At 66.9% G+C, this 57,042-nt stretch carries 56 protein-coding genes and 1 riboswitch (1 of these 57 only partly in view); of the genes, 21 read left to right on the top strand and 35 right to left on the bottom strand.

The features are described from left to right. The 3 genes from AB4Z42_RS25535 to AB4Z42_RS25545 form a co-directional block, all read right to left on the bottom strand. Window positions 1-926, bottom strand: a 926-nt coding sequence (locus tag AB4Z42_RS25535) for an alanine and proline-rich secreted protein Apa (protein ID WP_442012033.1), incomplete at its 3' end; no start/stop codon positions are given. Between the two features lie 210 nt (window positions 927-1,136). Further along, window positions 1,137-2,195 carry a sulfate/molybdate ABC transporter ATP-binding protein gene (locus AB4Z42_RS25540; RefSeq protein ID WP_442012034.1) on the bottom strand — a complete coding sequence of 353 codons (1,059 nt, stop codon included), beginning with the start codon at window positions 2,193-2,195 and terminating at the stop codon, window positions 1,137-1,139. 6 nt (window positions 2,196-2,201) lie between these two features. Next, complete coding sequence (locus tag AB4Z42_RS25545) at window positions 2,202-3,002, bottom strand: ABC transporter permease (RefSeq protein ID WP_442012035.1); 801 nt, start codon at window positions 3,000-3,002, stop codon at window positions 2,202-2,204. A 201-nt stretch (window positions 3,003-3,203) separates the two neighbouring features. On the opposite strand from AB4Z42_RS25545, the gene AB4Z42_RS25550 reads away from it, so the two are divergent. The 3 genes from AB4Z42_RS25550 to AB4Z42_RS25560 all read left to right on the top strand — a co-directional run bounded on the left by AB4Z42_RS25550 (window position 3,204) and on the right by AB4Z42_RS25560 (window position 6,362). Continuing rightward, window positions 3,204-3,875 carry an SDR family oxidoreductase gene (locus tag AB4Z42_RS25550; protein WP_442012036.1) on the top strand — a complete coding sequence of 224 codons (672 nt, stop codon included), beginning with the start codon at window positions 3,204-3,206 and terminating at the stop codon, window positions 3,873-3,875. 68 nt (window positions 3,876-3,943) lie between these two features. Then, window positions 3,944-4,873 (top strand): LLM class F420-dependent oxidoreductase, encoded by a 930-nt coding sequence (locus tag AB4Z42_RS25555; protein ID WP_442012037.1) that lies wholly within the window; start codon window positions 3,944-3,946, stop codon window positions 4,871-4,873. A gap of 115 nt (window positions 4,874-4,988) precedes the next feature. Beyond that, complete coding sequence (locus AB4Z42_RS25560) at window positions 4,989-6,362, top strand: NAD(P)/FAD-dependent oxidoreductase (RefSeq protein WP_442012038.1); 1,374 nt, start codon at window positions 4,989-4,991, stop codon at window positions 6,360-6,362. On the opposite strand, the gene AB4Z42_RS25565 is transcribed toward AB4Z42_RS25560, so the two are convergent. The 8 genes from AB4Z42_RS25565 to AB4Z42_RS25600 form a co-directional block, all read right to left on the bottom strand. Then, window positions 6,359-6,985 (bottom strand): urease accessory protein UreD, encoded by a 627-nt coding sequence (locus tag AB4Z42_RS25565; protein WP_442012154.1) that lies wholly within the window; start codon window positions 6,983-6,985, stop codon window positions 6,359-6,361. The two genes, AB4Z42_RS25560 and AB4Z42_RS25565, sit on opposite strands and share 4 nt — an antisense overlap. Further along, window positions 6,985-7,659 carry an urease accessory protein UreG gene (gene ureG / locus AB4Z42_RS25570; RefSeq protein ID WP_442012039.1) on the bottom strand — a complete coding sequence of 225 codons (675 nt, stop codon included), beginning with the start codon at window positions 7,657-7,659 and terminating at the stop codon, window positions 6,985-6,987. The genes AB4Z42_RS25565 and ureG overlap by 1 nt, the downstream gene beginning before the upstream one ends. Before the next feature lie 14 nt (window positions 7,660-7,673). Beyond that, the gene (locus AB4Z42_RS25575; RefSeq protein ID WP_442012040.1) at window positions 7,674-8,309 is read right to left on the bottom strand and encodes an urease accessory protein UreF; all 636 of its coding nucleotides are present in this window, start codon (window positions 8,307-8,309) and stop codon (window positions 7,674-7,676) included. 11 nt (window positions 8,310-8,320) lie between these two features. Beyond that, window positions 8,321-10,042 carry an urease subunit alpha gene (locus AB4Z42_RS25580; RefSeq protein WP_442012041.1) on the bottom strand — a complete coding sequence of 574 codons (1,722 nt, stop codon included), beginning with the start codon at window positions 10,040-10,042 and terminating at the stop codon, window positions 8,321-8,323. Further along, window positions 10,039-10,374 carry an urease subunit beta gene (locus AB4Z42_RS25585; protein ID WP_442012042.1) on the bottom strand — a complete coding sequence of 112 codons (336 nt, stop codon included), beginning with the start codon at window positions 10,372-10,374 and terminating at the stop codon, window positions 10,039-10,041. The genes AB4Z42_RS25580 and AB4Z42_RS25585 overlap by 4 nt, the downstream gene beginning before the upstream one ends. Continuing rightward, on the bottom strand, window positions 10,371-10,673 hold the full coding sequence (locus tag AB4Z42_RS25590) for an urease subunit gamma (protein WP_442012043.1): 303 nt from the start codon (window positions 10,671-10,673) through the stop codon (window positions 10,371-10,373). Before AB4Z42_RS25590 ends, AB4Z42_RS25585 begins: the two co-directional genes overlap by 4 nt. A gap of 55 nt (window positions 10,674-10,728) precedes the next feature. Beyond that, window positions 10,729-11,133 carry a PaaI family thioesterase gene (locus AB4Z42_RS25595; protein WP_442012044.1) on the bottom strand — a complete coding sequence of 135 codons (405 nt, stop codon included), beginning with the start codon at window positions 11,131-11,133 and terminating at the stop codon, window positions 10,729-10,731. A gap of 180 nt (window positions 11,134-11,313) precedes the next feature. After that, on the bottom strand, window positions 11,314-12,099 hold the full coding sequence (locus AB4Z42_RS25600) for an iron reductase (RefSeq protein ID WP_442012045.1): 786 nt from the start codon (window positions 12,097-12,099) through the stop codon (window positions 11,314-11,316). 240 nt (window positions 12,100-12,339) lie between these two features. On the opposite strand from AB4Z42_RS25600, the gene AB4Z42_RS25605 reads away from it, so the two are divergent. The 9 genes from AB4Z42_RS25605 (at window position 12,340) to AB4Z42_RS25645 (ending at window position 24,647) form a co-directional block, all read left to right on the top strand. Continuing rightward, window positions 12,340-12,756, top strand: coding sequence for a BlaI/MecI/CopY family transcriptional regulator (locus AB4Z42_RS25605; protein WP_442012046.1), 417 nt, complete (start codon window positions 12,340-12,342; stop codon window positions 12,754-12,756). A 14-nt stretch (window positions 12,757-12,770) separates the two neighbouring features. Next, window positions 12,771-13,691, top strand: coding sequence for a M56 family metallopeptidase (locus tag AB4Z42_RS25610; RefSeq protein WP_442012047.1), 921 nt, complete (start codon window positions 12,771-12,773; stop codon window positions 13,689-13,691). A 52-nt stretch (window positions 13,692-13,743) separates the two neighbouring features. Beyond that, window positions 13,744-15,204, top strand: coding sequence for an NADP-dependent phosphogluconate dehydrogenase (gndA, locus tag AB4Z42_RS25615; RefSeq protein WP_442012048.1), 1,461 nt, complete (start codon window positions 13,744-13,746; stop codon window positions 15,202-15,204). 48 nt (window positions 15,205-15,252) lie between these two features. Further along, entirely contained in the window at window positions 15,253-16,689 is a 1,437-nt protein-coding gene (locus tag AB4Z42_RS25620; RefSeq protein WP_442012049.1) for a GuaB1 family IMP dehydrogenase-related protein, read from the top strand. Between the two features lie 193 nt (window positions 16,690-16,882). Then, complete coding sequence (locus tag AB4Z42_RS25625) at window positions 16,883-18,253, top strand: hemolysin family protein (protein ID WP_442012050.1); 1,371 nt, start codon at window positions 16,883-16,885, stop codon at window positions 18,251-18,253. Then, complete coding sequence (locus AB4Z42_RS25630) at window positions 18,246-19,298, top strand: hemolysin family protein (protein WP_442012051.1); 1,053 nt, start codon at window positions 18,246-18,248, stop codon at window positions 19,296-19,298. Before AB4Z42_RS25625 ends, AB4Z42_RS25630 begins: the two co-directional genes overlap by 8 nt. Further along, window positions 19,291-20,220, top strand: coding sequence for a 3-methyladenine DNA glycosylase (locus tag AB4Z42_RS25635; protein WP_442012052.1), 930 nt, complete (start codon window positions 19,291-19,293; stop codon window positions 20,218-20,220). The genes AB4Z42_RS25630 and AB4Z42_RS25635 overlap by 8 nt, the downstream gene beginning before the upstream one ends. 75 nt (window positions 20,221-20,295) lie before the next feature. Then, the gene (locus tag AB4Z42_RS25640; RefSeq protein WP_442012053.1) at window positions 20,296-22,515 is read left to right on the top strand and encodes a malate synthase G; all 2,220 of its coding nucleotides are present in this window, start codon (window positions 20,296-20,298) and stop codon (window positions 22,513-22,515) included. Between the two features lie 38 nt (window positions 22,516-22,553). Next, complete coding sequence (locus AB4Z42_RS25645) at window positions 22,554-24,647, top strand: substrate-binding domain-containing protein (protein WP_442012054.1); 2,094 nt, start codon at window positions 22,554-22,556, stop codon at window positions 24,645-24,647. On the opposite strand, the gene AB4Z42_RS25650 is transcribed toward AB4Z42_RS25645, so the two are convergent. After that, complete coding sequence (locus tag AB4Z42_RS25650; RefSeq protein WP_442012055.1) at window positions 24,644-25,513, bottom strand: alpha/beta fold hydrolase; 870 nt, start codon at window positions 25,511-25,513, stop codon at window positions 24,644-24,646. The two genes, AB4Z42_RS25645 and AB4Z42_RS25650, sit on opposite strands and share 4 nt — an antisense overlap. Before the next feature lie 22 nt (window positions 25,514-25,535). Here AB4Z42_RS25650 and AB4Z42_RS25655 point away from each other — a divergent pair, with 22 nt between their 5' ends. Next, window positions 25,536-26,414, top strand: coding sequence for a haloalkane dehalogenase (locus AB4Z42_RS25655; protein WP_442012056.1), 879 nt, complete (start codon window positions 25,536-25,538; stop codon window positions 26,412-26,414). Window positions 26,415-26,423: 9 nt separating this feature from the next. On the opposite strand, the gene gcvP is transcribed toward AB4Z42_RS25655, so the two are convergent. The 13 genes from gcvP to AB4Z42_RS25720 form a co-directional block, all read right to left on the bottom strand. Further along, complete coding sequence (gene gcvP, locus AB4Z42_RS25660) at window positions 26,424-29,267, bottom strand: aminomethyl-transferring glycine dehydrogenase (RefSeq protein WP_442012057.1); 2,844 nt, start codon at window positions 29,265-29,267, stop codon at window positions 26,424-26,426. Window positions 29,268-29,416: 149 nt separating this feature from the next. Further along, window positions 29,417-29,515, bottom strand: a riboswitch (glycine riboswitch). 63 nt (window positions 29,516-29,578) lie between these two features. Further along, window positions 29,579-30,202 carry a MerR family transcriptional regulator gene (locus tag AB4Z42_RS25665; RefSeq protein WP_442012058.1) on the bottom strand — a complete coding sequence of 208 codons (624 nt, stop codon included), beginning with the start codon at window positions 30,200-30,202 and terminating at the stop codon, window positions 29,579-29,581. Between the two features lie 241 nt (window positions 30,203-30,443). Continuing rightward, entirely contained in the window at window positions 30,444-30,938 is a 495-nt protein-coding gene (locus AB4Z42_RS25670) for a bifunctional nuclease family protein (RefSeq protein WP_006243655.1), read from the bottom strand. Window positions 30,939-30,987: 49 nt separating this feature from the next. Continuing rightward, on the bottom strand, window positions 30,988-31,737 hold the full coding sequence (gene ftsR, locus AB4Z42_RS25675; RefSeq protein WP_442012059.1) for a transcriptional regulator FtsR: 750 nt from the start codon (window positions 31,735-31,737) through the stop codon (window positions 30,988-30,990). Between the two features lie 28 nt (window positions 31,738-31,765). Beyond that, on the bottom strand, window positions 31,766-32,239 hold the full coding sequence (gene garA, locus AB4Z42_RS25680) for a glycogen accumulation regulator GarA (RefSeq protein WP_442012060.1): 474 nt from the start codon (window positions 32,237-32,239) through the stop codon (window positions 31,766-31,768). 175 nt (window positions 32,240-32,414) lie between these two features. Then, a complete protein-coding gene (gcvH, locus tag AB4Z42_RS25685) occupies window positions 32,415-32,810 on the bottom strand; it encodes a glycine cleavage system protein GcvH (protein ID WP_442012061.1) in 396 nt (131 codons plus the stop codon). Between the two features lie 33 nt (window positions 32,811-32,843). After that, window positions 32,844-33,665 (bottom strand): DUF881 domain-containing protein, encoded by an 822-nt coding sequence (locus AB4Z42_RS25690; protein ID WP_442012062.1) that lies wholly within the window; start codon window positions 33,663-33,665, stop codon window positions 32,844-32,846. Between the two features lie 8 nt (window positions 33,666-33,673). After that, window positions 33,674-34,006, bottom strand: a complete 333-nt coding sequence (locus AB4Z42_RS25695) for a small basic family protein (protein WP_442012063.1) — start codon at window positions 34,004-34,006, stop codon at window positions 33,674-33,676. Window positions 34,007-34,039: 33 nt separating this feature from the next. After that, a complete protein-coding gene (locus tag AB4Z42_RS25700; protein WP_442012064.1) occupies window positions 34,040-34,939 on the bottom strand; it encodes a DUF881 domain-containing protein in 900 nt (299 codons plus the stop codon). A 4-nt stretch (window positions 34,940-34,943) separates the two neighbouring features. After that, entirely contained in the window at window positions 34,944-35,570 is a 627-nt protein-coding gene (locus AB4Z42_RS25705; protein ID WP_442012065.1) for a CDP-alcohol phosphatidyltransferase family protein, read from the bottom strand. Window positions 35,571-35,579: 9 nt separating this feature from the next. Then, on the bottom strand, window positions 35,580-37,904 hold the full coding sequence (gene secA2, locus AB4Z42_RS25710; RefSeq protein ID WP_442012066.1) for an accessory Sec system translocase SecA2: 2,325 nt from the start codon (window positions 37,902-37,904) through the stop codon (window positions 35,580-35,582). A 41-nt stretch (window positions 37,905-37,945) separates the two neighbouring features. Then, the gene (locus AB4Z42_RS25715) at window positions 37,946-38,776 is read right to left on the bottom strand and encodes a GNAT family N-acetyltransferase (protein ID WP_442012067.1); all 831 of its coding nucleotides are present in this window, start codon (window positions 38,774-38,776) and stop codon (window positions 37,946-37,948) included. A gap of 61 nt (window positions 38,777-38,837) precedes the next feature. Beyond that, window positions 38,838-40,496, bottom strand: coding sequence for an acetolactate synthase (locus AB4Z42_RS25720; protein ID WP_442012068.1), 1,659 nt, complete (start codon window positions 40,494-40,496; stop codon window positions 38,838-38,840). On the opposite strand from AB4Z42_RS25720, the gene AB4Z42_RS25725 reads away from it, so the two are divergent. After that, window positions 40,478-42,109 (top strand): FAD-dependent monooxygenase, encoded by a 1,632-nt coding sequence (locus AB4Z42_RS25725; RefSeq protein WP_442012069.1) that lies wholly within the window; start codon window positions 40,478-40,480, stop codon window positions 42,107-42,109. The genes AB4Z42_RS25720 and AB4Z42_RS25725 overlap by 19 nt on opposite strands. A gap of 96 nt (window positions 42,110-42,205) precedes the next feature. Further along, complete coding sequence (locus AB4Z42_RS25730) at window positions 42,206-44,119, top strand: ABC transporter ATP-binding protein/permease (protein ID WP_442012155.1); 1,914 nt, start codon at window positions 42,206-42,208, stop codon at window positions 44,117-44,119. Here the strand turns inward: AB4Z42_RS25730 and AB4Z42_RS25735 are convergent. From AB4Z42_RS25735 to AB4Z42_RS25755, 5 genes are read right to left on the bottom strand one after another with little or no spacing between them, the layout of a single operon-like run. Beyond that, window positions 44,116-45,609: an FAD-binding protein gene (locus AB4Z42_RS25735; RefSeq protein WP_442012070.1), complete on the bottom strand. Its 1,494-nt coding sequence runs from the start codon at window positions 45,607-45,609 to the stop codon at window positions 44,116-44,118. The genes AB4Z42_RS25730 and AB4Z42_RS25735 overlap by 4 nt on opposite strands. Beyond that, window positions 45,606-46,103 (bottom strand): VOC family protein, encoded by a 498-nt coding sequence (locus AB4Z42_RS25740; protein WP_442012071.1) that lies wholly within the window; start codon window positions 46,101-46,103, stop codon window positions 45,606-45,608. The genes AB4Z42_RS25735 and AB4Z42_RS25740 overlap by 4 nt, the downstream gene beginning before the upstream one ends. Before the next feature lie 51 nt (window positions 46,104-46,154). Next, on the bottom strand, window positions 46,155-46,790 hold the full coding sequence (locus tag AB4Z42_RS25745; protein WP_442012072.1) for an SRPBCC family protein: 636 nt from the start codon (window positions 46,788-46,790) through the stop codon (window positions 46,155-46,157). Continuing rightward, complete coding sequence (locus tag AB4Z42_RS25750; RefSeq protein WP_442012073.1) at window positions 46,783-47,130, bottom strand: ArsR/SmtB family transcription factor; 348 nt, start codon at window positions 47,128-47,130, stop codon at window positions 46,783-46,785. The genes AB4Z42_RS25745 and AB4Z42_RS25750 overlap by 8 nt, the downstream gene beginning before the upstream one ends. A 42-nt stretch (window positions 47,131-47,172) precedes the next feature. After that, window positions 47,173-47,868 carry a TetR/AcrR family transcriptional regulator gene (locus tag AB4Z42_RS25755; protein WP_442012074.1) on the bottom strand — a complete coding sequence of 232 codons (696 nt, stop codon included), beginning with the start codon at window positions 47,866-47,868 and terminating at the stop codon, window positions 47,173-47,175. 101 nt (window positions 47,869-47,969) lie between these two features. Here AB4Z42_RS25755 and AB4Z42_RS25760 point away from each other — a divergent pair, with 101 nt between their 5' ends. Continuing rightward, entirely contained in the window at window positions 47,970-48,410 is a 441-nt protein-coding gene (locus AB4Z42_RS25760; protein ID WP_442012075.1) for a nitroreductase/quinone reductase family protein, read from the top strand. Here AB4Z42_RS25760 and AB4Z42_RS25765 read toward each other — a convergent pair. The 4 genes from AB4Z42_RS25765 to AB4Z42_RS25780 form a co-directional block, all read right to left on the bottom strand. After that, window positions 48,407-49,108, bottom strand: coding sequence for an Rv1815 family serine proteinase (locus AB4Z42_RS25765; RefSeq protein ID WP_442012076.1), 702 nt, complete (start codon window positions 49,106-49,108; stop codon window positions 48,407-48,409). The genes AB4Z42_RS25760 and AB4Z42_RS25765 overlap by 4 nt on opposite strands. Before the next feature lie 182 nt (window positions 49,109-49,290). Continuing rightward, complete coding sequence (locus AB4Z42_RS25770; RefSeq protein ID WP_442012077.1) at window positions 49,291-50,697, bottom strand: NAD(P)/FAD-dependent oxidoreductase; 1,407 nt, start codon at window positions 50,695-50,697, stop codon at window positions 49,291-49,293. Window positions 50,698-50,718: 21 nt separating this feature from the next. Continuing rightward, window positions 50,719-51,600, bottom strand: coding sequence for a sterol desaturase family protein (locus AB4Z42_RS25775; protein ID WP_442012156.1), 882 nt, complete (start codon window positions 51,598-51,600; stop codon window positions 50,719-50,721). 71 nt (window positions 51,601-51,671) lie between these two features. Next, complete coding sequence (locus AB4Z42_RS25780) at window positions 51,672-53,234, bottom strand: carboxylesterase/lipase family protein (protein ID WP_442012078.1); 1,563 nt, start codon at window positions 53,232-53,234, stop codon at window positions 51,672-51,674. Between the two features lie 78 nt (window positions 53,235-53,312). On the opposite strand from AB4Z42_RS25780, the gene AB4Z42_RS25785 reads away from it, so the two are divergent. The 4 genes from AB4Z42_RS25785 to AB4Z42_RS25800 are packed head-to-tail and all read left to right on the top strand — an operon-like array spanning window position 53,313 to window position 55,557. Continuing rightward, window positions 53,313-54,257 carry an oxygenase MpaB family protein gene (locus tag AB4Z42_RS25785; RefSeq protein ID WP_442012079.1) on the top strand — a complete coding sequence of 315 codons (945 nt, stop codon included), beginning with the start codon at window positions 53,313-53,315 and terminating at the stop codon, window positions 54,255-54,257. Further along, the gene (locus AB4Z42_RS25790; RefSeq protein ID WP_442012080.1) at window positions 54,254-54,886 is read left to right on the top strand and encodes a TetR family transcriptional regulator; all 633 of its coding nucleotides are present in this window, start codon (window positions 54,254-54,256) and stop codon (window positions 54,884-54,886) included. Before AB4Z42_RS25785 ends, AB4Z42_RS25790 begins: the two co-directional genes overlap by 4 nt. 9 nt (window positions 54,887-54,895) lie before the next feature. Then, a complete protein-coding gene (locus AB4Z42_RS25795; protein ID WP_442012081.1) occupies window positions 54,896-55,234 on the top strand; it encodes a DMT family transporter in 339 nt (112 codons plus the stop codon). Continuing rightward, entirely contained in the window at window positions 55,234-55,557 is a 324-nt protein-coding gene (locus tag AB4Z42_RS25800; RefSeq protein ID WP_442012082.1) for a DMT family transporter, read from the top strand. Before AB4Z42_RS25795 ends, AB4Z42_RS25800 begins: the two co-directional genes overlap by 1 nt. On the opposite strand, the gene AB4Z42_RS25805 is transcribed toward AB4Z42_RS25800, so the two are convergent. Beyond that, window positions 55,526-56,725 carry an MFS transporter gene (locus tag AB4Z42_RS25805; RefSeq protein WP_442012083.1) on the bottom strand — a complete coding sequence of 400 codons (1,200 nt, stop codon included), beginning with the start codon at window positions 56,723-56,725 and terminating at the stop codon, window positions 55,526-55,528. The genes AB4Z42_RS25800 and AB4Z42_RS25805 overlap by 32 nt on opposite strands. A 41-nt stretch (window positions 56,726-56,766) precedes the next feature. Here AB4Z42_RS25805 and AB4Z42_RS25810 point away from each other — a divergent pair, with 41 nt between their 5' ends. Beyond that, window positions 56,767-57,042, top strand: the 5' portion of a protein-coding gene (locus AB4Z42_RS25810) for a YidH family protein (protein WP_442012084.1). 72 nt of this gene lie beyond the right edge of the window; only the first 276 of its 348 coding nucleotides appear in the window; the start codon lies at window positions 56,767-56,769; its stop codon lies beyond the right edge, outside the window.

The following is a 57,042-nucleotide window of genomic DNA, read 5'->3' on the forward strand; positions in this document are numbered from 1 at the left end:
GGTGCGGCCGGTGCGGGAGGCGCGGCAGGCGCGCCCGGCGGCGGCGGAGGCGCATTCGGATCCAGCGGCGGCGCCACCGGCGCGGCGTAGGGCCGGATCGAGTTGGCAAGTGTGGCGGCCTCTTCCTGAGGCACCGGGTTGGTTGCCGTTCCGAGCCAGACGACGAACCATCGCTGCGGAGTGCGCTGGCCGCGTGGCGTGCCGGGTTCGACCGGCTCACCGACGACGCCCGCCCAGATCTGTCCGGTCGGCTTGTTGGTGTCGGTGAACTTCACCTCGTAGTACGACGCCACACCCGGCATGCCGGCAGCGTCGAGGGGAACCGTCTTCTGGTTGATGCGGGTACCGGGGAACGGCATGAAGAACTCGCCCATATCCGATGCCAGGCGCTGGGCGGCCTTGGTGTTGTCGGTCTCGGCCCCGGCGAACAGCTTCAGATCGAGGCGGCCGAGCAGCACGCTCGTATCGTTCGGCGGCTCTGCACCCTCGGGTGCGATCTTGGTCAACAACGCCTGGCCGTAGGACAGCTGGGTGGAGTCCGAGACCTTCCACCCCGCAGGCACCACAAAGCTCAAGCCACCCGCGGCGTTGTCGACGCGCCCCGGATCGACGGCCGGCGGAGCCGGCGGCGCATTCGGATCAGCAGGCGGCGGCGGAGGCGCGTTGGGATCCGCAGGCGGAGGTGGCGGCGCATTCGGATCAGCAGGCGGCGGGGGCGGCGGCACCGGCGACCCGGGCGGCGGAGGTGGCCCCTGCATGAACGTGTTGCCGCTCGGCGGCGGCGGTGGCGTCGGGGTGGGCTCCGGCTGCGCCTGCGCGATCGACGGCAGCGCGAGCGCCACCGCTGTGGCGCCGGTCAGCGCCGCGATCGCCAGCGACTTCGAGAGGCCCTTGCGGTGTTCGCGTATCGCGTCCGGCTCATTCATGGGAAAGAAACTACCGTGTTACCGCCGTGACGCAAGTGCGAGTTGCTCCCAAAGTGCTTAACTGTGACATTGCTGTACACGTTAACCCTCCTGCTCAACATCGGGACAGCCGATTGCTGAGATAACAAGCCCCCTCGCGTGGCGCGGGGTGCGGTACACGACGGGGCTCGATGCTATCCAGTCGGTACTTCGTGGCGACGCATCGCGCTGTTACGGGCTCGGGAGCAGGGTTATCTCCTGCGCCTTCACCGAGAAGTAGACGCGCTCCCCCGGCGTCAGCCGCAATTCGGCCGCCGAGTCCGCGGTGACGTCCGCGGCGATGCCCGGCACGCCGTCCGACTGCTCCTCGGCGCGGACGCGGATCGCGGGCCCGTGGCTGTCGAGTTCGGCGACCGTGACGGCCACGGTGTTGCGGGGGCTGCCGTGCGGTTCGTCGCGGTACACGGCGACAGAAGCCGGTGAGAACAACGCCACCGCCGGTTGTCCGACCACGGCGTCGGGTCCGGGTACTCCGTACCAGGGCTGACCTTGAAGCGTCATCAGCACACCATCTGGGCCCGCGGTGCCGACGACCAGGTTCACCCCCGCGAAACGCGCCCCGAATCTGCTGCGAGGTGCGCTCAAAACCGCTGCGGTGGAACCCTTTTCGGCAATCTTGCCGTCCTCGAGGACGAGTACCGTGTCGGCGAGGGTGAGCACGTCGACCAGGTCGTGGGTGATCAACACCGCCGAGCGGCCGTCGCGAACCAGAACCCGGCTCAGAAGTTTGCGCATCGTGGCGGCGACGCCCACGTCCAGTCCGGTCAACGGCTCGTCGAGCAGCAGCACATCGGGTTCGGCGGCCAGCGCCCGAGCCAGAGCGATGCGCTGCGCCTGCCCTCCCGAGAGCTGCCGGGGCATGCGCTCGGCCAGGTCGGAAGCCTCGACCTCACCCAGCCAACGTGTCGCATCCGCCCGCGAGCTGCGGGGCGAGAACGCCACGTTGGCAGCGACGCTCAGATGCGGGAACAGCAGCGGGTCCTGCAGCAGCAGGCCGACGTGGCGGTCGTGGGTGGCGACGTGCGTCCCCGCCGCGGTATCGGTCAGCACCCGATCGCCGAGGCGCACGACACCGGCATCAGGTCGCACCAGACCCGCGATCACGTGGAGGATCGTCGACTTTCCCGCGCCGTTGGGGCCGAGTACCGCCAGGACCTCCCCGGCGGCAACCGTGAATTCGATGTCCACGCCACGGTTCACGACGACCGCCCGCACGCTGACGTCGGTCACGATCGATCACCAGGCATTGACGCCTCCTGCGCGCAGGCGCCTGCTGCCGAGGCCGAGGACGACGACCGCGGCGACGACGACGAGCAACAACGACAGGGCGACCGCCGCGTCGGCGTCGGTCTCCCGCTGCAGGTAGATCTCAAGCGGAAGCGTGCGGGTGATGCCCTCGCGCGAACCGGCGAAGGTCAGGGTGGCGCCGAACTCGCCCAGCGCGCGGGCGAAGGCCAGCACCGCGCCCGACACCAGGCCGGGAGCCAGCAGCGGCAACGACACCCGCCACCACACGGCAGTCGGCCGGGCGCCGAGTGTGGCGGCGACGACCTCATATTCGGTTCCGGCGGTGCGGGCAGCACCCTCGAGCGAGATGACCAGGAACGGCAGCGATACGAACGTCTGCGCGAGCACGACGGCCGTCGTCGTGAAGGCGATCTGGATGCCCGCGGCGTTCAGGTACTGCCCGATCAGGCCGAGGCGGCCGTAGGCGTACAGCAGCGCGATACCGCCGACGACCGGCGGAAGCACGAGCGGCAGCAGGATCAGCGGCCGGGTCATCCGCACCACCTCGGCGTCGCTGCGGGCGAACACCAGAGCCATCGGCACGCCGAGAACCAGGCACAGCGCGGTGCTCGCCGTCGCGGTGCGCAGACTCAGCTCCAACGCGGACAGTGACGCCGGGCTGGTGATCAACGACCAGAACCGCGGCCAGTCGACTTTGGCCGCGATCGCGACGAGCGGGATTGCGACGAAAAGTGCCCCGAGCGCGGCGGGGATGTAAATCCAGCGCGGGAGGGGGGCCGACGGCGTCAAGGCGTGGCGAGACCCGCGGAAATCAGGAGGGTCTTCGAGGTGGTCACCGCAGCGATGGGCCTCACAGATCACGACCTTATGGCACTTCGGCGGCGATGTGGCGGCAAGCCCCGCGCGCCGCGTTTCGTCCTGTAGCTACTGTCCAGTAACATTTCGTGCAACGACTGGGGTTCAGCGTTGAACACGGAGGAGGTCCCTGCGATGGAGGTACTCGTCACCGGAGGCGACACCGAACTGGGCCGCACGATCGCGGAGAGCTTCCGCGATGCGGGCCACCGGGTCGTGATCGCCGGCGCACGGCGCGACGATCTGGACGTTGCGGCCAAAGAACTCGAAGTCGACGCCATCGTGTTCGACAACACGGACCCCGCGAGCCTGGAAGAGGCACGCGACCAGTTCCCCCACCATCTCGACACGATCGTCAACGTGCCCGCCCCCCGGTGGGACGCCGGCGATCCGCGCACGTACTCCCTTGCTGACCAGGCCACGGCGTGGCGCAACGCGCTCGATGCGACGGTGTTGTCGGCCGTGCTCACGGTGCAGATCCTGGGTGACCACCTGCGGTCGGGCGGTTCGATCATCAGCATCCTGCCCGAAAGCCCGACCGAGGGCGGCGCGGAATCGGCCATCAAGGCGGCGCTGTCCGACTGGACCGCCGGGCAGGCCGCGCACTTCGGCATCCGCGGCATCACCGCGAACGTGGTCGCGTCGGGCCGAAACGCCGAACCCGGTTACGACGGCCTGTCGCGCACGCCTCCGCCGGTGGCCGACGAGATCACCAGACTCGCGTTGTTCCTGACCACACCGTCCGCCAAGCACATCACGGGCCAGACGCTGCACGTCAGCCACGGTGCGCTGGCGAACTTCGCCTGAAAAATTCCTTCGTTCACCGATAGCTAAAGCGGGGTGATCGCCCCGGTTAGTTGTGGTTACGTGAGGGCGTGACCATCAAACTCGGACTCCAGATCCCCAACTTCTCCTACGGCACCGGCGTGCCCGAACTCTTTCCTACCGTCATCGCGCAGGCACAGGAGGCAGAGGCCGCGGGCTTCGACTCCGTGTTCGTGATGGACCACTTCTACCAACTGCCGGGTCTCGGCACCCCAGACCAGCCGATGCTGGAGGCCTACACCGCGCTCGGCGCGCTGGCCACCGCGACCGAACGCGTCCAGCTCGGCACCCTGGTAACCGGGAACACCTACCGCAATCCCACGCTGCTGGCCAAGGCGATCACCACGCTCGACGTCGTCAGCGCGGGGCGCGCGATTCTCGGCATCGGAACGGGCTGGTTCGAACTCGAGCACGACCAACTCGGATACGAATTCGGTACCTTCACTGACCGCTTCAACAAGCTCGGCGAGGCACTGCAGATCATCCTGCCGATGATCAAGGGTGAGCGGCCGACGTTCTCCGGGAAGTACTACCAAACCGTCGAAGCGATGGCGAATCCCCGTTACCGCGACCATATTCCGTTGATGATCGGCGGCAGCGGTGAGAAGAAGACGATCCCGTTGGCGGCCAAGTATTTCGACCACCTCAACATCATCGCGGGGTTCGACGAACTGCGCCGCAAGGTCGACGTGGTCAAGAAAAGCTGCGAGGAGATCGGCCGCGACCCGGCCACGCTGGAGACCAGCACGCTGATCTTCACCATCCTCGACGAGAACGTCACCCCCGACTTCATCCCCGACAACGTCAAACAGCAAGCGGTGTACGGCAGTCCCGAGCAGGTGACCGAACAGATCAAGACCAAAGTCCTCGACGCAGGCGTGGACAGCGTGATCCTCAGCCCGGTCACCAACATCGACGGTTACCACCCGGGCCGGGTCGCCGCCCTCGGGCCGATATTGAAGCCGCTGCTCGACGCGTAATTCCGCCCCGCTGACGTGGGAAACAACACAGCGCAACGATGCGGCCATCGGAGGTTCGGGCGGCTACCGTAATGGGTAGGTACATGCACGTGAAGCACCGTCGAGGAGCCCGAAAATGAGCCATCCCGGAGCCACTGCAACTGACAGGCACAGAGTCGTCATCGTCGGTTCGGGGTTCGGCGGACTCACCGCCGCCAAGGCGCTCAAGAGGGCCGACGTCGACGTCAAGATGATCGCCAAGACGACCCATCATCTGTTCCAGCCGCTGCTCTACCAGGTCGCGACGGGCATCATCGCCTCCGGCGAGATCGCTCCCCCGACGCGGATGATCCTGCGCAAGCAGAAGAACGCGCAGGTGCTGTTGGGCAATGTGACCCACGTCGACCTGGCCAGTAAGACCGTCAGGTCCGAGTTGCTCGGGCACACCTATGTCACCCCGTACGACTCGCTGATCGTCGCGGCGGGAGCGGGTCAGTCCTACTTCGGCAATGACCATTTTGCGGAGTGGGCCCCGGGCATGAAGTCGATTGACGATGCGCTGGAACTGCGCGCCCGAATCCTGGGTGCCTTCGAGCAGGCCGAACGCTCCAGCGACCCGGCCCGACGCGAGAAGCTGCTCACGTTCACCGTCGTCGGGGCCGGCCCCACCGGCGTCGAGATGGCCGGGCAGATCGCCGAACTCGCCGACCACACCCTCAAAGGCGCGTTCCGGCACATCGATTCGACCACCGCACGGGTGATCCTTCTCGACGCCGCCCCGGCCGTGTTGCCCCCGATGGGCGAGAAGCTGGGCAATAAGGCGAAGGCCCGCCTGGAGAAGATGGGCGTCGAGATCCAGCTGGGCGCGATGGTCACCGACGTCGACCGCAACGGCATCACCGTCAAGGATCCCGACGGCACGTTCCGTCGCATCGACTGCGCCACCAAGGTGTGGTCGGCCGGTGTGTCGGCCAGCCCGCTGGGCCGCGATATCGCCGAGCAGTCCGACGCGGAGGTCGACCGGGCGGGACGGTTGAAGGTGCTGCCCGACCTGACGGTCCCCGGTCATCCGAACGTGTTCGTCGTGGGCGATATGGCCGCCGTCGAAGGCGTCCCCGGTATGGCGCAGGGCGCGATACAGGGCGGCAAGTACGCCGCGAAGGCCATCAAGGCGGAGCTCAAGGGCGCCAATCCCGCCGAACGCGAGCCGTTCCAGTACTTCGACAAGGGTTCGATGGCCACGGTGTCACGCTTCTCTGCGGTGGCGAAGATCGGGCCGCTGGAGTTCGGTGGACTCATCGCTTGGCTGGCGTGGCTGGTGCTGCACCTTGTGTATCTGGTCGGGTTCCGGCGCAAGATCACCACGCTGCTGTCGTGGACGGTGACGTTCCTGTCGACCGCCCGCGGGAACCTGACGATCACCGAACAGCAGGCGTACGCCCGCACCAGAATCGAGGAGCTCGAGGAAATCGCCGCTCTGGTGCAGGATCCGGAGCGAGAAGCGGTCTAGAGCCGCTCGCCCTGCCACGTCGACAGGCAGCCGCCACGCGCCAGCGCGAGTGCCATGCCCGCGGTGTCGGCGTCCGATTCGGGATAGTGCAATTCGCTGATGCATGCCATCGGTGCGCCCAGCTCGTCGTCCGCCACCGAACCGCGACCCAGCTCGATGCGGTGCCGCAGCAGTGCCGATCCCTCGACGTCGGCATGGAGGGACCCGGACCAAAACCCTTGCCGCTCTCCACTTCTGCCGATCTGAACCCGTTCACGCACCCTCACCCGACCCGGCCCGTCCAGGGCCAGGCGTGTCGACGTGAAGTGTCGGGAAGCGGCCGCGACGACCGTGGGTTGCGGATCGACATCGAGCTCACCTGCCACCTCGAGACTCCAGATCGCATGTGACTCAAGCGTGGTCGGACCGGGAAGCGTCATTGTCGCCGCGGCCGTGCGCACCCGAAGCAGGGCACCGGGTTCCACGACGATGCGCACGTATACGGAGTCACCGCCGATGGGGGTGGCTGCCGCCGACACCAGGTGCACCGTGTCGGGCTCGGTTTCCCGCGCGGCGAGCCCGCCCCGGGATTCGATGCGCGGCCGCCGGTCGTGACGCGCGACGATGAGCACGTCGCTTCGCACTAGACCGGTACCCGCAGCTGTTCCCGCACCCACGTCAGCACCGCCGTCGCAGCGGGGTCTTCAGTCAGCGAGATCAGTACCGCGGGGCGCTCGCCGCGCACTGTGGCCGCATCGCGGCGCATCAACTCGAGATCGGCACCGACGAGCGGAGCGAGATCGGTCTTGTTGATCACCAACAGATCCGAGAACGTCACACCCGGTCCACCCTTGCGGGGCACCTTGTCACCACCGGCGACGTCGATAACAAAGATCTGCACGTCCACGAGCCCGGACGAAAAGGTGGCTGTGAGGTTGTCGCCGCCGGATTCCACCAGAATCAGATCGAGCCGCTCGTTGCCGGCGATGAGGTCGTCGATCGCGTCGAGGTTCGCCGTGATGTCGTCGCGGATCGCGGTGTGCGGACAGCCGCCGGTCTGCACCGCAGCGATGCGACCGTCCGGAAGAACGGCGTGACGACGCAGGAAATCGGCGTCTTCGGTGGTGTAGATGTCGTTGGTGAGCACCGCGAGTGACAGTTCGTCGCGCAGTTGCCTGCACAGCGCGGCCACCAATGCCGTCTTACCCGAACCGACGGGGCCGCCGATACCGATGCGCAGCGGCTCCCCCGGCTCCCGCTGGCGCTTGGGTCGGTCGGAGTGGCCATGTGGCTGGCCGTCGAGGAAATGCGGTGGCATGTAAGCGCTCTCTTTCAGGATGCGAACAGGGGTCGCTCGCGTTGGCTGTGCCGCTGGGCCAGCACGTCGAGCAGCGGGTCGGAAAGGTCGGCAAGCTCCTTGCAGGCCGCCGCCGAGGTCGCCTCGCACAACGCCGCCAACTCGAAGGTCAGCGCGGCGACGTCGCCGGGGTCGAGGGCCAGCAGCCGTTGCGCGGCGGTCGCCGACCCTGTCATCGTCGTGTACACGACCGTCAGTGCCGTTTGTTCGGGTTCGAGCCCGCCTGCCCCGCCGACCACACCCGCGACAACCGCGAGGTGCGGTGTCGTGCCGAGTGCTTCCCAGTCGCCTGCCGGCCAGACCCGCCGCGCCAGCCGTAACAGGCCGCGTCCCTGCGAGCGGGATGCCTGGCGCGCGGCGGGCGACGGTGTGCGGGCGTCGATCTCTTGATCGGCCGCCGTGGTGGTCAGGCTTCCGCTGTGCACGGCCGCGGCCACCGACGCGGTCACCAGTCCGGTGGTGCGGATCCGCCGGCGTAGGAACGCCCGCAGCGTCACCAGATCGCGGACCAGCCCCTCGGTGACGGCCTCTTCGACGCCGCCGGAGTGGACGTGACCGCCGGTGGGCAGCCGCGAGTCCGACAGCGTCAGCAGCGTGGCCAGGCTCGTCATGCGAACACCCCTCAGAACAGGAAATAGCGTTGTGCCATCGGCAATTCGACAGCAGGGTCCTCGTGCCAGACGTCGCCGTCGATGCGCACGGTGAAGGTGTCGGGGTCGACCTCGATCTCGGGAAGGGCGTCGTTGAGCGGCATGTGAGCCTTTCCGACGCCCCGAACGTCCTTCACCGCGACCAGCCTGCGGCGCACGGCGAGTCGGTCGGCCAGCCCGTCGTCGACGGCCTGTCTGGACACGAAGTGCACCGATGTCGCCGCCGCAGCCGCGGGTTCCGCGCCGAACATCGGCCGCGGCAGGACCGGCTGCGGCGTGGGGATGGACGCGTTCGCGTCACCCATTGCCGCCCAGGCGATCATGCCGCCCTTGATCACTGCGTGAGGGCGCACGCCGAAGAACGCCGGCTCCCACAGCACGAGGTCGGCGAGCTTGCCGGTCTCCACCGAACCGACCTCGTGGTCCAGTCCATGCGCCACGGCGGGACAGATCGTGTACTTCGCGACGTATCGGCGGGCGCGGTTGTTGTCAGCGACGCCATCGCCGGGCAGGGCACCGCGGCGGCGCTTCATCACATGTGCGGTCTGCCAAGTGCGGATCACCACCTCCCCGATGCGTCCCATCGCCTGGGAGTCGCTGCCGATCATCGAGATCGCGCCGATGTCGTGCAGAAGATCTTCGGCGGCCATCGTCGACGGACGGATGCGGCTCTCTGCGAACGCGAGATCCTCTGGCACCGAGGGGTTGAGGTGATGGCACACCATCAACATGTCGAGGTGCTCGTCGAGTGTGTTGACGGTGTGCGGCCGGGTGGGGTTCGTGGAACTCGGCAGCACGTACGGTTCGGCGGCCACTCGGATGATGTCCGGTGCGTGCCCGCCACCCGCGCCCTCGGTGTGGTACGCGTGAATCGACCGGCCGTTGATCGCGCCGATCGTGTCCTCGACGAAGCCCGCCTCGTTGAGGGTGTCGGAGTGCAGAGCCACCTGGACCCCTGACGCGTCGGCGACGGACAGGCAGGCGTCGATCGCGGCGGGTGTCGACCCCCAGTCTTCGTGCAGCTTGAAACCCGAAGCGCCGCCGCGCAATTGCTCCCACATGGATTCGGCGCTGACGGTGTTGCCCTTGCCGAGCAGCGCGATGTTCATCGGCCATGAGTCCAGCGCCTCCAGCATGCGGCCCAGATGCCACGCCCCGGGCGTGACGGTCGTCGCCTTGCTGCCCTCCGCGGGCCCGGTACCGCCGGCGATGATCGTGGTGATTCCACCGCCGAGCGCTTCCTCCTTCAGCTGCGGACAGATCAGGTGCACATGGCAGTCGATCCCGCCTGCGGTGACGATGCGGCCGTTGCCCGCGATGATCTCGGTCGACGGACCGACCACCAGGTCCGGATGCACAGCGGACATGATTTCGGGGTTACCCGCCTTGCCGATCGCGGTGATCCGGCCGTCACGAATACCGATGTCGGCTTTGATGATTCCCCAGTAGTCGATGATCACCGCCCCGGTGATCACCGTATCGGGCGCGCCGTCGGCCCGGGTTACGCGGCCTTGTCCCATCGACTCGCGCAGCACCTTGCCGCCACCGAAGACCGCCTCGTCACCCGCCAATCCCGGCCCACCACTGCGGTCCTCGGTGATCTCGACGAACAGATCGGTGTCGGCCAGCCGAATGCGGTCGCCGGTGGTCGGCCCGAACAGCGCCCCGTATCTGGCCCGCGAAACAGCGCTCATCGCACATCCAATCGGCCAGGCGGCTGCAGACTCAGCCCGTACACCTCACGCGATCCGCACAGCGGGACCAAGGAAACTCGCTGCGCGACACCGGGTTCGAACCGCACAGCCGTGCCCGCGGGAATGTCGAGCCTGTGGCCGTGCGCGGCGGCGCGGTCGAACTGCAGCGCGGCGTTGCTCTGCGGAAGATGCACATGGCTGCCGACCTGGACGGGGCGGTCGCCGGTGTTGACGATGTCCATGTCGAGCCGTTGCGCACCCTGGTTGATCTCAATATCGCCTTGTCCGTAGACGATCTCACCGGGTGCCCACGACGGGCGCTCGGCCGTCATGAGATCGGATGGTGGACGGTGACGAGTTTCGTACCGTCGGGAAACGTCGCTTCGACCTGGACGTCGTCAAGCATCTCCGGAACGCCTGCCATGACGTCGTCGCGGCTGAGAACCTCACGGCCGCTGGCCATCAACTCCGCGACCGTACGTCCGTCGCGCGCTCCCTCGAGAAGGTGATCGGTGATCAAGGCGACCGCCTCAGGGTGATTGAGTTTGAGGCCGCGCGCCTGGCGGCGCCGCGCCAGTTCTGCGGCATACGACAGCAGCAACCGGTCCTGTTCATGCGGCGTTAATCGCATAGTCGGGGATACTGCCACGGCGCGCACACCTCAGCAGCGCGAGGAAAGAGGGCCGCTACTCCGCAGGAAGGTTCTGCAGCCGCACCTGGCCTCGTGCCACTACGCGCTCCTTGTCGTCGGTGATGGTGATCAGCCACAGCTGCTGCCGACGGCCGCGGTGGATGGGTGTCGATACGGCCGTCACGGTGCCCTCGGAGATCGCGCGCAGGAAATCGGTGTTGTTGTTGACCCCGACGACATTGCCGCTACCGTTCTCGGACAGCCAGACCTGTCCCGACACGCTGGCGAGGCTCTCGATGATCGCGCAGTAGACGCCGCCGTGCACGATTCCCCATGGCTGGAGCAGTTTGTCGGTGATCTGGAGGCGGGCTGTGCCGCCGTCAGGGGTCAGCTCGAGGAATTCGAGACCGATCTCCGAGTCGAAGCCGGCACCCAAGGCGGAGCGGATGTCTGTGGTCACGCAATTTGTCTACACGTTGACATCAGCGCGCCGACGGTCGAGACCCGGAAATGCGGATGGGCCCCGCACAGAGTGCGGGGCCCATCCTTCGTGTGGACCGGGAGTCACTGCAGCCCTCAGGACTCCGGGGCGGTCCGGTGGTACGAGCTTTTGCCTGACAAGAGCATAGGCAAGGCTGCCCTAATTTAGCAAGACCTTCCCTGCTGTCCCTGCTGCCGACCTCGTGGTGCCACGTACCGGAAGTCCGAATCCGACCAGTGCGTCGAGCACGGCCTGACCCCGCCGCATGCCGGTCAGCTCGCTGGAGCCGGCCAGCAGAGGCGCCTGGGTCGCCGCGCCGACTACCGCCGCGCCGACGATGTGCCACATCGACGCGATCGAGATCGCCGCACCGCAGACCTCGGCGAGCTTGCCGAACAGCGGCTCGAGTGTGCGATGGCTACGGTGTGCGATCCACGTCGTCAGCGCCGCCTCGTTGGGCAGAGCGACGATTCCGTCCCGCGCGGTCGTCGCCCGGACCGCCGTGCGGCTACCGAAGAACGGGTCGTCGGGCAGCGCGCGCAGTGTCGGATCGACGACTCCGACCCAGTCGATCGCACCCTCGGAATCCACGTGCACCCAGAGGTTCTCCAGGCCCGTGTCCCAGGCGCGGCCCTCGATCACGAGCAGCGGAATGACGCGTCCGATGACGACGTGCGCCAAGGTCGCGGCAAGCTGCTGCGCGACGGCTGCGCCGCTTTCGGTCTCCTCGGCCGCGAGCTTGAACATCGAGTACAGCCGGTCGCTGCTCAGCGCCTGCGTCAGCGGCCACCAGCGCCTGCGCGACAGGTCGCCTATCACCGCGACGCCGTAGACCCGAGGACATTCGGGATAGAGCTCGCGCAGGCGGCGACTCGATTCGTGTAACGGCAGGGCCTGTTCGATGGCCATGCTCGCGATGAGCGGGTCGTCGACCAGAACCGTCATGGGACCTCCCGATGTGACTTAGGTTAGCCTTACTATAGTCAGATGGACCGGCGTGGCCAGACCCTGTGACCGGACTCACAGGGGCGGGCGAAGGGGTGGTGACCTCGGAGGGAACGAAGCGACAACATTTCGTCGGGCACGTACGGCGCCGCGCCGTACGACGTAGGCCTTACCTGATACGACGCACGGTAGTAAACCCGTAGTACGCTGGACCTACCGTCTCTAGGAGATGAACGAAGAATGGCCAAGATGACGCGTTTAGGGGAGTTGGAACGCGCGGTGATGGACCACCTGTGGTCCGCGCGAGAACCCCAGACCGTGCGCCAGGTGCACGAGGCACTCGCGGCCCGGCGCGACCTTGCCTACACCACGATCATGACCGTCCTGCAGCGGCTCGCGAAGAAGAACCTCGTCGTTCAGCACCGCGACGACCGCGCCCATCGGTACGCGCCAACACATGGCCGCGATGAACTGGTTGCCGGGCTGATGGTCGACGCCCTGGATCAAGCTGCGGACTCGGGTGGTCGGGAGGCCGCGCTCGTGCACTTCGTCGAGCGCGTCAATGCCGAAGAGGCGGCGGCTCTGCGTCGCGCCTTATCCGAGTTGGAGACCAAGCACCGGATATCGCCACCCGCTGGCGAGCCGGGCACCGGCTGAGAGAGACTTACAGCGTGTCCGCGCTGGCCTTCACCGTCATGGCGCTGGTCCTGTCGGGACCGGTGCCGGCGATGCTGGCGCGGGCAACCTGGCCGTCGCGGGCACCGCGGGCCGCCATCGTGTTGTGGCAGTCCATTGCGCTGGCCGCTGTCCTTTCGGCCTTCTCCGCTGGAATCGCCATAGCCAGCAGGCTTTTTGCGCCCGGCCACGACGGCAGACCGACGGCGACGATCGCGAGCGAGATCGACGTTCTGGGCTGGCCGCTGTGGATCGCCTATCTCTTGGTGTTCGCACTCACGGTGGTGATCGGGGCGCGGCTCGCCGTGGCCATCGTGCAGGTCGCGATAGCGACCAGGCGCAGGCGCGCGCATCACAGGATGGTCGTCGACCTGGTGGGCAAATCGCAAAAGGCCGGGCTGCGGATTCTGGACGTCGAGGAGCCGCTGGCCTACTGCCTGCCCGGCGTGCGGAGCCGCGTGGTGGTCAGCGAGGGCACGTTGACGTCATTGGCGGACAACGAGATTGCCGCGATCCTGTCGCACGAGCGCGCACACCTGCGGGCCCGGCATGACCTGGTGCTCGAGATGTTCATCGCGGTGCACGCCGCGTTCCCGCGGTTCGTCCGCAGCGCCAGCGCGCTGGACGCCGTCCGATTGCTGATCGAGATGCTGGCCGACGATGCCGCGGTGCGTGCCGCCGGTCCCACTCCCCTGGCTCGCGCACTGGTCACCTGCGCCACCGGCCGCACACCCGCGGGGGCGCTTGCGGCAGGCGGACCGACCACCGTGGTTCGCGTGCGCCGTCTCGGCGGTCGCGGCAACAGTCTGACGGTCGCCGCCTGCGCCTACGTGGCCGCTGCGGCCGTGCTGGTGCTGCCTACCGTCGCGGTGGTCCTGCCATGGTTGACCGAGTTGAATCGTTTGTTCACCGCGTAGGCGTTTTTCTGTAGTAGGCCGGTTCTGCACAACTAAACGAAAGGCTGCCCGAATGAGCTCGTCTGAAAATCCCACGACCGGCACTGCTCAGATCGGGGTCACCGGCCTCGCGGTCATGGGTTCCAACCTGGCGCGCAACTTCGCCCATCATGGATACACCGTCGCACTACACAACCGGTCGGTCGCCAAGACCGATGCGCTGCTCAAGGAGCACGGCTCGGAGGGCAACTTCGTGCGCAGCGAGACCATCGGTGAATTCCTTGCGGCCCTGGAGAAGCCACGCCGGGTGATCATCATGGTCAAGGCGGGCGATCCGACCGACGCGGTGATCAACGAGCTTGCCGATGCGATGGAGGAAGGCGACATCATCATCGACGGCGGCAATGCGCTCTTCACCGACACCATCCGCCGTGAGAAGGCGATACGCGAGCGCGGGCTGCACTTCGTCGGCGCAGGCATCTCCGGCGGCGAGGAGGGCGCCCTGAAGGGCCCGTCGATCATGCCCGGCGGCCCGGCGGAGTCCTACAAGTCGCTCGGCCCCCTGTTGGAAGAGATCTCCGCCCACGTCGACGGTGTGCCGTGCTGCACCCACATCGGTCCCGACGGTGCGGGGCACTTCGTCAAGATGGTGCACAACGGCATCGAGTACTCCGACATGCAGCTGATCGGCGAGGCCTACCAGCTGCTGCGCGACGGCCTGGGGCTGACCGCACCCGAGATCGCCGACGTGTTCGCCGAATGGAACAAGGGCGATTTGGACAGCTTCCTCATCGAGATCACCGCAGAGGTATTGCGCCAGAACGACGCCAAAACCGGCAAGCCGCTCGTCGACCTGATCCTCGACGAGGCCGAGCAGAAGGGCACCGGCCGGTGGACCGTGAAGTCGGCGCTGGACCTCGGCGTGCCCGTGACAGGGATCGCCGAGGCGGTGTTCGCCCGCGCACTGTCGGGCTCGGTGGCCCAGCGCAAGGCCACGACGGGTCTGGCCTCCGGCGATCTCGGCGAGAAGCCCAGCGACGCAAAGCGGTTCATCGACGACGTCAGCAAGGCGCTGTACGCATCCAAGATCATCGCCTACGCGCAGGGGTTCAATCAGATCCAGGCGGGCAGCGAGGAATACGACTGGGGCATCACCCCCGGCGACATGGCCACCATCTGGCGCGGCGGCTGCATCATCCGGGCAAAGTTCCTCAACCGCATCAAAGAGGCGTTCGACGAGAACCCCGAACTGCCCTCGCTGATCGTGGCCCCGTATTTCCGCGAGGCGATCGAGGCCGCCATCGACAGCTGGCGTCGTGTCGTGGTGACCGCGACCGAACTGGGCATCCCGATCCCCGGCTTCTCCTCGGCGCTGTCGTACTACGACGGGCTGCGCACCGAGCGCCTGCCCGCGGCGCTCACCCAGGGATTGCGTGACTTCTTCGGCGCCCACACCTACGGCCGTATCGACGCTGATCCCTCGGCACGGTTCCACACGCTATGGAGTGGGGACCGCCGCGAAGTCGAGGCTTAGTCCGCCCTGAACTGCGGAAACGCAGGTCCGAACTAGAATCGTGGCGAGATGAAATTTCTTCACGGCCACAAGCCCGCCTACGACCTGACGTACAACGACGTCTTCATCGTTCCCGGACGTTCGGATGTGCTGTCCCGGATGGACGTCGACCTGTCGACGTCGGACGGCTCCGGCACCACGATCCCGGTGGTGGTGGCCAACATGACCGCGGTGGCGGGCCGGCGGATGGCCGAAACGGTCGCGCGCCGCGGTGGCATTGTCGTTCTGCCACAAGATCTTCCGATCTCCGCCGTGCAGCAGACGGTCGACTTCGTCAAGAGCCGCGACCTCGTCGTCGACACCCCGGTGGTGCTCTCCCCCGACGATTCGGTGTCGGACGCCACGGCGCTGATTCACAAACGAGCCCACGGAGCCGCGGTGGTGCTCTTCGAGGGCCGGCCGATCGGCCTGGTCACCGAGTCCGGATGCGAGGGAGTGGACCGGTTCACCCGGGTCCGCGACATCACGGTGACCGATTTCGTCACCGCGCCGACGGGCACCGATCCACGGAAGGTGTTCGACCTGCTCGAGCACGCGCCCGTCGACGTGGCTGTGCTGACCGAGCCCGACGGCACGCTGGCCGGCGTGCTCACCCGCACCGCCGCGATCCGGGCGGGTATCTACACACCCGCCGTGGACGACATGGGCCGCCTGCGTATCGCGGCGGCCGTCGGCATCAACGGCGACGTCGGGGCGAAAGCCCGGAGTCTGGCCGAGGCCGGTGTCGACCTGCTGGTGATCGACACCGCACACGGACATCAGCTCAGGATGCTGGACGCCATCAAATCGGTGTCCTCACTGGGCCTCGGGGTGCCGCTGGCGGCAGGCAACGTGGTGTCGGCGGAGGGAACGCGCGACCTGATCTCCGCCGGTGCGTCGATCGTGAAGGTCGGCGTCGGGCCGGGCGCGATGTGCACCACCCGGATGATGACAGGCGTCGGCAGGCCGCAGTTCTCGGCGGTGCTCGAATGTGCCGAGGCGGCAAAGCAACTCGGCGGCCACGTATGGGCGGACGGCGGTGTCCGGCATCCTCGCGATGTCGCGCTGGCGCTTGCCGCGGGGGCGTCGAACGTGATGATCGGCTCGTGGTTCGCCGGCACGTACGAGTCGCCGGGCGACCTCATGCGCGATCGGGAGGACCGCCCGTACAAGGAGAGCTACGGCATGGCATCCAAGCGCGCCGTCGCGGCGCGCACCGCCGGCGACAGCCCGTTCGACCAGGCCCGCAAGTCGTTGTTCGAGGAGGGCATCTCGACGTCGCGCATGGGTCTGGACCCGTCCCGCGGCGGGGTGGAAGACCTGCTCGATCACATCACGTCGGGGGTGCGCAGCACCTGCACCTACGTGGGCGCCGACACCATCGGCGAGCTACATGAGAAGGCCGTGCTCGGCGTGCAGTCCGCGGCGGGGTTCGCCGAGGGACATCCGCTGCCGACGGGCTGGTGAGCCCATCAGCCTGACGTCACCGGCTAACATGGGTTCCACTCTCCATGCGTCTACTCGAAAGGGACCCTGTGCCGCAGGCACCCGTTGAGGCCGTGAGCTTCCGGGCCGAGCGGCCCGGCGACGAACCGACCGACGCCGAGCCCTCCCCTAGTCAGCCGGGCTACGGGCCCGGCGCGCTTTCGGCGAGGACGCGATGAGCGTCAGTTTCACTCTGCTCGCCTTGCTCGGCTTCGTCGTTCTCACCGCAGGCACGGCGGTCTTCGTCGCCGCCGAATTCTCGCTCACCGCGCTGGAACGCAGCACCGTGGACGCCAACGCACGCACCGGCGGTCCACGCGACAAAATGGTGCAGCGAGCTCATCGCACGCTTTCGTTCCAGCTCTCCGGTGCCCAGGTCGGGATCTCCGTGACCACACTGATCACGGGTTATCTCGCCGAACCGTTGATCGCGAGCCTGCTGAAGGGCCCGCTGCTCGCGGCTGGACTGCCGGACAACTGGGTGGCGGGCACGGCGCTGGGCCTATCCCTTCTGATCGCGACCTCGGTGTCAATGGTGTACGGCGAATTGGTGGCGCAGTACCTCGCGGTGGCCCACCCCCTCGGGACAGCGCGGGTGGTCGCGACGCCCCAGGTGCTGTTCTCCATGTTCTTCACGCCAGTGATCCGTCTGACCAACGGCACGGCCAACTGGATCCTGCGCCGGCTGGGCATCGAGCCGGCCGAAGAGCTACGGTCGGCCCGCTCGCCTCAGGAATTGGTGTCGCTGGTCCGAAACTCCGCCCGCCGCGGGTCACTCGATCCGGTCACCGCGGCGTTAGTCGACCGCTCGCTGCAGTTCGGCGCGCGCACCGCAGAGGAACTGATGACTCCTCGATCGAAGATCGAGGCGCTACAGGCCAGTGACACCGTGGCCGACCTGATCACCACGGCGATCGAGACCGGCTATTCACGGTTTCCGATCATCGAGGGCGACTTGGACGAAACCATCGGCATGATCCACATCAAGCAGGTCTTCGAGGTAGAACCGGAGCGACGGGCCGCTACCCCGCTGTCCACCCTGGCGCTGCCTGTCGCCAAGGTGCCATCCACCCTCGACGGCGACGCGGTGATGACTCAGATCCGGGCGAACGGCCTGCAGACCGCACTCGTCGTCGACGAGTACGGGGGCACCGCAGGCATGGTCACCGTCGAGGACCTCATCGAGGAAATCGTTGGCGACGTTCGCGACGAACACGACGACGCGACCCCTGACGTGCTGAGGACAGCCGACGGCTGGCGTGTGTCCGGGCTGCTGCGCATCGACGAAGTCGCAGCAGCGACCGGCTTTAGGGCGCCCGAAGGTGAATACGAAACCATCGGCGGTTTGGTTCTGCAAGAACTCGGCCACATCCCCAAGCGAACCGAAACGGTGGAATTGACGGCGTTCAACCCAGACAGGCCGTCAGAAGATCGAGTGCGGTGGCAGGCGAACGTTGTCCGAATGGACGGCCGCAGAATTGACCTGTTGGAGCTGCGTGAGCTCGGCCCTGACGGCAGCGCAGACGAGGAGGGAACTGATGGGTGACCTCTTCGGCGTGCTGCTGACGGCGCTGCTGCTCGCCGCCAATGCCTTCTTTGTGGCCTCGGAATTCGCGCTGATATCCGCTCGCCGCGACCGGCTCGAGGCGCTGGCCGAACAGGGCAAGCACAGCGCGATGACCGTCATCCGTGCCGGCGAGAATCTGTCGTTGATGCTCGCTGGTGCGCAGCTGGGCATCACCGTCTGTTCGATTCTGCTGGGCCGTGTCGCCGAGCCCGCGGTCGCGCACCTGCTCGAGACGCCGTTTCACCTCGTCGGCATCCCGGATGCGGTGCTTCACACCGTGTCCTTCATCGTGGCGATCTCGATCGTCGTGGTTCTGCACGTTCTTCTCGGCGAGATGGTGCCGAAGAACATCGCGATCGCCGGACCGGAATCGGCGGCGATGCTGCTCGTTCCCGCGTACCTGCTGTGGATCCGCGCGGCGCGGCCGTTCATCGCGTTCTACGACTGGTTCGCGCACATCTCCCTGCGCATGGTCGGGGTGAAGGCCAAGCCCGAACTGGAAAACACGGTTTCGATGGTCGAGTTGTCCGAGATGATCGCCGAGTCGCGATCGGAAGGGCTGCTCGATCCCGAGGAGCACAACAGGTTGTCTCGAGCGCTGGAGATCCGCGATCGGGTGGCGGCAGATGTCGCGATACCGCCTGGCAAGGTCCACGCAGTCGCCGTCGCCGCCGAAGGCGCCGGGCCTAGTGTCGGCGCAATCCAGCGCGCGCTGGCTGAAACGGGCTACTCACGATTCCCCGTGGTCAACGACCGCGACGAGTTCGTCGGTTACGTGCACATCAAGGACGTCCTGCCGCTGGTCCACGACGCCGAGGCGGTCGTCGATTCGACACTGGTGCGCCCACTGCCGCGGGTCCCGGCGTCGATGTCGCTGCCCGACGCGCTCTCCAGACTGCGCCGGGACAACGCTCACCTGGCCCTTCTCACTGCACCCGACGGCAGCGTGTCCGCCATGGTGGCGCTGGAGGACCTGGTCGAGGACCTCGTGGGGACGGTGCGCGACGGGACGCACCGTGTGTGAGGCTGCGCACAGCGAGGTAGTGCTCGACGAGCGTGACTGGACGGTTCGAGAGCAGAGGCACCGCGAGCGGGTCGAAGAATTCTTGCGGTCCTTCCGGGCACCGGCCGGGCAGTCCCATCCCGTGTGGGACTTCCTCTTCACCTACTACAGCCTCCGTCCCCGCCAGCTGCGGACATGGCATCCGGGTTTCGGCGTTGTACTGGCCGGCGACACGGCGGCGCGCTATCTCGACCGCAGCGGCTACGGACCCACGGCGCTCGGTGTGACGGTGACCCGCGAGCACCTGAGGGGCCGTGCCGGCACCGTGCGGTTCATCGCCGGACTGCTGCGGGCGACGGCGTCGCGGCCCGCGCGGCTCAACTGTTTCGGACTGCACGAGTGGGCGATGGTCTACCGCGCGCCATCGGTGCGCCACGACGGGGTCCCGTTGCGGCTCGGGACCGCAGGCACCGACGCGGTCGTCGAATCAATGCCGTTGCGGTGCAGCCATTTTGATGCCTTCCGGTTCTTCACCGAGCCGGCCACCGAGCGCAACAGCGAACAGCTGACCCGCGACGGTCAGATCGGCGCGGAACAACCGGGCTGTGTGCACGCGGCCATGGATTGCTACAAGTTCGCCTACAAGTTGGGCCCCTTGGTGGATTCGGAGCTGGTCATGGAGTGCCTCGAACTCGCCGCACAGGCCCGCGAGCTCGACATGCGGGCCAGCCCCTACGATCTGCGCGACTACGGTTTCGAGCCGATAGCGATCGAAACGCCGGCAGGGCGCGCCGAATACGTTCGGATCCAGCAGCGCATCGCCGAACTGGCGGCACCGCTGCGCGAGCGCCTTGCTGACCACTGCGAGCTACTGCTCACCGCGATGGCCCGTGAAACGGCTGATGCGGCGGACCACGAACCGGTCGGCGCGGTGCGCGAGTAAATGGCCCCGTTACCCGCGGGTAAGCTGGATCAACGGCACTGCGTTCGACGCGCCTTGTAGGGCGAGGGAGGAAATATGACCGATCGCGTGAAGGTGGGCAACCTGCGAGTTGCCCAGGTGCTGTACGACTTCGTCAACGATGAGGCGCTGCCGGGTACCGGGCTCGATCCCGACACCTTCTGGTCCGGCGTCGACAAGGTCGTCGCCGATTTCACACCGAAGAACCAGGAACTGCTCGCCCGCCGCGACGATCTGCAGGCCCGTATCGACAAGTGGCATCGCCAGCGGGTCATCGAGCCGATCGATGCCGAGGCGTACCGGGAGTTCCTCACCGAAATCGGGTACCTGCTGCCCGCTCCCGACGACTTCACGATCTCCACCGCCGGTGTCGACGACGAGATCGCCAAGACCGCGGGCCCGCAGCTCGTCGTCCCCATCCTCAACGCGCGGTTCGCGCTCAACGCCGCGAACGCACGGTGGGGTTCGCTGTACGACGCGCTGTACGGCACGGACGTGATCTCCGAAGACGATGGCGCCGAGAAGGGCACGAGCTACAACAAGGTTCGCGGCGACAAGGTCATCGCGTACGCCCGCCGCTTCCTCGACGGCGCGGCCCCGCTGGCCAGCGGCGCGTGGAACGAAGCGACCGGCATCAAAATCGACGAGGGACAGTTGCTCGTGACGCTTGGTGACGGCGAGTCCACCGGCCTCGCGTCACCGGAGCAATTCGTCGGCTACACCGGCGAACTCGGCTCACCCGCCTGGTCGGTATTGCTGCGCAATCACGGCCTGCACGTGGAGATCCTGGTCGATCCCGACTCCCCCGTCGGCTCAACCGATCCCGCAGGTATCAAGGACGTCGTCCTGGAATCCGCGATCACCACGATCATGGACTTCGAGGACTCGGTGGCCGCCGTGGACGCCGACGACAAGGTGCTCGGCTACCGCAACTGGCTCGGCCTGAACCGCGGCGACCTCCACGAAGAGGTGGCCAAGGGCGGCGAAACCTTCACCCGTGTGCTCAGCGAGGACCGCACGTACACCACCCCGGACGGCGAGGGCGAGCTCACACTGCCCGGGCGCAGCCTGATGTTCGTGCGCAACGTCGGCCACCTGATGACCAACGACGCGATCGTCTTCGACAACGACGGGGCCGATGACGGGGCTGAAGTCCGAGAGGTGCCCGAAGGCATCCAGGACGCGCTGTTCACCAGCCTGATCGGCATCCACGGTCTGAAGTCCGGCGACGGGAACGGACCGAAGGTCAACAGCCGCACGGGATCGATCTACATCGTCAAGCCCAAGATGCACGGACCCGAAGAGGTGGCGTTCACCGTCGAGCTGTTCGGCCGGGTCGAGGACGTGCTCGGCCTGCCGCCGAACACGATCAAGGTCGGCATCATGGACGAGGAGAGACGCACCACCCTCAACCTGAAGGCCTGCATCAAGGCGGCTTCCGATCGCGTGGCGTTCATCAACACCGGCTTCCTGGACCGCACCGGCGACGAGATCCATACGTCGATGGAGGCGGGCCCGATGATCCGCAAGGGCGCCATGAAAAAGCAGCCGTGGATCCTCGCCTATGAAGACCAGAACGTCGACGTCGGTCTGGCCACCGGGTTCTCCGGGCGCGCGCAGATCGGCAAGGGCATGTGGGCGATGACCGACCTGATGGCCGACATGGTCGAGCAGAAGATCGGTCAGCCAAAGGCCGGCGCCAACACGGCGTGGGTGCCGTCGCCGACGGCGGCCACTCTGCACGCCATGCACTACCACGAGGTCGACGTCCATGCGGTGCAGAAAGACCTGCAGGGCAAGACGAGGACCACGGTCGAAGAGCTGCTCACCATCCCACTGGGCAAGGAACTCGCCTGGGCGCCGGAAGAGATCCGCGAAGAGGTCGACAACAACTGCCAGTCGATCCTCGGCTACGTGGTGCGCTGGATCGACGCCGGTGTCGGCTGCTCCAAAGTGCCGGACATCCACAACGTCGCGCTGATGGAAGACCGTGCCACGCTTCGTATCTCGAGCCAGCTGTTGGCGAACTGGCTGCGCCACGGAGTGATCACCGAGGACGACGTGAAGGCCAGCCTGCGTCGTATGGCCGCGGTGGTCGACCAGCAGAACGAAAAGGATCCCGAATTCCGCCCAATGGCACCGGATCCCGACGGCAGCGTGGCGTTCACCGCCGCACAGGAGCTGATCCTGTCCGGTGGCTCCCAGCCGAGCGGCTACACCGAACCGATCCTGCACCGTAAGCGACGCGAATTTAAGGCAGCGAATAACGGTGGTTGATCCGATGACCCGTCGACGTAGCGAGCACAAGGGCTTCTGTGGGCAGGCATAGCGTTCCCGACCCCGAGGAATCGGCCGGCGACGAGCACCACGAGGAACCTGAGACCACGAGCTTCGGCTCCGCCGGCGAATCCGGGTCCGATCACGGGCCGGGCTTCGGCGAGCCGGAATACGGTGCGCCGCAATATCGTGAGCCGGAGCAGTCCGAACCTCGCTATGACAGTGGTGATTTCGGTGATCCCGACGCGTTCACCTACGACGAACCCGACTACCGGAAATCGGTGTACGAAGACGAACCCGGCTCCGGTTTCGACCTTCAGCGGGTCGGATCGTCGGCTCCGCCACCCGACCGTCCACGGTCCGGCCCCCAACACGGCGGCGACTGGGACGGCGGCGAATGGACGGGCAGCCACCGTGCGGTGACCGCCGGCAGGCGCGGTGTCAGCATCAGCGTGATCGTCGCCCTCATGACCGTCGTCGTGGTCGTCGCCGCGGTCATCCTGTGGCGTTTTTTCGGCGACGCGCTGTCCAATCGCAGCGATGCCGCGGCCGCCCGATGCGTGGACGGTGACCTCGCCGTCGCGGTCGTCGCCGACCCTTCGGTCGCCGGCCAGATAAAAACGCTGGCGGACAACTACAACCACGACGCTGCGCCGGTCGGCGACCGCTGTGTGAAGGTCGGAGTCACACCGGCCGAATCCGATCAGGTGGTCAACGGGTTCATCGGAAAGTGGCCCGCCGAACTCGGTGGCCAGCCCGCCCTGTGGATCCCCGCGAGCTCTGTCTCGGCGGCTCGTTTGGAGGCCGTCGCCGGAGAGAAGACCATCAGCGACAGTCGCTCGTTGGTCACCTCACCCGTGCTGCTGGCGACCCGACCCGAACTGAAGCCCGCCCTGGCGCAACAGAGTTGGTCGTCACTGCCGTCTCTGCAGACAAATCCCAGCGCGTTGGACGGGCTGGGGCTGCCCGGCTGGGGCTCACTGAAGTTGGCCCTGCCGATGACCGGCGACAGCGATGCCTCCTACCTCGCTGCGGAAGCCGTGGCGACGGAATCCGCACCCTCCGGGTCGCCACCGAGCGCAGGCATCGGCGCGGTGAACTCTCTGGTGGCGGGCCAACCCGAGTTGCCTGACAAGAAGGCCTCGACGGCAATGGACGCGCTGCTCGGCGACGCCGACCCCGCCGACGCACCGGTGCATGCCGTCGTCACCACCGAGCAGCAGCTCTTCCAGCGCGGCACCACGTTGCCCGATGCAAAGAACGTGGTGGCGTCGTGGGTGCCGCGGGGTCCGGCGGTGATCGCGGACTACCCCACCGTTCTGCTGGCCGGCGATTGGCTGTCTCAGGAACAGGTCGCCGCGGCGAGCGAATTCGCTCGATTCATGCGTAAACCCGAACAAATGGCCGAGCTGGCCAAAGCGGGCTTCCGCACCGACGGCGGCGCCCCGCCGCAGAGCGACGTCACCGATTTCGCGCCGCTGTCGGCGCCACTGCCGGTGGGTGACAACGCGACGCGCGTCGCGTTGGCCGACAGCCTGACGGCTCCCGTCGAGAGCCCCGCGGTGACCATCATGCTCGACCAGTCGATGCCGCTCACGGAGGGCCAAGGGTCGCGGCTGGCCAATGTGACCGCGGCGCTGGACGCGCGGCTCCAGGCATTACCGCCGAACTCCGCGGTCGGCCTGTGGACGTTCGACGGTGTCGAAGGCCGTTCCGCGGTGCCGATGGGCCCGCTGTCCGATCAGGTCGACGGCAAGCCCCGATCGGCGGCGCTGACCGATGAGCTCAACGGGCAGACCCCCTCGGATGGCGGTGCCGTCTCGTTCACGACGTTACGGTTGCTCTACGACCAGGCGAAGACGAATTTCCGTGAGGGCCAGGACAACTCGGTTCTGGTCATCACCACCGGGCCCCACACGGACCAGTCACTGAACGGCGCGGGACTGGAGCAATTCATTCGCGGAGCGTTCGACCCCGCCCGTCCGGTTGCGGTGAACGTGATCGACTTCGGCTCCGACTCCGACCGCGCCACCTGGGAGGCGGTCGCTCAGGTCAGCCGTGGCAGCTATCAGAACCTGAACAGTTCCACAGGCCCGGAGTTGACGTCGGCGATCGCGAAGCTGCTCGCCTAGCCTGTCGACAGCAGGCTCAGCGCGGCACGGGTGAACTGCTCCGGCACCTCCACCTGCGGATAATGCCCGACACCGGGAAGCTCGACAACGCTTGCCGCCGGCCGAAGCTCGCGTAACCCGTCGAGCACATTCGTGGTCGCGACCGGATCGTCGAGCGCCCACAGAAAGCTCAGCGGCTTGGCCCAGTCCCGCACGGCGCCGTGCCATCGCGAGGCGAAGCGGACCCGTTCGTCGAGGTAGGCGATGAGCAGATGTGCGATGCGGTGGCCGTCGTTGTGGGACCACAACGCCCACTGCGCCTGTCCCTCCTCTTCGGTCATCGGATGATCGGCGCTGAAGAGCCGACCAAAGGCGCGCGTGTACGACGACGCATTCGACAACCGGGCCAGGATCGGCCCGAGCGGGCTGCGCAGTAGCTTCTGAGCGGGCCGCAGGCTGGCCCGGTGCAGGATCACACTCCCGTTGCCGATCACCGCGCGTTGCAGCTCGAAGGGCAACTGGCCCTGCAGATCTCGTGCCAGCAGTTCGGTGGCCACCGACGTGCCCATGTCATGAGCGATCAACACCACCGGCCCCGACGTCGCCTCCGCGACCACGGCCGCCACGATGTCGGCCTGTTCGAACAGGCTGTAGCGGTGCGGACGCGGCTTGTCCGACAGCCCGAAGCCGAGGAAGTCCAGCGTCACCCACGCCCTGCCGTCCAGGTGCCGCACCACCTGGTGGTAGTCGTACGAGCTGGACGGATAGCCGTGCAACAGCAGGATCGTGGGGCCGTCGCCCGGCGCCGAGCGAACGAACACCCGACCTGCGGGCGTGCTCAATGAGGTGCCGCCATCGCGCCACTCTGCGACGCTAGGGGGCAACACGTGAGGAACCGTATCAACACCGATGAAAGAGGGACGGAAATTGCCAGGCGAATTCACGCCGGATCCGGCGCTGTACCCGTTCACCTCCCGATGGTTCGACAGCTCACGCGGACGTGTGCACTACATCGACGAGGGTGCGGGTCCGGTGATCGTGTTCTTTCACGGCAATCCGACGTGGAGTTTCCTGTACCGCAACATCATCGCCGGGTTGCGCGATCGTTTCCGCTGCATCGCACCCGACTACCTCGGCTTCGGGCTTTCCGAGCGACCCCCGGGGTTCACCTACCGCATCGATGAGCACGCCGCGGTGATGGGCGAGCTCCTCGACCACCTCGAGATCGACCAGTATCTGAGCATGGGCCAGGACTGGGGCGGCCCGATCAGCATGGCCGTCGGTACCGAGCGTGCCGACCGGGTGCGCGGCGTCGTGCTCGGAAACACCTGGTTCTGGCCCGCCACGGATATCGGCACGAAGATGTTCAGCAGGGTGATGGGCAGCCCGCCGATGCAGTGGGCCATCACACAGCGAAACTTTTTCGTGGAGCGCCTGATTCCGGCCGGCACCAACACCTCACTGGACGACGCCGAGATGGAGCACTATCGCAGGGTCCAGCCCACACCGGCGGCCCGTGCCGGCGTCGCGCGTATGCCGAAGGAGATTCTGGCGGCACGCCCGCTTCTGGAAAGGCTCGCCCGCGACGTGCCCGCGAAGCTCGGATCGAAACCGGCACTGCTGGTCTGGGGTATGAAGGACTTCGCCTTCCGGCCAGGACCGACTCTTCCGCGCATGCGTAGCGCGTTCCCCGATCACGTCCTCGTGGAACTACCGAACGCCAGCCACTTCATCCAAGAGGATGCGCCGGAACAGATCACGGACGCGATCGTCCAACGGTTCGGCTGACCGCGCGCGCTACGCGAACGCCTCGACCGGCGGGCACGAGCACATCAGGTTGCGATCGCCGTACGCGCCGTCGATACGGCGCACCGGCGGCCAGACCTTCGGGCGGAAGGTCTTGCCGAGCGGATAGGCGGCCTGTTCACGGCTGTACGGATGGTCCCAATCCGACACCAGCAGACATTCCGCGGTGTGCGGTGCGCCGCGCATCGGATTGTCGTCCGCCGGCCAGGTGCCTGCGGCCACCGCATCGATCTCACCGCGGATCGAGATCATCGCTTCGCAGAACGCGTCGACCTCGGCCAGGCTCTCGCTTTCCGTCGGCTCGACCATCAACGTGCCCGCCACCGGGAAGCTCATCGTCGGAGCGTGGAAGCCGTAGTCCGCCAGCCGTTTTGCCACATCGTCGACGGTCACGCCCGTCTCCTTGGTGATAGCCCGCAGATCCAGGATGCACTCGTGGGCGACCATGTCGTTCTCGCCGGTGTAGAGGACGGGGTAGTGCTCGCCGAGCCGACGGGCGATGTAGTTGGCCGACGCGATCGCGGTCAGGGACGCAGCGCGTAAACCGTTGGCGCCCATCATCCGGATGTAGGCCCAGCTGATCGGCAGGATCGACGCCGAGCCGTACGGCGCCGCCGATACGGTGTAATCGGCGCCCAATTCGTCGGCCAACGGATGACCGGGCAGGTACTTGGCCAGATGCGAGCGCACCGCGACCGGTCCGACCCCAGGACCGCCGCCACCGTGCGGAATGCAGAACGTCTTGTGCAGATTGAGGTGACTGACGTCGCCGCCGAATCGGCCCGGCCGGGCAAGACCGACGAGGGCGTTGAGGTTGGCTCCGTCGACGTAGACCTGGCCGCCGACGTCGTGAACCGCGGCGCAGATGTCGGCGATGTCATGCTCGAACACACCGTGGGTCGACGGGTAGGTGATCATCAACGCCGACAACCGATCCGCGTTTTCGGCGACCTTGGCGCGAAGGTCGTCGAGGTCGACGTCGCCGTTGGCCCGGCACCCCACCACGACGACCCGCATGCCCACCAGCGCCGCCGACGCGGCATTGGTGCCGTGTGCGCTCGACGGGATCAGGCAGACGTCACGGTCGGGCTGCCCGCGCTCGGCGTGGTAGGCCTGGATCGCCAGTAGACCCGCGTACTCCCCCTGCGATCCCGCGTTGGGCTGAAGCGACACCGCGTCATACCCGGTGATTCCGATCAGCCATGTCTCGAGATCGGCGATCAGCTTGCGAAGGCCGGGCGTGTCCGACGCCGGGGAGAACGGATGTTGCCGCGCGAACTCGGGCCAGGTGATGGGCTCCATCTCGGCGGCCGCGTTGAGTTTCATCGTGCACGATCCGAGCGGAATCATGCTGCGGTCCAGCGCAATATCCTTGTCCGCCAAGGATCGCAGATACCGCATCATCTCCGTCTCGGTGCGGTAGCGCGCGAACGCCGGGTGTGTCAGAAACTCGGATGTGCGGTTCTCGATGTCCGGTCCGTCGAACGCGCCCGCCGAGACGGCTCCGAACGCCGACAGCACAGCCCCCACGTGCTGCGCCGTGGTCGCCTCGTCGCAGGACACCGACACGTGGTCGTCGTCGACAAGCCAGATGTTGACGCCGTGCGCCTTGGCGGCGTCACGGATCTCGGCCGCCTTGCCGGGCACCCGGGCCAGCACCGTGTCGAAGAACTCGCGGTGGACGACATCCACACCGCCGTCCGTCAGACCCGCGGCCAGCGCGCGGGCGTGACCATGGACCCGCCGCGCGATCGCGGCCAACCCGCCCGCACCGTGATAGCTCGCGTACATCGCGGCCATCACTGCGAGCAGCACCTGTGCGGTGCAGATGTTGCTTGTCGCCTTGTCCCGGCGGATGTGCTGTTCGCGGGTCTGCAGCGCCAACCGATACGCCGGGGCGCCGTCGGCGTCGAGCGAGACTCCGACGAGGCGGCCGGGCAGCTGCCTGGCGTGCTTGGCGTGCACCGCGAGATAGCCGGCGTGCGGTCCCCCGAATCCCATTGGCACCCCGAATCTCTGCGTGCTGCCGAATGCGACGTCGGCTCCGATGTCGCCGGGTGGGGTGATGAGCGTCATCGCGAGCAGGTCGGCGCCGAGCGCGACCAGCGCACCACGGTCGTGCGCCTGCTCGACCATCTCGCTCCAGTCGACGATGGCGCCGCTCGCGCCCGGCAGCTGGGCGATGACGCCGAAGAACTCGCCGTCGGGCAGGCCTTCCCGGAGGTCTGCGGTGACGATCTCGATGCCGAGCGGCTGCGCACGGGTGGCCAGCACGGCGGCAGTCTGCCGGTACACGTCACGGTCGACGACCAGCCGGTTCGACGATCCGCGCACCGCACGGTGCAAGAGCGTCATCGCCTCGGCCGCGGCGGTGCCTTCGTCGAGCATGGAGGCGTTGGCGACCTCTAGACCGGTGAGGTCACAGACCATGGTCTGAAAGTTCAGTAGTGCTTCGAGCCGGCCCTGACTGATCTCCGGCTGATACGGCGTGTAGGCCGTGTACCACGCCGGGTTCTCAAGGATGTTGCGGCGCAACACCGGTGGCGTGAGTGTGTCGAAGTAGCCCTGCCCGATCATGGACACCGCGACGGTGTTCGCATCGGCGAGTGCCCGCAGCTCTGTCAGCGCCTCGTCCTCGGTGGCCGCCGGCGGGAGCTGATCCAGGCCGGGCGCCACCTGATCTGCGCCAAGCGCATCGAGGATGCCTGCGGGCAACGCCTTGTCGGCGAGCTCCTCGAGCGAGCCCACACCGATGGTCGCGAGCATGGTCGCAACGGCGTCGGCGTCAGGTCCGATATGGCGTGCGGCGAAGGTGAAGTTCTCTGAGTCGGGCACCGGCTGTAGCTCCAGACGCATGTGGGTTCAGAACCGTTGGGTTCCTCTCCCTCTGTCGTCTGTGCCTGAGAGATTCGGCGGCACGCGATGAACGCGGCGCCTTTCCCCATGGGCGGGCAGGCCTGGCCTACCGCTTTCCAGAGGCATCGGGGCCATGCGCGGTCCGGGGTGCCTGAGAGGTTGACGGAGAGGTGTTGCTCCTTCGGCGTCCGTGGCTGGCGGCCACGGAACTCTCCCGCACAAGGGCGATGCGACGCCGAGTCTACCGGGCAGCGGCGACGAAGCTGTGCCCGGACAGTGTGGCGCGAATTTCAGCCGATCTTGCGGTCGCGGTGCTTACGCCGGGATGCCAATTCGTCCTCAGGCGCAGCGATGGATTCGCCGCCGTCGGCCCGCTCACCTGGGAAGTCGGCGATCGCACCGGTCAGCTCACGCATCGCGCCGGAAACGGCGATGCCGAACACGCCCTGGCCGCCCTGCAACAGGTCGACCACTTCTTCGGCCGAGGTGCACTCGTAAACCGTGGTGCCATCGGAGAACAACGTGATGTTGGCCAGATCGCGAACGCCGCGCTGCCGCAGGTGATCGACGGCAACCCGGATGTTGTGCAGCGATATCCCGGTGTCCAGCAGTCGCTTTACGATCTTGAGGACCAGGATGTCCTTGAAGGAGTACAACCGCTGACTACCCGAACCGGCGGCGCTACGGATCGACGGGACCACCAGCGACGTGCGTGCCCAGTAGTCCAGCTGCCGGTATGTGATGCCTGCGATCTGGCACGCACTGGGACCGCGGTACCCGACGAGTTCGTCCGGTACTGAGTCGTCCGGGAACAGACCCCCCTGAACGGGTGCGCTGGATACGGTGACTCCCGATTCGGCGGGACCGCTGGCAGAGGATAGATCGAGTTCCTCTTGGCGTGGCGTGTCTCCCACTATCGAATCCTCTCGCCGGTCGAACTCGCGTCTGTGACCTGCATGGCAGCGCGTTTGCCCAAGCCCGAATGTGTCGAGCATACGCTTCCGCCGGGCCTGTTACTGCCCATCAGCAGGTCCGACTCCCAAAGTATGGCTGCCCGATTCGCCGTTAGGAGAAACCCTCACCGCGTGTCGAGGCCGACGAGACGTTTCCGTGACAAACCCGCACGAAAAGAGCCGGAAAAAACCCGGAAAAGGCCTAGGTGGCCTTGAAATCGTCGGGCGACACGCTGTCCAAGAACTCCTTGAACTTCTCGACCTCGTCCTCGCGGACCGCACCGGTGGCTTCGTCGTCGTTCTCGTCGGGAATCAGGAGGCCGGCCTCGGCGAGCACCGCCTCCTCGACGTAGATCGGCACTCCCACCCGCAGCGCGATCGCCACCGAATCCGACGGGCGCGCGGACACCTTGATGTCGCGGTCGAAGATCAGGTCCGCGTAGAAGGTGCCTTCTTGAAGATCGACGATGCGCACTTCCTTGAGCGAATGACCAAGGGCGCCAATGACATCTCGGATCAGGTCGTGCGTCAGCGGTCGTGCGGGCTCAACACCCTGCTGCTCGAGCGCGATGGCCGCGGCCTCCGACTGGCCGATCCAGATCGGCAGATAGCGATCACCGTTGGATTCCCGCAGCAGCAGGACGGGCTGATTCTGGGGCTGCTCCACGCGGATGCCGACCACACGAACCTCGCCCATCTGTGTCCGCCCTTCGCACCGAGAAGCCTGCAAAATTTGAGTCTAATCCTCAGCGGTCGAGTACGTCGCGCACCGCCGACTTGATCAGCGACGTGTGCAGGGTGATAGCGAGCGCCGCCACCTCGCGCGCGAGATCGTCGGCGCGATCCCGTGCCCCTGCCTTGCCTGCCTTGACCACTGGTCCGGCGATCTGGGCGATCAGATCGGACTGCCGGTCGGCGGCCGAGCGGAATGCCCGTAGATGGCGCGGCTCGACGCCGTACTCCGCAAGCGCACGAGCGCATTGGGCGATCAGAACGGAATGCTCGTCGAAGAAACCGGCGGGCCCGGTGGTGATCACACCCGCTTTGACCAGTGCGGTGAGAAGTTCGTCGTCGACGCCCGAGCGGGTCTGCAGATCCTCGCGCGACAGCCGCACCTGCGTCGGTGCCACCGCCGATACGCCGCGCCCGGCGTCCTCGTCGTCGGACTCATCGCCGGATACGGGAACCAAACGCGGTATGCCGTAAGCGGATCCGCTCTGCGGTAACTCTCCGTCCGGCTGGGCGTCCAACTGGGCCTTGATGACTTTCAACGGTAGGTACTGGTCGCGCTGGGCGGTCAGGATGAACCGCAGGCGAGCGCAGTCGTAGGCGGTGAATCGCCGATACCCCGACCCCGTGCGCTCCGGGGTGACCAGTCCTTCGGCCTCCAGGAATCGAATCTTGGAGATGGTCACGTCCGGGAAGTCCGGTCGCAGCAGATCGAGCACCGCCCCGATCGACATCCCTGTGAGAGCGGGGGTGTCGGGCTGGCTCATTTACTCTTCGCGGCTGCGCTCATCGGCACTAGCCGCCGTTGTCGTCACCCTTGGGCCCGGTGAGGAATACCAGGCGGAACTTGCCGATCTGCACCTCGTCGCCGTTGGCGAGAACCGCGGAATCAACGGGTTCGCGGTTGACGTAGGTGCCGTTGAGGCTGCCGACGTCGACGACCTGGAACTCACTGGCCTCGAGTCTGAACTCGGCGTGACGGCGGCTCACAGTCACATCATCGAGGAAGATGTCGCTGTCGGGGTGCCGACCCGCCGATGTCGTGGGCTGGTCGAGCAGGAACCGGGAGCCGGCGTTGGGTCCGCGCTTGACGACAAGCAATGCAGAACCCACAGGCAGGCCCTCGACGCCTGTAACCGCCCCTTCGGTGCCCGCCGACGCCGGAGCGTCCAACTCGTTGAGGAAGTCAGCGCGGAAAACAGATGTCGTCTCCACGGTGACATCGTCAGACGTCTGGTCCGCCCCGGAATTCTGGTCCTTATCCGTCACCCGCTGCTCCTCACTGGCTGCTGTGGCGTATCAGTCCAAATCAGGCCGAACCCTGCGCCGAATTCGTCTGCTGTCGACCGTACCGTGAGGTGGACGTGGTTGTGTCCACCACCGCCGGATCCGCCTCTGGTTGGTATCGCTGTCTTTCGAATGCTCGATGCACCCTAACAACTCGTCATTCGGCCACCGAGGCGCGGTAGGCGTCGGCATCAAGAAGCTTGCCGAGGGCGTCCGCCAGTGCGTCGCCGTTGACCTGCAGGTCGAGCAGCCAACCTCCGCCGTAGGGATCGGAGTTGACGAGCTGCGGATTCCCCTCAAGATCACCATTGACCGCAACGACTTTCGCGCTGACGGGCGCGTAAAGGTCTGAGACGGACTTCGTCGATTCCACCTCGCCGAACGACTCCCCCGCCGCAACGTCGGCGCCGACGTCGGGCAACTGGACGAAAACGACGTCGCCCAGCGCGGACTGTGCGTAATCGGTGATACCGACGCGGACGGTGTCATCGCCGGTGCGCTGTACCCACTCGTGCTCTTCGGTGTAATACAGGTCGGCTGGGATTTCGCTCACGGCGCTCCTCGTTCGTTGCTCACTGCGCACATCTCACTTGACTGGCTGAGCGTATTGGCGAGGTTTCGGTTGCCGCAAGGCGGTGACGTCCACGCGATCGGACTGCGCCACCTCCATCGTGCCGCCGACCCGCTCGACGCTGTCCATCGCGCCGCCGGGAATGTTCATCGCCGCGGCGAGCGTCGGCGGATCACCAATCGCCAGAACCGAATACGGCGGGTTCAGAGTCACACTGTCGGCGATCAGCGCGCCGGGGGCACCGGCGACCCAGGTGTCGAGTCCCACCCGCACGGCCGATCCTCCGCCGCTGATCTCCATGGCCTCGGCCCCGGCGTTACGCAGCTCATTGATCACGTCGAGCATGGTCTCGGCCGGTACGCCCGGGGTGGTGTCGGTGACGGTCAGCTTCACACCCGGGCCGGTCGCAGGCACCGTACCGATCAGAATCGACAGTGCCGCCAGCCGTGCCTGCGCGTTCTCGATCGCCGTCTGATCGCTGGTCCCCGACGCTTGGAGCTGCGCGAGCGTGCGCTGCAGGTCGGCCACCTCGGTGTTCAGCGCCGCCTCGCGCTGCTGCAGCGAATCCAGCAGGACCAGCAGATCGGCGGGGCGGGCGGTCTCCAGCGAATCGCCCGATTCGGTCTGGCGCACCTGCGTGATGATCGCGAGGCCCAACAGCACACACAACAGCACCGCCAGCGCGCCGAACACGATCTGCGACCGGCCACGCTTCACGATTCCGGCGACACCACCGCCGTGCACGTCGCCGATCTCGGGTGGGGGCGCATCGGGCGGCAGTTCGTGTCGGCCGTGCTGATCAGGCCCGGCCTTGTCCTGCGGCGACTCGTCGCTCATCGCCTACGTCACGCGCCGAACAGTCTGCGCCGCAAGGCAGCTGCGTTTCCGAAGATCCGGATGCCGAGCACCACGATGATGGCGGTCGACAATTGCGTGCCGACGCCGAGCTGATCTCCGAGGTAGACGATGAGCGCGGCGACCAACACGTTGAACACGAAGGACACCACGAACACCTTCGAGTCGAAGATGCGTTCCAGGTAGGCCCGCAGACCACCGAACACGGCGTCGAGCGCGGCGACGACGGCGATGGGAAGGTAGGGCTGAACGAACTCCGGCACCTCCGGGTGGAATACCAACCCCAGCACGATGCCGATGACGAGTGCGACGATCCCGATCACGTGTCTGACTTCATCTATTGGTCAATCTGTTGGTCACGGCCCAATCTCCTTGGCGAAGTTGACATCCCGAACCGGCGTCGCCGGCAGGGTGAGTGCCTCGGATGTGCTCACGCTGACTCCCACACCATATGAGGCCTCCAGGAGCCGCAGGCGCTGCATTCCGGGACTGCGCTCGAAGACGTCCTGCATCGAGTGCGGCGGTCCGAGCGCGAGAATGACGTATGGGCTGCTGATCGGTTGATTGTCGACCAGGATGCCCCCTCCTGCCTGCCGGATCGTCACGTTCGGTCCGATCCGGACCCCGCCCACCGAGATCGCCTCGGCGCCGCTGACCCACAGCGAGTTGACCACCTGTTGCAGATCGCGGTCCAGAATGACCTGCTGGCTGCCGGGAACGCGCTCCTTGGACACGTCGGTGAGGTCCTCGGTCATGCCCGGATCCGTGAAGGTGATCTCCAGACCCGGGCCGATCACAGCCGTGGCCGCCGCGGCGAGATTCGACTCGTCGAGCTGGCCGAGCAGGATTCGGCCGCGTGCGTCGCCTTCCAGCCGCTGGCGTCGTTCGGTGTCCACCTCGGATGCCAGCGCGTCGCGCCGTCCGGAGGAATCGGCCACCTCGGCCTCGGCGGAGCGCACGCTGCCGGAGAGCACCTGTTGCGACTCGCGCACGCCGGGCGCGGTCGACCGGGCCTGGGCCACCGCGGTCACGAACACCAACGCGATCAGCACGGCCCCTGCGATCTGCCAGGCCCACGACTGCCACGACCTGCGCTGCTTTCCCTGCTGTTTCGCGTCGGCCGCCGCCTGGTAGCCCGGATCGAGGTGGTCCGACAGCAGGGATGCCAACAGCGACGGCACCGGGATCAGCGTCGGCCTGCGCGCCTGGTGGGCGCTGCGTCCGGCTTCCGGGTCATAGCCGCCGAGGTGCGTCATCTCCTCAGCGCCCCACCTTGGGCATGCGACGCATCACCATCCCGACCTGGATCAGATACAGCACACCCGACCACAGGTACATCGCAAGGCCCCAGATCACGAACGCCCAGCCGCACGCGAGGATCACCCGACTCCACAACGCGTCCCACTGGCCGAGCAGGACCAGCGGAAGTCCGGACATCAGCGCGAACGTCGCCGCCTTACCGATGTACGTGACCGGCAGCGCCGTCAGCCCGCGACTGCGCAGGAGCGGCAGCGTGGCGGCCAGCACGACGTCGCGTCCGAGCAGGGTCAGCACGATCCACCACGGGATCGAGCCGTGGATCGCCATGGCGATGGGGATGGCGACCATGTAGATGCGGTCGACGGCCGGATCCAGCAGCGCGCCGAGTTTGGACGACTGGTTGTCGACCAGCCGCGCGATCTTGCCGTCGGCCCAGTCGGAGAATCCGCTGAACATGAGCACGCCGACCGCCCAGGCATTCTCGTGCACCACCAGCAGCAGCCAGAGGAAGACAGGCACCAGCACCAGGCGCAGCGCGCTGAGCGCGTTGGGCACCGTGAACACCCGGTCGCGCGGCTCGGGTTGCGCGGCCGCTGCCTGATGTCCCCGGTCCAGCGGCTCCTCCATGGGTAGAACCTAGCGGAATACCCCGGGCAGGCTCAGCGCCGACATTGTGTCGTCGGCGAGCGGATTGTCGTGGACCATGTACGTCCACGTCGAGGTCGGCCGCGCGAGCTTGGACAGGTCGACACCGGGCTCGTCCTCGATGGACGGCGCGGTGTCGAAGGTCTGCTGCGCGGCCTCGATCGCGTCGGCGGCCAGCGAGGCGAACGCATCCACGGCCATCCGGTGGAATTCGTCCAGTGGATTCTGCCGACCGAGCGCCCGCAGGTGGATGCTCTCCCGGATGTCGGCCAGGTAGGCCAGGTGATCGGTCCAGGCGCGGTCCAGGTGGTACAGCATGATCAGGCGGCAGATCTTCTCGAGCTTCTCCTCACCGACCTCTTCCACCAACGCGTCATAGCGCTCCGGCGACAGCTCCCGCAGCTCGTCGCGTGCGGTCGGCCTGCGCAGCAGGGTGTCGCGGCGATCCACCAGAATCGCGCGCTGCTGCGCGATCAGCTGGTTGTAGCGCCAGTTGTTGGCGTGGATGTCGAGCATCCGCCCTTCGGCGATGCGCTGCGCGTGGTCGAGCTGGCTGGCCGCCTTCGCGTTGACGATGCGGCCGTCTTCGTCGGTCTGCATCGGCAGCTTGGTCGCATCGAGGTGCGCGGCGACGACGTCGTCCTCCCAGCTGGAGAAGAACACCGACGATCCGGGGTCACCCTGGCGTCCTGCGCGCCCGCGCAACTGATTGTCCAGCCGCTCGGTGTTGTGGCGGCCGGTGCCGATGACGTGCAGCCCGCCGAGTTCGGCGACTTCGTCGTGGTCGGCTTCGTCGGATCCGCCGAGCCGGATGTCGGTGCCGCGGCCGGCCATCTGAGTGGATACCGTCACCGATCCCAGCGCTCCCGCCTCGGCGATGACGGCGGCTTCCTCCTCGTCGTTCTTCGCGTTGAGCACGACGGCCGGTATCCCGACCTTGACCAGCCGCTCGTGCAGGTCCTCGGACTCGGCGACATCGCGGGTGCCGACGAGCACCGGCTGGCGGGTCCCGTGCACCTCGGCGATGTGCTCGACGATCGCGTCGGCCTTGGCAGCCGCGGTGACGTACACCCGGTCCTCTTCGTCCTCGCGAATGTTGGGAGTATTCGGCGGGATTGGGGACACACCGAGGCGGTAGAACTGGCGCAGCTGCTCGCCCGCGGCCAGGGCGGTGCCGGTCATCCCGCACACCGTCGGGTACCGGTCGATGAGCGCCTGCACCGTGATCGTGTCGAGCACCTCGCCGGTCTCGGTCGTCTCGATACCCTCCTTGGCCTCCACGGCGGCCTGAAGGCCGTCGGGCCACCGCTGCAACTGCGCGATGCGGCCGCGGGACGAGTTGATGAGATGCACCGCGTCGTCACGAACTATGTAGTGCACATCGCGCTGGAGCAGAACGTGCGCATGCAGTGCGACGTTGACCTCGGTCAGGGTCGAGCCGACGTTTTCCTCGGAATACAGGTTGATGCCGCCGAGCTTGGCCTCGAGCTTCTGGGCGCCGGTCTCGGTGAGGTGCACGTTGCGGCTGTCGGAGTCGGTCTCGTAGTCCTTGTCCGCGATGAGTTCGCCGACGAGCCGGATGAGTTCGACCTTCGGCGTTTCCCGATGGCTGGTGCCTGCCAGCACCAGCGGCACCAGCGCTTCGTCGACGAGCACCGAGTCGGCCTCGTCGATCAGTGCCACATCGGGGTTCGGAGACACCAGATCGTTCACGTCGGTGACCAGCTGGTCGCGCAGGACGTCGAAGCCGATCTCGTTGACAGAACCGTAGGTGACGTCGCATTTGTATGCCTTGCGCCGCTCCTCGGCCGTCGAATCGGCGGTGACCCACCCCACGGTCAGGCCGAGCGCTTCGATCAGCGGGCCCATCCATTCGGCGTCGCGGCGGGCGAGGTAGTCGTTGATGGTGATGACGTGCACGCGGCGGCCGCCGATTGCATAGCCTGCCGCGGCGATCGCACCCGACAACGTCTTGCCTTCACCGGTGGCCATCTCGACGACGTCGCCGGCGAGCATCCGCAAGGCCGCCTGAAGCTGCACGTCGAACGGTCGCAGCGTGGTGGCCCTTGCGGATGCCTCCCGCGCGATCGCCAGGAACTGCGGGATGTCGGCGGAATCGGCGAGATCGTCCAGGTTCAGCAGCTTGGCGGCCTTGAGCAGTTTCTCGTCGTCGAGGTCGGCCGCCTTCTCGTCGAACTCCGACGAGGTGCGAACCTGGGCCATCGAGGAGGCCTGATCTCTGTCGGTGCTCGCTCCGAGCAGCCGCCAGAACCGATTGCTGACACCACCTGAGGTGCGGGTCTTGGTCTTCGCCACAGCTTTACGGTACGCGGCCCGTGTGCGCGTCCCGCGCACGCTCAGCGGCTGAACTCGATGCGCACGGAGTCGGAGACCGCTTCGAAGCCGATCCGCTGATAGATGGCGTTGGATACCTGGTTGGCGAGATCGGCGAACAACACGACATCGGCGGTGCCGCTGCGGTGTGCCAATTGGGTGGCGGCGGCGGTGACAGCCGAACCGTAGCCGTTGCCCCGGCATCCCGTCGGCGTGAAGACCGGCCCGATCCGCGATACACCGGCCGCGGGGGCGCGGAGCATCGCCATGCTCACGGGAACGTCGTCGACGGTCCACAGTGTGAAGCGGTCGCCTTTGCAGTCGGCGGCGGCGACGAACTCGGCACCGCCGTGGTTCGGGACCCGGCTGAAGCTTTCAGCGAAGAAGCGCCCCACCCAGTCGACGAGCAGATCCTGGTCCTCGGCGATGGCGAGCCGGTGAGATCCGCGGACGTCCGCAGGTGGGTGCAGCGTTCCGAGCCGATAGAGCCGCTCCTCGGTGTCGACGGTCGTGGTCTGTCCGGTGAGGCCCTGCCACGCTTGGGCGAAGCGCAGCGCGGTCGCGCGTACGCCGCGGACGCCAGGCAGTTCGGGCCGACGGTCGACGAGGCAGGCGGCGACAGAGTCGAGGGCATCGGCGGGAATCCCGTTGCACACCAACGGGTATGGCGGTGTCTGCATGGCCGCGCCTACCAGTTCACCGTCGCGCGAGACCGTCAGCAGCAGCGCGTCGTCAGAAAAGTTGTCGCCGCCCAGCAGTGTCAGTTCGATGGTGTGAGCGATGGGGTCGCGGCGATACAGCGGCTCCGCGAGTGCGCGGAACTCGTCGACGGAATCATGCAGCCTTACCTCCACGCGTCCAGCATGTGCGCCCGCGGCGCGATGCGTCGAGTGAATTTCGCCGGGCCGGGACGCCTCAGGCGAGGTTGGAGCGACGCGGGTAGGCCACCGTCGGATCGGTCAGTGCGTTCACCACCGCAGGCAGTCCGGCGGAGAACGCCCGATCGAGTGCGGGCCGCAGATCCGCAGGTGTCGCCGCCAATTCGCCGTGGCCGCCCAGTGCGGTGACGACCTCGTCGTAGCGGGTGCCGGGCCGAAGCTCCGCGACCACCGAGTAGCCGTACAACGCCTCCATGGGGTGCTTCTCCAGACCCCAGATCCCGTTGTTCCCGATCACCGACACCACATGGACGCCGTGGCGCACCAACGTGTCCCACTCCATGCCGGAGAAGCCGAACGCACCGTCGCCCTGGAGGAGCACGACCTGTCGGTCGGGTCGCGCCAGCTTGGCGGCCAGTGCGTATCCCGGTCCCGAGCCCAGACACCCGAACGGGCCGCTGTCCAGCCATGCACCCGGCACGTAGCTGTCGATCACCCGGCCTGCGTAGGAACCGAAATCACCGGCGTCGATGACGACGATCGCATCCCGGTCGAGCAGTGCGCTCACCTCGGCGTAGACCCGCATCGGATGCAGCGGCGTACGGTCATCGGCCAGTTCGGCCGCCTCTCCCGCGCGTGAGGTGGTTTCGGTGCTGCGCAGGTCGGCGATCCAGGCCTCGTGATCGGACGGTGTCGCGTGGGCCAGCGCCGACAAAATGGTCGTCAGATCCCCGTACAACTGGGCGGCGACCGCGCGGGGATGGGGTCGTTCGGGCTGGACCCGGTCGGCCACGATGAGCTTGGTCTCGGCACCGAACACGCCACCGAAACCGAGCCGGAAGTCCATCGGAACACCGATCACCACCGCCACGTCGGCCTCTCCCAATGCTTTCGACCGTGCACGGGAGAACGCGAGGTCGTGGTCGGCGGGCACCGTTCCCCGCGCCATACCGTTCATCAGCACCGGGATGCGCAGCTCGTCAGCCAGACGGAGCAGGGCGGTTTCGCCGTGGCCCCACCACACGTTGGTACCCGCCATGATGACGGGCCGCTGCGCACCGGAGAGCAGGCGCACGGCCGCGTCCACCGCGTTGCCATCCGGCTGGACTACGTCTTCGGACAGACCTGCCAGCGCGCCGGGTCCGCCGTTGTCATGGGCCTGCCCGAAGACGTAGTCCATCGGGAAGTCGACGAACGACACCCCCGTCGGCCGCCCGCCCGCGCCCGCCGCGGCCCGCAGCGCATCGTCGATCAGCGATCCGACCTCATCGGGCGACTGCGCGGTCGCCGCGAACCTGGTCAGCGGCGCCACGAACGGAACATGGTCGATCTCCTGCAGCGACCCCTGCCCCCAGCGCATTGCGGGCGCCCGACCACCGAGCACCACCAGCGGCGACTGGTTCTGCGCCGCGGCGGCCATCGCGCTCATCCCGTTGGTGACGCCGGGTCCGGCGGTCAGCGCCGCGACGCCCGGCACCCGGGTGACCTTCGACCAGCCCTCGGCCGCGAACGCCGCGGTCTGCTCGTGCCGGGTGTCGATCAACCGGACGTTCTCTGCCTGACAGCCGTCGTATATCGAGAACAGGTGGCCACCGGACAGCGTGAAGATCGTGTCGATCCCGCTGGCGCGTAGCCGCCGGGCGATCAGGTGTCCGGCGTTGACCGTCGAATCGGCCGATGGAGCGTCAATGCTCATGGGGGCAGCATAATCAGCGCGTGTCGAACACCACGCAGACGCAAGTACTCATCGCCGGCGGCGGACCCATCGGCCTCACCGCCGCCATCGAACTGACCCGGCGCGGTATCGAGTGCCGCGTCGTCGATCCGCTCTCAGAACCTCCTCAGTACGCGAAAGCCGTTGGTGTGCAACCACGTACGCTCGAAGTCTTCGAGTCGATGGGTCTGCTGTCGCGCATCCTGGACGCCGCAACCCAGATGTACGGCCAGATCGTCTACGTCAACGGCCAGACCGTCGGTCAGGTCGAATTCACCATCCCCTGCGACGTGCCCTTCGGCTTCATCGCCATCCCGCAGTACGCCACCGAGCAGATCCTGCGCGACGAACTGGCCCTGCGCGGCGTGCACGTCGAACGTGGCCTGCGCGTCACCGGATTCGAGCAGGACGCCGACGGTGTGCTCGCCACCCTGGTCGGCGACGGTGGCGAGCAGACGGTGCAGGCGAGCTACCTCATCGGGGCCGACGGCGCGCACAGCGCCGTGCGCAAAGCCCTTGGCCTGACGTTCGAGGGTGCGGCGTTCGAGGAGCAGTACATGCTCGGCGATGTCGAGGTGGATTGGTCGCTGCCCCGCGGCTACGCCATCCGTGCAATGCACCAGACCGACGGCGCGATCGACGACCTCCTGGTCTGCATCCCGCTGCCCGGTCGCGGTCGGTACCGGATGTCGATGCTCGTCCCCGCCGAGCTCTCCGCTGCGGCGACGCAAGGGGTCGCGCACGGGTTCGAGGGTGACCGCAAACCCGAACTGCACCACATCCAGGCGGTGCTGGACCGGCTGTCGCCCGAGCCGACGACGGCGCGAAACCTGCGCTGGTCCTCCGTCTTTCGGATCAGCCACCGCATCGTCGACGCGTACGGCCGGGGCCGGGTGTTCGTCGCGGGCGACGCCGCGCACATCCACCCGCCGACCGGCGCCCAGGGGATGAACACCGGCATCCAGGACGCCCACAACCTCGCGTGGAAGCTCGCGCTCGCAGTGTCAGGAGACGCGGCGCCGGATCTGCTCGACAGCTATGACGCCGAACGGCGACCCGTCGGCGAGGAGGTCGTCGGCCGCACCGTACGAAGCGCGCGTGAGGGTATCGGCGCCGATTCCACCGATGTCGACTACGTCATCCGCCGCGAGGCGCAGTTGCTGATCGACTACGCCGACAGTCCCATCGTGGCCGGCCCGGCGGGTGGGCGCGCACCCGATGCGACCGGCCTGACCCGCGCCGCCGTCACCGCACCGCTGCGGTTGTTCACGTTGTTCGGCCCGGGCCACACCCTGCTGCTGTACGCCGACGGCACAGCGGGGCCCGCCGACGTCGAGGACTACGAGCGGGCCGCCGATGCCGCGGCCGCGGTCGCGGGCGGCCATTTGACCGTCTACCTGGTCGCCGCGCCTTCCGCCGACGTCGCGAGCACTGTGCTGCCGCTCATCCGCGACGCGGATTCGGCATTCGCCGGTGCGTACTCCGCCGACCGCAGGACAGCGTTCGTCGTCCGGCCCGACGGTTATCTCGGATTCGCAGGCGCACACGCCGATGTCGACCGCCTGGCCGCCCACCTGCGTGCGACGTTCGGCTGACCGCGCCGCTCGCGTCCGGGAGTCGCCGCGCAGAGTTGAGACCACTGGCACGCTCGTAACAGGCGGGCGCGGTAGGTTGCCACAGTGGAAGAGGCAATGTTCACCCCGACGTTGGACTGGGGGCATGAGCTCCTCACATCGCTGAAGTGGATCGGCCAGGCATGGTTGATCGCTGCGGTCGCGACGCTGGTGATCTGTGTGCTGATCGCCAAGTACACGGTGTGGGGCAGGCAGTTCTGGCGTATCACCGGCGACTACTTCAAAGGCCCGGAAAGCGTCAGGGTGTGGCTGTGGCTCGCCGCGATCCTGCTGTCGGTGGTGTTCGGCGTTCGGCTTTCGGTGCTCTTCACGTTCCAGGGCAACGACATGATGACCAGCTTCCAGGTCGTGGCATCGGGACTTGCCGGAGGCGACGACGCCGTGCGGAATTCCGGTCGCGACGGCTTCTACCTGTCGATGATCGTCTTCTCGGTGCTGGCCTGCATGCACGTCGGACGGATCATGCTCGACCTGTTCATCACGCAGCGGTTCATGCTGGCCTGGCGCGCTTGGCTCACCGATCGGATGACGGGCGACTGGCTGGAAGGAAAGGCCTACTACCGCGGCCGTTTCATCGACGACACGATCGACAACCCCGATCAGCGCATCCAGTACGACATCGACATCTTCACCGCGGGCGTCGGCGGACTCCCCAATACCCCTGCGAACACGTCCACCGCGACGCTGCTGTTCGGCTCCGTCAACGCCATCGCCTCGATGATTTCGTTCACCGCGATTCTGTGGAGCCTGTCAGGCACGCTCACGCTTCCGTTCGTCGACTATGCGCTCCCCAAGGCCATGTTCTGGATCCTGTTGACCTACGTGCTGTTTGCGTCGGTCATCGCGTTCTGGGTCGGCCGGCCGATCATCTGGCTGTCGTTCCGGAACGAGAAGTTCAACGCTGCGTTCCGCTATGCGCTGGTGCGGCTGCGGGATGCGTCGGAGGCCGTCGCGTTCTACCGCGGCGAGATCGCCGAGCGCACGGGGTTGCGCAAGCTCTTCGCACCCATCGTCGACAACTACAAGCGGTGGATCAACAGGATGATGGGCTTCTACGGCTGGAACCTTTCGATGAGTCAGATCATCGTCGTGCCGCCGTACCTGTTCCAGTTTCCGCGGTTCTTCAACGGCGAGATCACCCTTGGCGCCATGAGTCAGTCGGCCGCGGCGTTCGGCAGCATCGAAGACGGACTGTCCTTCTTCCGCAACGCGTACGACTCGTTCGCCGGATATCGCGCGTCCATCATCCGCCTCGACGGCCTGCTCACCGCGAACGAAGAGGGCAGAGCGCTACCCGAGATCACGACGACGCCCTGCAAGGACGGCACGGTGGAACTGGCGGGCATCGAGGTTCGAACGCCCGACGGGAAACAACTCGTCAACCCGCTCGACCTGCGTCTCGAAGTCGGCGACACGATGGTCGTGACAGGGGAATCGGGTGCGGGTAAGACCACGCTGCTGCGCAGCCTCGCGGAGTTGTGGCCGTTCACCACGGGAACGTTGACCAGGCCGTGCGGACCGAACGAGACGATGTTCCTGTCCCAGATGCCCTACGTTCCCCTCGGGAATCTGCGCGCCGTCGTCAGCTATCCGAACACCGAAGGCGACATCGACGACGCGACGCTGAAGCGCACGCTGGAGAAGGTGGCGCTGCCCCATCTGGTCGACCGTCTCGACGAAGTCCAGGACTGGGCGAAGGTTCTCTCCCCGGGCGAGCAGCAGCGAATCGCGTTCGCCCGCATCCTGTTGACCGAGCCGAAGGCCGTGTTCCTCGACGAGGCCACCTCGGCGCTCGACGAAGGTCTGGAATTCCTGGTGTACAACCTCATTCGGACCGAGCTGCCCAACACCATCCTGGTCAGCGTCAGCCATCGCAAGGCCGTCGAGCAGCACCACACCCACGAACTCGAGCTGCTCGGCGACGGCGAATGGCGGTTCGGCCGGGTGGGCGAACAACCCGTGCCGGTCTAGGCCTGCGCGGCGCGGCTACCCGCGCGTCTGCCGAAGAACGAGCCCTCGCCCAGCTGCGTGCCGCTGGCGTAGCCCTTGCCGTCCTGTGCGATGTTCGACGCGCACGCGCCCGCGGCGTAGAGGCCTTCGATGGCGCCGCCGTCCTCGCGCAGCACCTGCCCGTCGATGGAGACGTCGAGGCCGCCCATGGTGAATCCCGAGTACATCGCGACGCCCAGTGACAGGTCGAATGCCGCCCACGGGCCGTTGTCCTGTGCAGCAACGTATTCCGGTTGCTTGTGGAAGTCGGGGTCCTCGCCGCGGGCGGCGTTCTCGTTGTACCGGTCGAGGGTGGCGGCAAGCTTGCCCGCGGGAATGCCAAGGGCCGCTTCCATTTCCGCGACCGTCTCGAAGCCGTCGATGAACTTGATCAGCGGCATTTCGGGCATCTGCATATGCGCCTCGTCAACGATGAGGTAGGCCTGCTGATCTGGCTGCTCCAACACGTAAGCCGAGGTACGCGAATGGTAGGAGTCCTCTGTGACGAACCGCTGTCCCTGGTTGTTGACGATGACGCCCGTCAACAGAATCTCGGGCGGATAGGCGGCCGCGGTGATGAACAGCCCGTCGAGGTTCTGCGCCACGCCCCCCGCCGATACCCCGAGACCGATGCCGAGCCCGTCGTCGTGTGGGTTGCCCAGAATGTAGGGCTCGACCTCACCGTGGTGTTTGGTTTTCCGCTTCTGGGCCAAGGCAGGCGTGTGCTCGGCGACCATTCCCGCGTTCATCGCGAAGCCCCCCGCGGCGATGACGACCGACTTGGCCTTGATCGCACCGCTCTCGGTGAAGTGCTTCCACTGGACTCCGACCACTTTCCTGTCCTGGCCGTCGCCGTCGACAACGAGATTGGTCACCCCGGTCTCGTACCGGACCTGCACGCCCTGATCGGTGGCACGCTTCACCAGCAGGTCGATGACCATGGACGCGCCGCCCAGCTCCCCTGGCACCGGCACCGAATGACCGCGCGGCGCGGGCTTGGCCTGCTCGCAATACGGCCACACCTTCTCGTTGCCGGTGTAGGACAGCCCCTCCGTGCCGGGCGGGACCACCACCTTGCCCTTCCAGAAGCTGCGTTCGAACTGAAAGCCAAGCGCCTCAAGCCAATCGAAGTGCTCCACGCTTTCATCGCAGTAGAGCCGAATCTTGTCGAGGTCGGGGTCCGCCGACACCGCGACAAGGTACTTGTACATCTCGTCGGCGCTGTCCTCATGATCGGTGGCCTGCTGCACCGCGGTGCCGCCGCCGAGATAGAAGTGGCCACCCGCCATCGCGCTGGTGCCGCCCGCCGCAGCCGCCTTCTCCAGCACCATGACGTTGGCTCCGGCCGTCGCCGCGCTCACTGCCGCACAGCCGCCCGCGATACCGAAGCCGATCACCAGGACGTCGACCTCGTCGGACCAGGACTGAACATCGGCCGCGTTGACGGTGTCCGGAATGTCGAGACCGCTCACTGTTGCTCCTGTTTCACGTAGTCGAAGAAGGACTTGATTTCGTCGGGGATCACCGCAACCTCGATGTAGGGCACACCGGCGTCGGCGGCCGACAGGTAGGCAAAATGCATACCGCCGGGCATGACCCCCTGCTGCACGACGGGTGTGCCGTTGCCTTCCGCCTCACGCAGAGCGGTGTCGAACGCCGCGGAGTCCGGTGCCTCGATACAGACGTGGTGCAGTCCCGGCCCGACCGTGTCGAGGAATTCCGAGTACACGCTCTCGCCACCGCTGACCGGGGCGATCAATTCCAGCTGGGTGTCACCCGCGTAGCTGAAGGAGATGTGCGCGGTGAAGTCGGCGGGCCGGCCACGGTAGGTGCACGTGTCGGGCGCGAAGTGGACGTCGGGTATCCGCACCCACTTCTTGGCGCCCAACAGTGTGGTCAGCGCCTTCTCGGTGGCGTCGAGGTCCCGCGTCACCCACGCAATCTGGACAGGTGTCTGGGCATGCATCGCGTCGAGGATATCCCCGGCCGCTTCGGATGGCTAGAACGTGTTCTAGTTTCATTCCTCGCCGAGGTAGGCCTTCAGGCATCGCTCGGCCATCCCGCTCGCCGCCGCGGGGTCCGTTCCGGACGCGACATTGGCGGTGCACCACGCCGCACCCGACAGCGCGAGGAAGCGGCGGCCGTCTTCGGTGACGATCCACTGCTGACCGAACGACGGGTCGACGGCCTCGCCGGTGTTCAGGTGGATCGCAAGCCCGAGCACCATCGAATCCCACCCCATTCCGACCGCGCCCGGTCCGAACTGGTCCCAGTGGTCGTCGACGTGGGCGATGTGCTCGATGACCAAACGCGCCCGGTCGGGGCCGTCGGCGATGACGCTGACATCGATCCAGCTGACGCCGCCGCCGAATTCCCATGTGGCAGTGAAGCCCTTCGGCGGATCGCACGTCAGGACGGTTCCCCCGGCCTGTCCTTCCAGCTGGTAGGAGCCGCCGACCCTCAGGTCACCGGTAATCGGCATCAACCACCGGGGAATGCGCTCGATGCTGGTGACGGCGTCCCAGAGGTCTTCCTGGTCGGTGTCATAGGACTGGCTGATGGTGACGACATGCGCCTCCTTGGCGTCGATGAGGCGCGTTCCCACCTTGCGCTCGACGGCTTTGATCTGATGCTCGACATCGACCTCAGTCATGCTGCCTTCCTTGGTTTCTGCGGTGTCGTTTACCCCGTGCGATCTCGGTCGCCAGCGCATCCAGCCGCGGCGACCAGAAGCGGCGGAAACCCTCAAGCCACTCGTCGACATCGCGCAACGCGGTGCCGTTGACCGCGTAGAGCCTGCGCTGGCCGTCCGGGCGTACCGAGGTGAAGCCGTTGTCTCGCAGCACCTTCAGGTGTTGAGACACCGCCGGCTGGCTTATCGCGAACTCGTCCTTGATCTGCGCTCCGATGGCACCGGCCGACAGCTCGCCCCCGGCGAGCAGTTCGAGAATGCGCCGTCGCACCGGATCTCCCAATACGTCGAACGCGTGCACATACCTAAATTAAAGTACTGACTTATATAAGTCAAGGTTGAATTATTTGGTCAACATCTCGATCAGCAGGTTCACCTGGAGCTCGAAGGCCGCGGCGGGGTCGGTGAGGGTGTCCGCCCCGTACTGGCCGAACACCTCCAGGCTGATCGCTCCGATCAGGCCCGCCCACAGCAGAAAGCACTTGGCGACCGCGGAGTCGTCGCCCGGGAAGCCGAACTCCTCTCGCAATCCGTCGAAATCCGACGACAACGGTTGTGTCACAGCAACTTCGGTTGTCGATATCTCCCCGGCCGCCATCCCGTCGGCCACGGCGTCGAACAGCGCACCCACCACCCGGGTGCCCGGGCCGACGGTTCGCTCTGCAGGCGCGCGGTAACCCGGCACCGGGCTGCCGTAGAGCAGCGCCCAACTCGCGGGATGATCGACCGCCCAAACCCGGGCCGCCAGCGCCATGGCGCGCATGCGATCGCGCCATGACACCCCGGACGCACGCGCGTTGCGCGCCTTGCGCGCCTCGTCGACGGCATCGGCCAGCTCCGAATAGGCGTCGATGAGCAGCAAGGTCAGCAGCTCGTCCCGGCTGGCCACATACCGGTAGACGGCCGACGACACCATGCCGAGGTCACGGGCGATCGCGCGCAGCGACAGCCCGGCCGCGCCCTCGGTGACCAGGTGACGCCGACCGAGCTCGACGATCCGGCGCTCGATTCTGTCGCGAGTGTCCTGCCGCTTGCCCATATCGCCCAGTGTCGCACGAAACGAGATCACTGCTCTTGATTTCCCGGAGGCCGCGTGGCACTCTCAAATGAGAGCACCGCTCTCAAAACCAGGAGGACGTGATGACCGTGCACTATGACCAGCCCACCCCCGCCGCCCGAACCTTCAACGAGCTGTTCCGCCTGCTCGCCGAGGCGGGCATCAGCATCGCGGGCACCGTGGCGATTCGCGTACGGGGCCGAAAGAGCGGAAAGCGGCGCGGCGTCGTGGTCAATCTGTTGACCGTCGACGGCCGCGAGTACCTGGTGTCACCCCGCGGCAACACTCAGTGGGTCCGCAACGCGCGGGCGGCAGGCTCGATCGAGATGGGTCCGCGGTGGCGTAGCAGCGAGGTGCGTATCAGTGAGGTGGCCGACGTCGAGAAGCCGGAGCTGCTGCAGCGCTATCTGGACCGTTGGTTCTGGGAGGTCAAGGGACATGTCGGCGGCCTCACACCCGAGTCATCGGACGCTGAACTCAGCGCTGCCTCTGCGTCAATCCCGGTGTTCGAACTGCAGCGCTAGGGCGTCGGCGCGTTCATCGTGCCGATATCGGCCGACGCCGCGGAGATGACGTCCTGTTGTGACTGCTGGCTGATGTTCAGCCACGAAACCGCGGCGGGGAACTGCCCCCAGGTGCTGTTGAACATTCCGACGATCACGGCCCTGCCGTCGGGGGCGACGAAGTAGACCGGCCCACCGGAGTCGCCCTTCTGACTCACCACGCCGTTGCCCATCGTGAACCAGCCGTTGTACACGGCCTGGATGTTTCCGCAGCTCTCGCCGGTGACCACACCGAAATGGCACACGGGAAGACCGGTCGCGGGCACCACGCTGGGATCGGATACCAGCGAAAGACCGCGGGGCAGGATGTTGTTGACCGCGACGTCGGGGGCCAGGGTGATCACCTCCCAATCGGTGATCTGATGATTGGTGTCGATGGTCGCGCCGTTGGGGGTGTTGTCCCGGAACGACGCCAGGCGGCCGACCATTCTGCGGCCCTGGTCGAGCACCGCGCCGTCGCCGCGGCAGTGGCCGGCGGAGTAGGCGACCCGCGCCCCCGGGTCGACGAATCCCACCGTGCAGGCGTTGGTCCCCTGGATGATCTGCATGCCGGGAAACACCGCGACGCCGGGGTCGGCCTGGACCGGCGTACCCGGGAGAGCGAGCGCGACGAGCGGCGCCGCCGCAGTCGCGAATACGCGTAACCAATGTCGGCGCACTGTCGCCTCCCGGGTCTCAAGTGGGTAAAGACTACCGGCGGATAGCGAGGCCCACAGGTCGAGTGAGAGAACCGATAACCACGCCCGACCAGGAGCAACTACACGACAGTTGTCCCTCGTGTAGCCCATCGGCGCGCATCACGGCGACGTTACAAAATTGCAACGGACGGCGCGTCGGCTTGTCAGGAATCGAAGCCGAGACCCAGCGCGTCGAGGGTGCGCAGGAAGATATTGCGCCGCCCCGCCGAATGGTCGGCACGATCGAGTGACCATCGCGTCGCCTGGATGCCGATGCTGGCGAGAGGCTCGGGCGGGAACGGCAGCGGGCGTCGGCGCACCATCTCCAACTCGGTGCGAGGTGTGGGTCTGCCCTCGAGAAGGTCCAGGCAGACGTCGGCGGCGAACCTGGTCGCCCCCACCCCGAGGCCGGTGAACCCGTTGACATACGCGACCCGGTCGTCGACCGCCAGACCCCAGTGCGCACAGAATCGCGTGTTGGTGTCGATGGGCCCCGCCCAGCGGTGCGAGAACCGGACGTCGTCGAGTTGAGGAAAAGTGACGAAGAAGTGCGCCGCGAGGCGGCGATACGTGGCAGGCCGGTCCTCGTACGCGGGGTCGACCTTACGGCCGAAGTGGTAGACCGCGTCATACCCGCCCCACACGATGCGGTTGTCCATCGTCAGGCGGTAGTAGTGAAACTGGTTGGCGCAGTCCCCGATTCCCTGCCGGTGCTGCCACCCGATGCGCTCGAGCTGGGCGTCGGTGAGCTGCTCGGTGGCCAGGACATAGTCGTACACCGGCACGATGCGCAGTCGGTTGCGACGAAGCAGGCTCGGGTAGACGTTCGTCGCCAGCACCGCCTGGCGCGCCGTGATGGAGGCCGTCGCCGTATCCACGCGCACCTCGGCCCCTGCCGTGTCCAGCCCGGTGGCGTTGGTGTGTTCGTAAATCTGCACGCCCGCTTGCGCGCAGGCACGCGCGAGTTCGAGGGCGAGCTTGGCGGGATGGACGATGGCGCACGTGTCCGGGTTGAACAGGCCCGCCAGGTACGTGGGCGAGTTCGCCTCCGCGCGCACCTGTTGCGTGTCGAGAAAGCGTCCTTCGCCGGAGTCCGCGGCCTGGCGCAACCAGTCGACCTGATGCGGTTCGGTGGCGACCGAGAGCATCCCGGTACGCTGCCACTCCGCGTCGAGCCCGAGGCGTTCGATGTCGTTCTGCATGCCGTCGAGGTTCTGCACACCCATCTCATCGAGCGTGTCGAACTCGTTGGGCCAGCGCGACTTTCCGTTCTCGGCCCCATGGGTGAGGCTGGCGTCGACGAAGCCGCCGTTTCGTCCCGATGCCGCCCACCCGATCCGGTTCGCCTCGATCAGGACGATTCGACGACCGGGGTTGCGCTCGGCGGCGTGCAGGGCCGTCCACAGTCCGGTGTAGCCGCCACCGACGACCAGTAGGTCGCAGGTCAGCGGTGCGGTCAGCGGAGGGTAGTCGGGTCTGGCGATGTCCAGCCACATCGAGCCGAAAGCGCTTGCCGCGAGCGAGCGTTCGATCAACTTTGGGTCGACGGGGGCGTCGAAGACGGTCTTCACCGAAGGTTCATTCGCTCGGCTCTAGACGCGCACTTTGGTGGCGTCGTCGCCGACCAGCGGTCGCGCGGGCACCCAACCGGGCGGACCGAACGCGTAGCCCAGCTTGTCCCGCCACCGCGGTGCGCGCCGGACGTCGCGGAAGATCGACACGTACTCGTGGGTCTGCAACGTCCAGATGTTGTACGTGTCGACCTGCTTGGTCAGCCCGTAGTTCGGGCGGACGTTCTCGGCCATGAAGCTGCCGAACAGCCGGTCCCACACGATGAAGATGCCGCCGTAGTTCTTGTCGAGGTACTGCTGGTCCATACCGTGATGAACACGGTGGTGCGAGGGGGTGTTGAAGATGAATTCGATTGGTCGCCACAGTTTTCCGATGCGCTCGGTGTGGATCCAGAACTGATAGACGAGGTTGATGGAGAAGCTGGCGAACACCATCCACGGCGGCACGCCCATCAACGGCAGCAGCGCCCGCAGGAACACGTCGCCGCTGATGTTCCACTTCTGGCGCAGCGCCGTCGCGAAGTTGAAGTACTGGCTGGAGTGATGCGCCTGATGAGTCGCCCAGATCAACCGGACCCGGTGCGCGATCCGGTGATAGAAGTAGTAGAGGACGTCGACACCGACGATGGCGATCACCCACGTGTACCAGGCGGTGGCAGGCAGATGCCACGGCGCGACGTACACGTAGAGCGCGGCGTACGCCAGCAGCGCGACCGCGTTGAGGACACCGCTCGTCGCGATCGAGACCAGGCCCATCTTGATGCTCGCCCACGCGTCGGGCCTCAGGTAGGAACCGGCCGGCGCCCGCTCCGCCTCATCGTGCATCAGCTTGCCCGCGCTGACCCACTCGATGATCAGCAGGATCAGGAAGAACGGAATGGCGAACGTCACCGGGTCGTGCATCAGCGGCGGTAGCACGTCCGCGAAAACACGTGTCCAGTCCACAGTGACACCTCCGCGGCAAATCTTACGACCTAGCGGAAGCTGAGCACCTCATCGCCCCAGGCCAACCGCAGATCACGGTCCAGATCGTCCACGACCTGGTCTGCCGCGCCGATCACGAGCGTCGCGCGGTCCTCCTTGCGGTATGGCCGCCACTTCGGATCGCCCGCCAGAGCCGACGGAGCGGCGTCCACCGCGAAGTTCAGCCAGCGTGCGCGCAACCGCGCCGAAACGGCCTTACCCGCCTTCAGCCCGCCCAGCTTGAACGTCGGATCCTTGGGTCCGGCGACGAGGTTGCCCCACACGTACGGCAACTCCGTGGCATGGGCGGCGCCGAGGCGCAGCATGCGCAACATGGGGGTCGCGAAGTCGAAGCGGTAGAGGTAGACCGGCGCGACATCGCGATGGCCCTCGGCGAACCAGATCGACGGCATCCGGAAGCCGATGTCGCGGGCCACACCCATGCCGATCGTCTTGGGGCGTCCGCGATACGCGGTCCGGATCTGCACTTCGCTCGGCAGCTGCAGGGCCGGCTGCTCGGCGGCGATCTCGGTGAACATCGCCCGCAGCGCGTTCGGGGTGATCGGCATCAACGGCGACTTCATCCAGCGGAACAGCGCGGCCTCGTGCTTGTTGGTGCCGATGATCAGCGGGACGGGATGGGTGCGCCCCTCCCGGGCCAGCCGGACCGGATGGGCGGGAACGATGTCGCCGTCGATGATCGGTGCGAACGCCAGTGTTCCCGGCGTGCGGACGGGCACCTCGTCGAAGACCCGCTTCGAGGCGGCCAGGACCGCCTCGATCGGCAGGCTGGTCAGCCGCTGGGCGTCGGCGCGTCGGAGGTCGAGCGCGTCGAGGAACATCTCGGCGGTGCGTTGGCCGCGTTCGCGGTCGTAAATCGATGTGGCAGGGGAACTCTGGGCGATCGCCGCGCAGAACAGTCCGGCGGCGGCCGGGCTGGCCATCAATGTCGTCACCATGCCCGCGCCTGCGGACTCGCCGAACAGCGTCACGCGGTCCGGGTCGCCCCCGAAGCCTGCGATGTTGTCGCGCACCCACTGCAGCGCGAACAGTGCGTCGCGCAGGCCGAGGTTGGTCTCGAACCCGTCGCCCAACGACGAGAGGTCCAGGAAACCCAATGCTCCCAACCGGTAGTTGACGGTGACGATCACCACGTCGCCGCTGCCCGCCAGCACCCCGCCGTGATACAGCGTCTGCGCCGACGAACCGAGGATGTAGGCGCCCCCGTGCAGCCACACCATGACCGGTTTGGCGTTGCCGGCCTCGGTGTCCGATGACGCCCAGACGTTCAACGTGAGGCAGTCGTCACCCTGCGGCGCACCGAGGTCGATCGGGATCCTCGGATCCGTGGGTTGACGGCAGACGGGTCCCACCCGCGTGGCATCCGCCGGTTCCGACCACTGCTGGGGCGCAACGGGTGCGCGCCACCGCAGGTCCGCGGCAGGCGCGGCGGCGTAACGGATCCCCTTCCACGCCTTGATCGTTCCGTTGTCGATACCGCGGACGGGTCCGTGGACGGTATCGACGACGGGCTGGTCGTCCGCGGCGCGTCGTGTGTTGGCCTCCGCCGTCACAGATGGGCCTCCTTCAGCCGAGTGGAAACAACCAAACCAGGCTACGCGTGGCCGCCGCAGGGTGGTATACATGGTGGCGTGAGTGTCACATTCCTACCGCAACGGGCAGGCGCCGCCGAAAAACTTCGGCGTCGCATCGTCGAGGACTTCGAGAAAGGCGCCGGTCGTCACGACGATCCGGCGGTCTACGGCGGACCGCCTGGTGATCCCGGCCTGCTGGGGCCGGACAGCATCTCGTGGGAGATCAACGCCGACCTGGCCTCCGTCTCTCAAGCCGGACTGCCCGCGATCGTGCTGGAGATCCTGCATCCGTCCGTGGTCGCAGGCGTCCAGGACCTCTCCAACTATCGCGAGGATCCCTTCCAGCGCGCCCGCGCCACCCTCGGCTATGTGCTGACCACCACGTTCGGCAACACAGAAGCAGCCAACCGCGTCATCGAACACGTCAAGCACGTGCACTCGTTCGTCAACGGCACCTGCCCCGACGGGACGCCGTACCAGGCGCTGGATCCCGAGCTCATCGGCTGGGTACACACCTGCATCCCGTGGATGATCCTGCGCACGTACGAACAGACCAAACGGCCGCTGTCGCGGGAAGAACAGGACCGCTATCTGGCCGAGCAAGCGGTGATCGGCAGGATGGGCGGCGCCGACTGGGTGCCGACGACGGCCGCCGAACTCGACGACTACGTCGAGGCCATGCGGCCGAAGCTGAGCGTGAACGCGCAGACGCGGGAGTTCATCGACTTCCTGATGACATCACCGTTCTTCCCCGACCTACCGGCGCCGGTGGACCGCCGGCTGCACCGCTTCGCCATCTATGCGGGCATGTCCCGGGCGCCACTGTGGGCACGCGAGCTCATCGGCTACGACCGACCGTCCGCGCTCACCCGCCGCCTGATGGGGCCGGCGCTTCAGTTCGATGCGCGGCAGACGCGGTGGGCGTTCGGCACGCCACGCTATGTCCAGCTCGCCCGCGAGCGGGCCGCGGGTGCCCTGCTCCCCCAGGCCGCCGCGCAGTGATCGACGCCCAGCTGATCGAGATCGTCGGCGGCGCTGTGTCCATGGGCAAGACAGGCGGCAGCATCGACGAAGCGGCCGACCGGACCAGCCAGCGCATCCTGGACGCCGCGCTGCAGGAAGCGGCAGCCGTTGGGCTGCAACGGATTACAGTCGAAGATGTGGTACGACGCGCGGGCGTCTCCCGGATGACGGCCTACCGCCGGTATCCCCGGCGCGACGATCTGGTCGAAGCGCTGGTCCGGCGGGAGACCCAACGATTCCTCGCCGCGGTCGCCGATGCCATCGACGCCACCGACGATCCGCACGAAGGGGTGGCCGAGGCCTTCATCGCGGCGGTCACATTCGCCCGCGAGAACCCGATGCTGCGCCGCGCCGGCCACGTCGAGCCGGCCCCGATCGATTCGGCGGAGCTGTTGAAGATGGGGTCGGCGTTCATCGCCAACTACATCCACGGGGACGCACCCGGGCAGCCGTCGCAGCAGGTCCGTTGGGTCGCCGACGTCTTCGCCCGGCTGTTCTTCACCTATATCTCGCTACCGCCGACGGATCCTGACTTCGGCGACGATGGCGAACTTCGGCGCTTCGCACATGAGGTACTGACGCCGATGGTGGAGCGCGCGGTCGGCTAGTTTGTCCACGTGCAAAAGTGGGCGCTACTTGCCGGGGCCATCTTCACCGAGGTCGCGGCGACGCTCTCGCTGCGAGCGTCGCAAGACCATTCGGCGTGGCTCGTACTGGTCGTCGCCGGCTACGTCGTCTCCTTTTTCCTGCTGACGATGGTGCTGCGGGCCGGCGTACCCGTCGGGGTCGCCTACGGAATCTGGGGCGCACTGGGCACGGCTGCCACCGCGGTGCTCGCCGCCGTGCTGTTCGGTGATCCCTTCACCTGGCCGATCGCCGCGGGCATCGGGCTGATCATCGCCGGGGTGCTGCTCGTCGAGTTCGGCTCGCACCGAGCCGAGACGGCCGATTCGTGATGTGGTTCGCGCTCGCGGGCGCAATCCTCGTCGAGGTGGTCGCCACGTTGGCGCTGCGCGCTTCGGACGGTTTTCGCAAGAAGGCGTGGATCGCGCCCATCATCGCCGGCTATCTGGTGTCGTTCTATCTGCTGTGGGTGTCGCTGGGACTGGGCATGCCGGTCGGCATCGCGTACGGCGTGTGGTCGGCATGTGGCGTCGCGTTGGTGGCGGTCATCGCCCGCTTCCTGTTCGCCGAGCCGTTGACGTGGATGATGGGCGCCGGTATCGCGCTGATCGTCGGCGGAGTGCTCATGATCGAGATGGTCGGCGTCTCGCACTGAGCACGCCGGAGAGTGCGATCACCACCACCCCCGCGATCGGAACCGACAGCAGTCCGACCCGCAGGCTCGTTGCATCGGCCACCACTCCGACGAGCAACGGTGCGCCGAAGAAGCCGATCCGCATCAGCCATGTCAACACCGTCAGCCCACTGCCGGGACGCATACCGGGCAGCTGATCCGCGTGGTGCATCGCGGCCGGAATCAGGGTGGACACGCCGAAACCGGCGGCCGCGAATCCGGCGATCGTGCCCGCCGTGGACGGAAAAGCCAGGGCCGCCCCCATCCCCGCCGCGGTGATCAGTCCACCGGCGCGTGCCACGGCGCGTTCACCGAACCGGTCGACCAGCCGGTCCCCGATCAACCGTCCGATGAACATGAATCCGACCAGAGCGACGTAGCCGAATACCGCGACCGCACCCGGGGCCCCCAGACTGTCCCGCAGATACAGTGTCGCCCAGCTACTTCCGGCATCCTCGACCGTTGCGCCCGCCACGGCGATGACCACAAGTACGGCCAGCGTCGCGTACACCACCAACCCGGCGCCCGATCCGTCGCCTGCCCGTGTCGACGGATCGTCATCGTGATCGGACCCCTTGAGAAGGTGCGGGTAGGCGATCGCGACGACGACGGAGAACACCACCGCGGCGAACACCAAATGTGTTGTGCGCGAAATGTGCAGCGCAATCGCCGCCGCGCCCATCAAACCGCCGAGGATGGCGCCCGCAGCCCACACGGCATGCAAGGAATTGATGATCGACCGGCCGTAGCGTCTTTGCAGCCGGAGCCCGTGCGCGTTCTGCGCGACGTCGGTGATCGAGTCCGACGCGCCTGCGACGAACAGCGCGGCCGCCAGGATCACCGGCGAGGGCGCCAGGCCCGCGGCGACGACGAAGACCCCGATCCCGACGGTGCCGACGACGGCCACTCGTGACGACCGGTATCGCCGGATCAGCGTCGCCGCGGCCAGTCCGGCCACCAACGCGCCCGCGGAGAATGCCGCGATCGCCGCGCCGTAAACCGCGTTCGACAGGTGCAGATCGGCCTTGATCTCGGGATAGCGGGGCAACAGGTTGGCGAAGAGCGCGCCATTGCTGAGAAACAGCGCCGCGACCGCGACGCGGGCTCTGCGATTCGGCGCCCCGGCCTGATCCAGCCGTTCGGACGCCATCTACCGGACACTACCGATTCCGGACTCTAGGCTGATTGTTCGTGGGCGCAGACGGCGACGACCAGGATCTGGACTATCGCTTCACCCTCGCCAACGAGCGCACATTCCTCGCGTGGGTCCGCACGGCGCTCGCACTTATCGCCGGTGGTGTCGCGGTCGTGCAGCTGGTACCCGCTCTGTCCATCCCCGGCGTACGCCACGGCCTCGGGACGGCACTGACGACGGCAGGCGGCGTCCTGGCGGTGTTGGCAGTTCGGCGGTGGCAGGCTGTGCAGGCCGCGATGCGTGCGGGAGCCGAACTACCCCGATCGTGGATG

Source organism: Mycobacterium sp. 2YAF39 (assembly GCF_052114565.1).
Classification (GTDB): Bacteria; Actinomycetota; Actinomycetes; order Mycobacteriales; family Mycobacteriaceae; genus Mycobacterium.

Coding starts and splice junctions, on each gene's coding strand:
- AB4Z42_RS25550 (WP_442012036.1), top strand. CDS start 3,204: ATGGAGGTACTCGTCACCGGAGGCGACACCGAACTGGGCCGCACGATC.
- AB4Z42_RS25560 (WP_442012038.1), top strand. CDS start 4,989: ATGAGCCATCCCGGAGCCACTGCAACTGACAGGCACAGAGTCGTCATC.
- ureG (WP_442012039.1), bottom strand. CDS start 7,659: ATGCCACCGCATTTCCTCGACGGCCAGCCACATGGCCACTCCGACCGA.
- AB4Z42_RS25575 (WP_442012040.1), bottom strand. CDS start 8,309: ATGACGAGCCTGGCCACGCTGCTGACGCTGTCGGACTCGCGGCTGCCC.
- AB4Z42_RS25580 (WP_442012041.1), bottom strand. CDS start 10,042: ATGAGCGCTGTTTCGCGGGCCAGATACGGGGCGCTGTTCGGGCCGACC.
- AB4Z42_RS25585 (WP_442012042.1), bottom strand. CDS start 10,374: ATGACGGCCGAGCGCCCGTCGTGGGCACCCGGTGAGATCGTCTACGGA.
- AB4Z42_RS25590 (WP_442012043.1), bottom strand. CDS start 10,673: ATGCGATTAACGCCGCATGAACAGGACCGGTTGCTGCTGTCGTATGCC.
- AB4Z42_RS25600 (WP_442012045.1), bottom strand. CDS start 12,099: ATGACGGTTCTGGTCGACGACCCGCTCATCGCGAGCATGGCCATCGAA.
- AB4Z42_RS25605 (WP_442012046.1), top strand. CDS start 12,340: ATGGCCAAGATGACGCGTTTAGGGGAGTTGGAACGCGCGGTGATGGAC.
- gndA (WP_442012048.1), top strand. CDS start 13,744: ATGAGCTCGTCTGAAAATCCCACGACCGGCACTGCTCAGATCGGGGTC.
- AB4Z42_RS25620 (WP_442012049.1), top strand. CDS start 15,253: ATGAAATTTCTTCACGGCCACAAGCCCGCCTACGACCTGACGTACAAC.
- AB4Z42_RS25625 (WP_442012050.1), top strand. CDS start 16,883: ATGAGCGTCAGTTTCACTCTGCTCGCCTTGCTCGGCTTCGTCGTTCTC.
- AB4Z42_RS25630 (WP_442012051.1), top strand. CDS start 18,246: ATGGGTGACCTCTTCGGCGTGCTGCTGACGGCGCTGCTGCTCGCCGCC.
- AB4Z42_RS25640 (WP_442012053.1), top strand. CDS start 20,296: ATGACCGATCGCGTGAAGGTGGGCAACCTGCGAGTTGCCCAGGTGCTG.
- AB4Z42_RS25655 (WP_442012056.1), top strand. CDS start 25,536: ATGAAAGAGGGACGGAAATTGCCAGGCGAATTCACGCCGGATCCGGCG.
- AB4Z42_RS25670 (WP_006243655.1), bottom strand. CDS start 30,938: ATGGGCGAGGTTCGTGTGGTCGGCATCCGCGTGGAGCAGCCCCAGAAT.
- ftsR (WP_442012059.1), bottom strand. CDS start 31,737: ATGAGCCAGCCCGACACCCCCGCTCTCACAGGGATGTCGATCGGGGCG.
- AB4Z42_RS25690 (WP_442012062.1), bottom strand. CDS start 33,665: ATGAGCGACGAGTCGCCGCAGGACAAGGCCGGGCCTGATCAGCACGGC.
- AB4Z42_RS25700 (WP_442012064.1), bottom strand. CDS start 34,939: ATGACGCACCTCGGCGGCTATGACCCGGAAGCCGGACGCAGCGCCCAC.
- AB4Z42_RS25705 (WP_442012065.1), bottom strand. CDS start 35,570: ATGGAGGAGCCGCTGGACCGGGGACATCAGGCAGCGGCCGCGCAACCC.
- AB4Z42_RS25725 (WP_442012069.1), top strand. CDS start 40,478: ATGGAGCGTCAATGCTCATGGGGGCAGCATAATCAGCGCGTGTCGAAC.
- AB4Z42_RS25720 (WP_442012068.1), bottom strand. CDS start 40,496: ATGAGCATTGACGCTCCATCGGCCGATTCGACGGTCAACGCCGGACAC.
- AB4Z42_RS25730 (WP_442012155.1), top strand. CDS start 42,206: ATGTTCACCCCGACGTTGGACTGGGGGCATGAGCTCCTCACATCGCTG.
- AB4Z42_RS25740 (WP_442012071.1), bottom strand. CDS start 46,103: ATGCATGCCCAGACACCTGTCCAGATTGCGTGGGTGACGCGGGACCTC.
- AB4Z42_RS25745 (WP_442012072.1), bottom strand. CDS start 46,790: ATGACTGAGGTCGATGTCGAGCATCAGATCAAAGCCGTCGAGCGCAAG.
- AB4Z42_RS25755 (WP_442012074.1), bottom strand. CDS start 47,868: ATGGGCAAGCGGCAGGACACTCGCGACAGAATCGAGCGCCGGATCGTC.
- AB4Z42_RS25760 (WP_442012075.1), top strand. CDS start 47,970: ATGACCGTGCACTATGACCAGCCCACCCCCGCCGCCCGAACCTTCAAC.
- AB4Z42_RS25775 (WP_442012156.1), bottom strand. CDS start 51,600: ATGCACGACCCGGTGACGTTCGCCATTCCGTTCTTCCTGATCCTGCTG.
- AB4Z42_RS25800 (WP_442012082.1), top strand. CDS start 55,234: ATGTGGTTCGCGCTCGCGGGCGCAATCCTCGTCGAGGTGGTCGCCACG.
- AB4Z42_RS25805 (WP_442012083.1), bottom strand. CDS start 56,725: ATGGCGTCCGAACGGCTGGATCAGGCCGGGGCGCCGAATCGCAGAGCC.